This window comes from Glutamicibacter sp. BW78 (assembly GCF_002332245.1).
Taxonomy (GTDB): domain Bacteria; phylum Actinomycetota; class Actinomycetes; order Actinomycetales; family Micrococcaceae; genus Arthrobacter_H; species Arthrobacter_H rhombi_A.
In genome coordinates this window covers 339,211-396,881 of the sequence record NZ_NRGU01000039.1, presented here as the reverse complement: position 1 = coordinate 396,881, position 57,671 = coordinate 339,211, and the positions used below count along the sequence as shown (strand labels likewise).

Genomic DNA, 57,671 nt, shown 5'->3' with positions numbered 1-57,671 from the left:
ACCATGACCCTCGAGAACTGGACCCAGACCCTGGGTGCCGGACCATTGCTCGGCATTGCCGCCGGCGCCATCGTCGTCCTGCTCCTGCTCATCATCCAACTGCGAATGCACGCCTTCGTCGCCTTGATCCTGATCAGCCTGCTGACAGCCTTCGCCACCGGGATCCCCGCCGGCAGCGTCGTCTCGGTACTCACCGACGGATTCGGCTCCACCCTGGCCTCGGTGGCCCTTCTGGTGGGCCTGGGTGCCATGCTCGGGCGCATCGTGGAGATGTCCGGCGGCGCCAAGGTGCTCGCCGACGTTCTGATCAGAAAATTCGGCGAAAAGCACGCCCCACTGGCCCTCGGTGTGGCCTCGCTGATCTTCGGGTTCCCGATCTTCTTCGACGCCGGACTCGTGGTGATGCTCCCGGTGGTCTTCGCCGTCGGACGGCGTCTGGGTGGCGGCGTACTGCTTTACGGACTGCCCGCCGCCGGTGCCTTCTCGGTGATGCACGTCTTCGTACCACCGCACCCGGGGCCGGTTGCCGCCGCCGAATTCTTCGACGCCAACGTCGGCTTCGTCCTGCTGATCGGCCTCGTCGTGGCGGTGCCCACCTGGTATTTGGCCAGTTACCTGTACGGCAAATGGGCCGGACGTAGGTGGGAATTGCCGATCCCGAGCCTGTTGGGCGAGGCCGATCCCGAACACGAAGCGAACCCGCCGGCCTTCGGCACCGTGATCTCCGTGCTCTTGCTGCCACTCGTGCTGATCTTCATGAATACCGGCCTGAACACGCTGGCTTCGGCGGGGGCCCTGCCCGATGGGGCCAAGGAGGCAGGCTGGTTCCAGCTGCTGCGGGCCATCGGTGAAACCCCCGTGGCCCTGCTGATCACCCTTCTGGTGGCCTCCGCCGTGCTGGGCATGCGCCGGGGTATGAGCAAGAACGCGATCGAACAGGTGATGGAGAAGGCCCTCGGCCCGGTCTGCTCGGTCATCCTCATCACCGGTGCCGGTGGTATGTTCGGTGGCGTCCTGCGCGCCTCAGGCATCGGCGACGCCCTCTCCGACGTGTTGGGTGACCTGGGCGTGCCGTTGATCCTGGCCGGTTTCCTGATTTCCGGCATCCTGCGCGTGGCCCAGGGCTCGGCGACGGTGGCCCTGACGACCGCTGCCGCGTTGCTGGCACCCGCCGTGGCCGGCGCCGGTCTGAACGACATCCAGTTGGCAACCATGGTCGTGGCCGTGGCCGCCGGCTCGGTGATCATCTCCCATGTGAACGACTCAGGCTTCTGGCTGGTCGGTCGCTTCTTCGATATGGACGTCAAGACGACACTGAAGACCTGGACCGTGTTGGAGACTCTGATCGGTGTGGTCGGTTTCGGTTTCGCGGCAGTGATCTTCGGCTTCGCCTCGCTGGGCTAGCCCGGCTGACCCACCAGCATCCCGGCCCCGCCGGGATGCTGGTGGCCGTTCTTAGCGACGCCCCCGCGCCGGACCGCCTCGTCGCTTACCGCCACCGGGTTTTCCTCCGGAGCTTCCGCCCTTCTTCCCACCTCCGGATCGCGAAGCGCCCGCAGCGGACTGGCCGCCGCGCTGGCGACGTCGCTGGGCCTGTTCGGCTGCTGAACGCTCACGCTCCTGCACCGAGGGCTGGCGGGAGGAATTGGCACGCCGGCCACGCACGATCCCGATGAACTCTTCCACTCGCGGATCTTCCGGCTCGTCGCCCAGCGGCTTCAACCAGGCAATGCCGATCCGGGTGGATGGCGTGCCCGTGACGATCTTCTGCACGACGTCCTTGCGCCGGTACAGGCGCCCAACGGACTGGGGAACGATCAGCAAACCGGTCCCCGCCCCGACCACCTCAAGGGCCATCGCCGCGCCGCCGACCTGCGGCGGATAATCTGCCATATCCAACCAGGTCTCGTCGACCAGTTCATCCAAGGGCACTTCGTCGTCGTACAACTCCAGAGCATGTTCACGCGGTGCGCACACTACGGGTAGTTCTTCGTAGAGCGGGATGACATGCGTTCGCTCGTCCGCGGGGTTTTTGCCATCGGGGAAGCGCATAAACACCAGATCTGCGACACCGCTGGCGAGCAGCTCCCGCGGATCGTCTCCGGCATCATCCATCGTCGCCTGGATTGGAATCCCTGGTTGGCGCTCCCGCCAACGGTCCAACCACTTATCCGGGGTCACGCCCGGCACGAACGCAATTCTCAGCTCAGCCACAACCGCAAGCCTACCGGCACCCCGTGCGCCCGGTAGGCTGGGAACATGAGTCAGAAATCCTCGCAGAGCATGAAACCGGCCACTGCCGCCAAGAAGCTTGGTGTGTATCTTCCCGCCACGCCTGCAGAGTTCCAGGAGGGCCCCCTCACCCGGGACGCCCTGAATGAATTGATGAACGAGCCTCCCGAGTGGCTAGTCGACCTCCGCCAAAACGGGCCGCACCCACGCCCGGTGGTCGCCCAGAAACTCAACGTCAGCATCTCAGGGCTCACGCGGGGCGGCGTCGAAGAAGCGCTGACCACCGCACAGATCAACGAATTGCTGGCCGACCGGCCCGAATGGCTGCAGAGCGAGCGCGCCAATATGGCCGACGTCCGCGCCGAAGAGACCCGCGTCAAGGAAGCCGATGCCCGCAAGGCAGCAGCACGCAAAGCCCAGGAAAGCTGAGCGGAAACACCCGCGTCTTCGAACCGCAAGGACGAACAGCAAACGGCGCCCCTCCCCACCGGGGACGGGCGCCGTTTGCCGGCTAGCCAGCTAGCGACTAGTTGGCGGTCTTCACGATGTAGACATCGCACGGGGCGTTCAGGGCGACGCTGGAGGCGACGCTTCCGAGAACCCGACCCAGACCCTTCATACCGACATTGCCGACGACGATCAGCTGGGCGCCGAGACGACTTGCCTCTTCGACGAGGGCATCCTGCGGCTTGCCCTTGACGGCGGAGGCCTTGATCGTTGCACCCGGAACCAGCTCACGCAGTTTGGTGGCTGACTTCTCAGCCAGCTTCTGCGCCTGTTCCGCGTCGTCGAGGATCCACGTATCGCTGCCGATCTGGACAACTTCGGTGTTGTCCTTGGTGTGGGCGGTGATCACCACGAGGTTGGCGCCCAGGCCGGCCGCCACCGTCGCAGCGCGCGTCGCCGCCTTATTCGCGGTCTCGCTGCCGTCGACACCGACGATAACTGTTCCTGACATGTGTTTCCTCCCTGTCTGGTGTGGCACCCTCGGTGCCACACCGCTTGGTCTTGCTTGGTCTACTTGGTCTTCTCCCGCAGGAAACCGACGGCCCGTTCCCAAGCCAATCGTGCCGCTTCCGGACGATAGTTCCCCTGGGGGTTCCCATCATTATGGAACGCATGCGGCGCTTCATAGTAGTGGAATGTGACGTCGGCCTCAGATTCATCCCGGAGTTGCTGCTCCTGCGCCCTCGCCTGATCCACCGGGAAGAGCTCATCTTCGGTCGCGTAATGCCCCTGAATGGCTGCCTTCACACCGGTAAACGACTCGGGGACCGCCTGGCCCACGCCATAGAAGGGAACTGCTGCGGCCATCCGCTCCCCTTGCTGTGCCGCAAGGGCCAGTACGAATCCGCCACCCATGCAGAAACCGATGGCCGACACTTTATGGCTGGTGACCTCACCAAGGCCGTGCAGGTAGTCGACGGCGCCCCCCAGCAACCGGGCTCCTTCTCCTTCGGACAGCCGCTGCATCATTTCTCCGGCTTCGTCGCCGTCATGGGTGATCCAGCCGCCGTATAGATCCGGGGCGAGGGCGACGAAGCCTTCAGCCGCCAGCCGGTCGGCAACGTCTCGAATATGGTCGGTCAGCCCCCACCATTCCTGGATGACGATGACACCAAGACCGCTCCCCGACGCGGGACGGGCCAGATAGCCGTAGGCATCCTGCCCCTGGGAGGGGAAAGTGACGTTCTGGTGAGCTGACTGTTCTGCCAAGGATGCACTCCTGCTCGTCGACGATCGGGTTCGCTTTCCCAGTCTATGCAGATCAAGCCCCCGGGTCTCCTCCCGGAGGACTCAATCGTCAGGTGAGCGGTGGTCCACCACATAAAAATGTCCCCCCTCCCGAATTCCGGGAGGGGGGACATTTTCTCAACTTGTGCGCGAGGGGGGACTTGAACCCCCACGCCCTTGCGGGCACTGGCACCTGAAGCCAGCGCGTCTGCCTATTCCGCCACTCGCGCAAGTTGCCGTTTCGAGTTTCCCCTGAACAGCGAGAACAATCATAACCATGCCCCCGGGGCAACACCTAATCGACCCTACGGTGTGATGAGTGGCACTCTGGGGAACTAAATACCCCGAAATTCTCGTTCCGTTATCGAAGAGAAGCCCCCACCGTCGGACGTTTCCGTGGCAGGACAAGTAGTATCGGAATGGCACAGGCCTCACGGCCGGCTGTTTCGTCACGCTCCGTGACCGGAGCGGCGTACAGGACAACCGACTTCGAGAGGAGCAGCGCCCATGGGTTTGGTAGACAATGTTGAGCGCGGTCTCGAAAAGCTGGTGACCAGCGTCTTCCGAGGCTCAGGCTCCGCCGAAGTCCAGCCGGTCGAGATTGCCAGTCAACTACGCAACGAGATGGACAACCGGACACTGACCTTGTCGCAGGGCCGCACCTTGGCCCCCAACTCCTTTAAGGTCCGTCTGGGAGCCGCCGACTTCGAACGAGCCAAGCAATGGGGAGCAACCCTGGCCGAGGAGCTCTGCGATATCGCTGTCAAGCACGCACGCTCGCAGCAATACACCCTCCAGGGACCGGTCACGGTTTCCTTTAACCGCGACGGCGACACCAAGGCCGGCAGCTTCTCCATTGACGCCACGATGGACAAATCGTCCACCCCCGCAGCTGCCTCCACCCCTCCGCCGGCGCCGACGGCTCCACCGCGTCCACCACCGGGTCAGCAGGCCGTCCTGGACATCAATGGCCAACGGTATGGACTAAACGCCGATTCCGTCGTGTTGGGCCGCTCCGCCGAAGCCGATATCCCCGTCGAAGACCCCGGAGTCTCGCGCCGTCATATCGAAGTCGTCCGTGAGGGGTCCCGGGCTTGGGCCGTGGATTTGGGATCCACCAATGGCAGCTACGTCAATGGCCAACGCGTGGTCGACCGCGAGGAGCTTTTCGACGGCTCCATCATTGCCATGGGCCGCACCCGCATCACGTACCGGCTGGTTCCCCGATCGAGCGGAGACAGCGCATGAGCGACCTCTTCCTGACCGCCCTGCGCCTTGGATTCCTGATCCTGTTGTGGATCCTGATCCTGAGCATCATCGCGGCACTGCGCCGGGACCTATCGATCGGCAAACGAGCGAAGACCGGTGAACCCACGGCGCGGGAGGTCCGCAAGAACCCCGAGTTGGCGCCCGAACCGGCCCCGCCCACCAAGAAAGCGGCACGCACTCTGGCCATTTTGGAAGGGCCCCTCACCGGGACCAGCCTGGATCTGGCTGCCAGCCCCATCCTGCTGGGCCGCGCCCAGGAGGCCACACTTGTCCTCGAAGACGATTACGCCTCCGGGCGACATGCCCGCCTCTTCCCGCAGGGCAGCCGCTGGTTCATTGAGGATCTCGGCTCGACGAACGGGACCTATCTGGGGGAGCACCAATTGACGCGCGCCCAGCCGGTGGACATCGGTCAGCCCATTCGGATCGGCAAAACCGTCATGGAGTTGAGGCCGTAGTATGGCGCTCACGTTGCGGTTCGCAGCGCGGTCGGATGTGGGGTTGGTCCGCGCCAAGAACGACGACTCCGGTTATGCCGGTCGCTATCTGGCGGTCGTGGCCGACGGCATGGGCGGACACGTCGGTGGCGATGTTGCCTCGGCATCCACCGTATTGGACCTAGTACATCTTGATCAGGACACGACCGTTGACGTGGAAACGGTGCTTCCTGACGAAATCCAGACAGCCAATTCCATCCTTAACGACTTGGTCAGCGCGAACCCGAAACTCTCGGGAATGGGCACCACCGTGACGGCGCTGCTGCTGACCGGAGACCGCTTCCAGTACGCCCATATTGGCGATTCCCGCGCTTACCGGCTCAAGGACGGTGTCTTCGAACAGGTCAGCAAGGACCACACCTTCGTCCAGCGACTCGTGGACGAGGGCCGCCTGCGGCCCGAGGAAGCCGAACACCACCCGCATAAGAACGTGTTGATGCGGGTCCTGGGTGACTCCGACGCAAGTCCCGAACTCGATATCGACCAGTTCCCCATCACACCGGGGGAACGCTGGCTCCTCTGCTCCGACGGCCTCAATGCCGTCGTCCCCGACCAAATCACCGAACGCATCATGCGCAAGGCGGGCTCCCTGCAACAGACCGTCGACGATCTGGTCGAGGTCACCCTCAAACATGGCTCCCCCGATAACGTCACCATCGTGATGGTCGAAGTGGCCGAAGATGTCGAGTACGAAGAACCCGTACTTGCCCCCGCCCGCGAACCCGCTCCGGATACCGGCCAACTACAGGTGGCCCAGCAAGGCGATCTGGAGGCTAGCGCTGCCGTCATCCGCCACGAAATGTCCATTCGACCCCATGTTCTGGTCGGGGCGGCCGATCTGGCCACCCAGACGGGCCAGATTCCGATGGTCACGCAACGGTCCGCAGAAAAGCGAGCCGCCGCGATCCTGACCCACAAGGCTTCCGAGCCCGATGAGGCGCCGGACGAGCGCGAATTTGATCCCATGCGCCGTCCACTGAACCGCGGTTGGCTCATCCCGACCTTCCTCACCCTGATGGGGCTGATCTTGGCCTCCGTCTTGTGGTTCGGTTTCGCGTGGACCCAAACCCAGTACTACGTGGCAGATTACGACGGCAAGGTGGCCATCTACAACGGCGTCTCCCAAGATCTCGGACCGATCAAGCTCTCCCACGTCGACACCGTCACGCATATTCCCACGGAAGCCTTGCCCGCCTACACACAGCAGCGCTTGCGCAACTCGTTGGCTGCCCGCGACCTCGCTCATGCCCAGGACATTGTCTCCGAACTGCTCATCAGCGCGAAACAGGCTTGTCCGGTCATCGTCCCAGCCGATCCGCAGTCCGCCGACTCCCCGCCGGGCCTACCCAACTACTGTCAGGAGGTGACACCGTGAGTGAAACAGCAGAACTGGAAACTGCACCCATTCCACGGCGCAACACCGAACTGGTGCTGTTGATCGTGGCCCTCGCCGTCGCGGTGGGCGCCAACTACCTCGTCAGTTTGAGCAACACTGATGGCTTCGACGAAGGTTTCCTGACCCAGGGAGCCGTTCTGGCCGGCATGGCCCTCATCATGCACATCGTGCTGCGGATCTGGGCGAAGTATGCGGATCCGATCATTCTTCCCTGCGTCGTGGCCCTCAACGGCATGGGAATCGCGATGATTCACCGGCTAGACCTCGTCAACAACGACGACGCGGCCACCCGCCAGCTGCTCTGGACGGGTGTCGCCATGGCCGCTGCCATCGCCACCTTGTGGGTCGTCCGGGACCACCGCATCCTGCGCAAAGCCCCCTACACCTTTCTGGCCATCAGTGCCCTGCTGCTGATCCTGCCACTCGTTCCAGGCATTGGCAGGGAAATCAACGGCGCCCGCATTTGGATCGGCATCGGACCGCTCTCCTTCCAGCCCGGGGAACTCGCGAAGATTTCCCTCGCGCTCTTCTTCGCCGGCTATTTGTCGACCCACCGGGACCTGATCCTGCTGGCCGGACGCAAAATCGGCCCACTTCAGTTGCCCAGGATCAAGGACCTCGGTCCCATGGTCGTCGCCTGGCTCGTCAGCATCGGCGTCTTGGTCATGCAAAGCGACCTGGGCTCCTCCATCTTGTTCTTCGGCCTCTTCATGGTCATGATCTACGTGGCCACAGGCCGCATCAGCTGGATCATCATCGGTCTGGTCATGGTCGTCATTGCCGGTTTCTTCGCAGCCCAGGTCATGTCCCACGTCGCACTTCGGCTGAACTCCTGGGTCCACGCCTTCGACCCCTCGGTCTACGATCAAACGTATGGCGGGAGCCGTCAGATCGTCCAAGGTCTGTTCGGCCTCGCCAACGGCGGCCTCTTCGGCACCGGTATCGGCAATGGTCGGCCGGACTTCGTCCCGTTGGCCAATTCAGACATGATCATCACCGCCCTGGGCGAGGAGCTGGGCCTCATCGGCCTGGTGGCCATCATCCTGCTCTTCGTCATCCTGATCAGCCGGGGGATGCGTGCCGCCCTGGGCAGCCGGGACGCCTTCGGTAAATTGCTCGCCGCCGGCCTGTCATTCACCATTGGTCTGCAGTGTTTCGTGGTGATGGGCGGGGTGACCCTGCTGATTCCCTTGACCGGTCTCACGACGCCCTTCATGTCGGCCGGAGGGTCTTCCCTCTTGTCCAACTGGATCATCATGGCCCTTTTGCTTCTGGTCTCCCATAACTCCCGGCGCCCGGCCACCACGGGGCCGCTCAACGAACGGGATATGGCCGCCGCCGGGCCTGACATCAGTGCGAAGGCGAAAGCCAGAGACGAAGAAGATGTCAGACGTCGGGCCAAGAAGGCGACGTCCAAAGCGCCGACCGCAGCACGAAAGGGGGACACGGCATGAACACCGCCATACGCCACGTGTGGATCGCCATCGTCTGCCTGTTCGTCTTGGTCTTTGGTGCGTTGAGCTACATCCAGTTCTTTGCTGTCAAGGACCTCAACGCGAATCCGCTCAACACACGGCAGCTATACAAAAACTTTGATCTGGCCCGCGGCGCCTTGCTGGTCGACGGAACACCGATCGCCGAATCCGTGGCCTCCGATGACCAATTCGACTACCAACGCGTCTATCACGACCCCAAGTTGTATTCGCATCTGACAGGGTTCTACTCCTTGACGTACGGCGCCAACCAGCTCGAGGGCGTGATGGACGACGAGCTCACCGGGCAGAGCGACTCACAGTTCTACAGCCGCATGATCAACTTGTTGACCGGGCAATCAGATGAGGGTGCCTCGGTCGAGCTCACCATCGATCCAAACCTCCAGAAAACGGCCTACAACCTGATCCCCGACGGACAGCAAGGGACCATCATCGTCTCCGCGCCAAAGACGGGCAATATTCTGGCCATGGTGTCCAAGCCCAGCTACGACACCAACCTGCTGGCCGTACACAGCGGGAAGATCGCCTCCGCGAACATGGCGCAGATTCTCAAGACGCCCGGGCTAAGCCCAAATATCAACCCGGCCATCGGCCGCCTGATCTCCCCAGGCTCCACCTTCAAGATCCTCGACCTCGTCGCTGGTCTCGAATCGGGGAAATACGATCTGGATTCGGTCTACGACAACCCGACGAGCATCACGCTTCCGGGCACTTCCACAAAGGTGAGCAACTTCGGGCAGGGTATCTGCGCGAACGAACCCCGTGCCAAGCTCGAGTTCATCGTCGCCCAGAGCTGCAACACCCCCTTCGTGGCCATGAGTGAAGCGGTCGGACAGGACGCCTTGCGTGATGTCACCGAACGCTTCGGCTTTGGCCAGCAACTTCAGATTCCACAGCGCGTCACCCCCAGCAAGTTCCCGACCGACCTCACACCCGACCAATTGGGGTTGTCTTCGATCGGGCAGTTCGATGTCAAGGCCACACCCTTGCAGATGAACATGGTCGCCATGGGTATCGCCAATGATGGTGTCGTCATGAAACCCAACCTGATCAAACGGGTCACCGCTCCGGATCTGAGCGTGCTGGAGGAACCGAAACCCGAGGAATTCAGTACGGCAACATCCAAGAAGGTGGCCAACCAGGTCACCGAATTGATGCGCGCGCCGCTCAAGGGAGGAACTGCCTATACGGCTGATATTCCGGGGCTGGATATTGCGGCGAAGACCGGTACGGCGCAACTCGGGGACGGAACTGATCGGGTCAATTCGTGGATCACCGGATTCGCACCCGCGGATGACCCGGAGGTCGCTGTCACCATTGTCATAGAAAAGACCGACTACGAGACCGGCCACAACCTGACCAGTCCAAACCTGAAGAAGATGCTAGAGGCGGTGTTCAATAAGTGAGGCCTACATCGGGTATCACCCTGGGCGGTCGGTTCCAACTGACCGATCGGATAGCCATCGGCGGTATGGGCGAGGTCTGGAAGGCGCGCGACGAGATCCTTGGTCGCATCGTCGCCATCAAGATCCTCAAGGAGGAATACACGGGCGACCCCGGTTTCCTTCAGCGTTTCCGCGCCGAGGCACGTCACACCGCATTATTGAATCACGTAGGCATCGCCAACGTGTTCGACTACGGCGAAGAGGGGGGTTCGGCCTACCTGGTCATGGAATTGGTTCCCGGCCAGCCGTTGTCTGCCATCATCGAACGCGAACGGGTCCTGTCCCCTGACAGAACCATGTCCATCATCGCCCAGACCGCGCGTGCCCTCGCCGCAGCCCATGCACAGGGTCTGGTCCACCGGGATGTGAAGCCTGGCAACCTGCTCATCCTGCCCGATGGTCGGGTGAAAATCACCGACTTCGGCATTGCCCGTATCGCCGATCAGGTTCCCCTGACCGCCACGGGACAGGTCATGGGCACCGCTCAGTACCTGGCCCCTGAACAGGCCACCGGGCAGCAGGCCAGCGGGTCTTCGGACATCTACTCCCTCGGCGTCATCGGCTACGAGTGCTTGGCCGGTCGTCGACCGTTCACCGGCGAATCACAGATCGCTATTGCGCTGGCCCAGGTCAACGACAACCCTCCGGCACTGGATGAATCCATCCCGGCCAAGTATCGGGCCCTCATCATGTCGATGCTGGCCAAGAGTCCCGCGGAGCGCCCCGAGACGGCCACGAAGCTAGCTGAAGCTGCGGACGCGATCCGGGCCGATAATCTTGATGCGGCGCAGACCGCCGTCCCGGGCATCATCCCGTTCTTGGGAACCGGCGGGGGCAACGCCACGCAGGCCATCAACGTGGGGGATGCACCCACCCAGGCCAACCCGCAGACCCCGGAGGCGGGATCGGGGACTCCGAGCACCAGCGCCCTCCCCCTGGTCTCCGATCAGACCACTCGCGGACCACAGGCCAGCAAAGAGTACGACGACGCTGACGCCACCCGGGTCCAAGGCGCCGCTGCCGCGGGCGCAGCCGCAAGCAGTAGCAACGACGATGACTTCAACTCGGTCCTCGGTGCCAGCAAGGATTGGGATCCCGATGACGAGGGCGGCGCCGCAGTTGGTGCTGGATCGGGCGCCGGCGGAGCCTCAGGCGGTTCCGGGACTCCTCCGCGCAAAAAGCGGAATCCCTGGATCTGGCCCCTGATCGTCATTGTTGTCTTGGCCTTGCTGGCGGTCTGGCTCGTCCCCATGTTCACCGGCGACAAGACGGGCAACGAGTCTCCCGCTTCAAGTAGCGAGCAGTCCTCCCAGAAGACCGTCAAAGTCGACGCCGACGACTACCTCGGTATGGACGTGAAAAAGGCCGCGTCCGAGTTGAAGGACCTTGGTTTGGATGTTTCGACCAAAGAGGAAGAATCCAGCAAGCCGGAGAATTCGGTCGTTGGTGTTTCTCCCACCGGTACCGTCAAGGTCGGCACCGTGATCGAGCTGAGTTACGCCGTGCCACTGCCGGTGGAAAACACTCCTCCGCCTCCACCTGTGCAAGAGACCAAGACCAAGGCGCCCGCCTCGACCAAGAAGTCCACGCCGGCTCCGAGCACCAAATCCTCGAAACCCTCCAGCACCAAGGCCAGTACCTCGGCACCGGCACCGGCACCGACGACACAAGCCCCGCCGACGAAGCCCACCACCCCGAAACCGACGGTGCCGCCCAAGGAAACGGCACCGTCAAAGCCCCCGGTCGAGCAGCCACCGGAACCGAGCAACCCGGACGCCGCCAACGCCGATAATGGGTCGACCCAAAAGCTCGAGCAGGCCGCCGCGAACGACGCGGGTAAATAACGCTGAGGCGTGCAGAGGAACCGTGTGACTGAACCCCGAATCCTGAACTCCCGGTATGACGTGGGCGACCTGATTGGTCGTGGCGGCATGGCGGATGTTTACCATGCCCGGGATCTCCGGCTCGGACGCGAGGTCGCGATCAAGCTTCTCCGTCGGGATCTGGCGCGCGATCCGGTGTTCCAAACACGGTTCCGCAGGGAAGCCCAGGCCGTCGCCGGTCTGAACCACCCGGCGATCGTCGCCGTCTATGACACCGGCGAAGAGGAGGTCGATGGTGGCGGGGGGCAGGTCTCGAAGCTGCCCTACATCGTCATGGAGTACGTCCGGGGAAAGACTCTGCGTGATCTGTCCAAGGCCGGGGAGTTAAATTCAGAATCCTCCCTCAGGTACACGCTCGGCGTCCTCGCTGCCTTGGAGTACAGCCACAAGATGGGGATCGTCCACCGGGACATCAAACCCTCCAATGTGATGGTCACCGGCGACGACACCGTGAAGGTCATGGATTTCGGAATTGCCCGAGCCATGTCCGATTCATCGGCCACCATGACCCAGACGCAGGCCGTGGTGGGAACCGCCCAGTATTTCTCCCCCGAACAAGCACGCGGGGAAACAGTCGATGCTCGCAGCGATCTGTACTCGGCTGGCTGTCTTTTATATGAACTGCTCACGGGCCGACCCCCCTTCACGGGTGACAGCCCCGTTTCCGTGGCCTACCAGCATGTGAGTGAGGCACCGGCCGCGGCCAGCGTCCACAACCCCGAGATCAGCCCTCGGGTCGACGACGTGATCGCCACTGCGCTGAAAAAAGACCGCAACGAACGCTATCAGGACGCTGCCGCCTTCTCTGCCGCATTGCGTGCGGCCCAGGACGATCGCCCCGTGCCGCAGAACCTGGGTGATGCCACCCAGGCTCTCGCTGTCATGCCGCTATCGACACAGGCCATGCTGGCCACCGACCCGCCCACGCAGGCTTTGGCTTCTGGCACTCCGAGCGCCGGGACCGAGGGTGGAGAACACACTGCGGCCATGGCCGCCACGCGTACCAACGGGTCAGAAGATACCGGCAAACAGCCCGACGTGCCCGATACCGGGTCCCAAGAGTCACTGCTTGCCAACACTTCCGGTCCATCGCGAACAGACGAAGCCGATCGACAACGCACATCACGTCGACGAGCTTGGATTTCCGTTTTTTCCGTTCTGGCCGTCGTTGTCATCGCCCTCGGCGCTTGGTTCTTTTGGAACTGGAGCCAAGCCGAGCAGGAACGAAATGCCATGATCCCCGTTCCCGATGTCGCCAACTTGTCCTTGATCGATGCACAGAACAAGATCTATGCCGCCAATCTGAAGCCCGTCACCGAGGAGGTCTTTGACGACGACGTGGACTCCGGTTCAGTCGTGGGAACAGACCCCCAGGCCGGCTCCTCGGCACGTAAAGACTCCGAGGTCCACTTATTAGTTTCACAGGGCCCGGAACAAGTGACCTTGCCCAAGGACTTGGCCGGCCAGTCGGAGGCCACGGTGCGCAGCACCCTGGAACGGTTGGGGTTGGACGTCTCCGACGATGTGAAGCGCGAGAACACCGCCACTGTGGAGCTGGGCAGCCTGATCGAGACGAACCCAAAACTCGGAGAAAAGGTCAAAACCGGAAGCCTGATCGAACTGACACTCTCCACTGGCAAAGTCACGGTTCCCTCGCTCATGGATCTCGACGAAAAGAAGGCACGTAAAGTCCTAGCCGACCGCGCCGTTGGACTGAGGTTAGACGTCGTGGAAGATCCTGAGTCCACGGAGGATCCTGGGACGATTACCAAGCAGGACCCCAAGGCCGGCCAAGACCTTGAACAGGGCGGCACAGTGACTATCACTGTGGCGGTCGAACCCCCAGAACCTTCTCCGACGCCGACACCATCCGAATCATCGGGCGATCCTTCGTCGACGCCCACATCCGATCCCGAAGAGGACCAGAAGTCGGCGGAGGAAAGTTCAAAGAGCTCGAAGGCGGCCGCCAAGTCTTCAGAGAAAGCTGCTTCCGAGTCGGCGAAGGCCTCCAAGAAGGCGTCCAAGTCCTCCAAAGCTGCCGAACCCTCGCCCTAAACCGCTTCTCCCTCCCCTATCACCGGCTTCCATCCAAGGGTGGCGGCTGACCGGAGCTGGGGTCATCCGTGGCCGGATTAGTCGCTGATGAGTGGACTCAGTTTTTCGGCGCGGGCCGCCGCTCCAGAGAGGCCCAGTGCTTCCAGCCAGTTACCGAGCATATGGTAACCACCTTCGGTGAGCACTGACTCGGGGTGGAACTGAACGCCCCATAGGGGAGCCTCCCGGTGGGCCAGACCCATGATGACGCCACCTTCGGTTTCGGCGATGATTTCCAATGCGTCAGGAATCGACGCCCGGACCGCAGCCAAGGAATGATAACGCGTAGCCGTGAACGGGTTGTTGATGTCGTGAAACAGCGGGTGGGTTCCGTGATGAACCAACGAGGTCTTTCCATGCATGAGTTCCTCGGCATGGGTCACTACCCCGCCAAAGGCTTCGGCGAGTGCCTGATGTCCGAGGCAGACTCCCAGCATGGGTTTGGCCTGTTCTCCGCACCAGCGGATGAGATCGATGCAGACTCCGGATTCGCCAGGAGTACCGGGGCCCGGAGAGATGAGAACCCCGTCCCGAGCCGCGGCCAGTTCAATGGCCTGATCTACCGTGACGTCGTCATTGCGCACAACGGTCGTTTCGGCACCGAGTTCGCGCAGGTAGCCGACCAGCGTATAGACAAAGCTGTCATAGTTGTCGATCACTAGGATCCGCGTGGGAGCGGCCATTGTCACTGCACCAGACCAATCGTTGATTCGGTCCATGGGCTGTACTGACTGGCCCAGGGAAACACGTATTCCATCAACACCAGTATGACGAGCACCGCCAGCAATGCTGAAATCAAAAGACGCACCCACCATGGGCCGGGTAGCTTTCCGAATAACCATGCGTACACGCTCTGACTCCTTTACCGGGGTGGTGTTCTTCGATGATGGCGGACGGAAGACGACGACAGCCGGGTTCAGTCGTCGCCGATCGCGCGGCTCACGGCTTCGGCGATCACCGAAGGGGGCCCAGCCTCCAAGGGACGCCATGATTCCAGCTCCGAATAGGCGATGATCCGCATCCGGGTTGTGAAGGGCGGGTGGCAACTGGTCATCGTCAACAAGGATTCGCTGGGCCGTTCCCCTGATTCATGCGGCACCGGCAGCAGGACCTTGGAGTCCGAAGGGTCGACGATCTCCGTGCTGCGGTACCGGTAGGTGTAGTACCCCTGCCGGGTCTGGACGTAGAGATAGTCCCCGTCGATCAGCTTGTCAATATCCCAGAAGACCTGTCCGTGAGTCTGCCGGTGTGCCGCGACGGCAAAGTTCCCCTGCTCGCCGGGCAATTGAGTCTGCGGGTAGTGTCCGATGCCCAAATGGTCGAGGACGTCGCTGCCGACCCCTTCCGAGATGGGCCGGGCATAGTCCTTCCCGAAGCGGGGCACGTACAGCACCCCGAAGGTCTCCTCCCCAGTCAGGTTGGTTTTTTCCGGGGTGCCGTACTTCTTCCGGTCCGCATGGGAGGTCTGCCCGGGATGGGAAGGACCCGTGCGAGCGGTCGGATCACCACCGGCGAATTCCTGGAGCGTCCGAGACGTCAGGTTTTCCTGGGCGCCATCGGCCTCGATGTTGGTCCACCACAGCTCCCATGCCACGAAAAGCAGAATGATGACCCCAAGCGTCACCAAGATTTCGCCGAGGCCACCCAGAATCGTCGCTGAACGACTGCGTCGGCCTTCGGGTTTTGACGGTGCCATTGCCCTGTGCACAACTGGCACGAAAACCTCCTGACGCAGTACCGGTAGAATGTCGGTGACGTGGGTTGCCGCAGGGACACTGCCGTGTCAGCCCCCAACCATGACAATATCGCCCGGGTCCCAAACAACGAGTGTTTGACCCGCCCAAGGTCAGGAGTACCAGTGCCCGAGTCGAGGACGCGCCGCAAGGCCCGCCGGCAGTCTGAAGCCGCAAATAAGAACGGCGATATTAAGGCCCTTCCGGTTTGGTACAAGCCAGTCATGTTCGGATTGATGATCCTGGGACTGATCTGGATCATCACCTACTACATCTCACAGACGATGCTTCCCCTGGCGATCGCTGGCGGGTGGAACATCGTGATCGGCTTCGGTATCGCCATGGTCGGGTTCTTTATGACGACGCGCTGGCGATAGCCCGCCAGAAGGGCTTCACTCCACGTATTTAAGCCCGACAACGCATCCGACAAGAAGCATCAAGAGCAGGACCTTGATCCAGCTAATGGACTCACCGTCAACTGCCATGCCGTAGATCACCGTGAGAGAAGCTCCGATACCAACCCAAACGGCGTACGCGGTTCCCGTTGGTATGTCCTTCATGGCATATGCCAATCCACTCATACTCACGATGAGTCCTCCCGCAAAAACGAGACTGGGCAGCAGCTTTGAAAAACCCTCGGTCTTCCCGAGGGCGATGGCCCAAACCGCCTCGAACATCCCTGAAACAATCAATACGAACCACGCCATGATCAACCACCGTTGCCTTCCGGCGGCCGTCTTGTCGCTGTCCGGGTACGGCTCCCTCGTCCGGTCGGAGCAATGAGCTCCTGTCCGGCAGGCTAACACACGGCTCCGGGTCCGGCACCGGACGTGAGATGCTGGAAACCAGACGAAAGGACACCATGCCCCCCACCGCTACACCCTTGACCGGATCGAGCCTGACACCCCAGCGACTCTACGGATTTCTGGCCACGGCCGAAATGTTCACCTGGGGGTTGCTCCTGTTAGGAATGGCCCTGAAGTACGGAAACATTAGTGACAAATTCGTCCCGGTTTTCGGAGGAATCCACGGACTGACATTCATCAGCTATTGCGTCGTGACCTGCTTCGTCTGGGTCAATCAGCGGTGGTCGTTCGGCCGCGGCCTGTTGGGCTTGGCCTCTGCCTTCATTCCATTCTGCACAGTGCCCTTCGAACGCTCTGCCCTGCGTGCGGGGCTACTCGGCGGCGGCTGGAGGCTGGCTACCGGCGGGGATGAACCACGTGGTTTCGTTGAAATCGTCCAGGCGTGGTGTCTGCGACACCCACTTCCAGCGGTCATTCTGGGCATCGTTTTCATCGCCGTGGTCTTCACCGTGCTCTTGATGCTCGGCCCGCCTGTTCCCCGCGGCTAGGCCAGCGCACCTCCACGGCAGTCTCCTGACCCAAAGGACCCATCCTCAGACCGACGTTAGCTCCAATAGACCGGAGCCCCGAGCCGCTGCTCGGACGGCAGTGCTGACTCGTCCCAACGCCGGGGAGTCGAGCTTCCACCGCTGCCAATAAAGTGCGACGTCTTGGGTCCAGCCAGGATCCAGAACCACCAGTGAATCCTGCCCCGGATCCTGAGCATCCGGCACCATGCCCCAACCGAGACCATCAATGACTGCCCGAACGAATTGAGAGGAATCCGGTACATAGTGTGTCGGGGGCCTGACCTCCGACCCGCAAATGGAGCGGAGGAGCGAACGCTGCAGTTGATCCGACCGATCAAAGTCCACCACCGGTGCCACCGCCAGCCCACTCGCCGGATCCCCAGCAAACCATTGTTTTCTAAATGCCGGCGACGCCATCGCCGTATACCGCAGGGTCCCCAAAAACTCGGTCGTACAACCCTGCACGGCTCGTCCATCAGTGGTCACGGCCGCCATCGCCGCCCCTGACCGCAGCAGCTCCGCCGATACCGACTCGTCCGCACGCAACACTTCGAGTTCGAGGCGTGCATCCTGGGCCAATAAGGTGAAGGTCCCCGGGAACCAGGTCGCCAGGGAGTCAGCGTTAACCACCACCGATACCGCCGCCCGCTCCGGAGCCATCTCATGGTCCGGGATTCCCCCACCAGAGAGCTCAGCCATGGCTTCGGCGGCCAGCAGGTCTACTTGCCGCGCCAAACGCAGCAAAACGGTTCCTGCAGTGGTGGGCTGCGCCGGTTTCCCGCGGCGGATAAGAACGGTCCCCACCTGTGTTTCCAGCGCTTTGATTCGTTGGCTGATAGCAGAAGGGGTTACCTGTAGTCGTGACGCTGCCGCGTCAAAGGTTCCGGTATCGATGACAGCTGCGAAGGCACGGAGTTGATCCGCTGGAAATTCCATATTAGAGATACTAATGACCCATTCAAAACTTTAGCTAGCTTGCATATGAATGATGCCCTTACCGTTGTCGAGTGACTTACTTTCCTTCGCTGTTGGCCGGCCTGGGGGCCGGGTTGGCGCTGATCGTCGCCATTGGTGCCCAGAATGCCTTCATACTGCGTCAAGGAATCCGACGTGAGCACGTACTCAGTGTCGTCCTCATCTGTGCGCTCTCCGACGCAGTCCTGATCTTCGCCGGAGTTGCCGGTGTGGGCGCCTTGGTCGCCACGGCCCCTTGGGTGCTCGTGCTGGCCAGATGGGCGGGAGCGGTCTTTCTCATCGTCTACGCCACGGTGGCCCTCCGTCGAGCCTTTCGCCCAGCAGCGCTCACGGTTGACCGCGGGTCGCGGGCAGTCTCACGGACGTCCGTGCTGGCCACCGCTGCAGCACTGACGTGGCTAAATCCTCACGTTTACCTAGATACGATGGTCCTGCTCGGCACGATTGCTAGCACCCACGGCAATCCGGGACGCTGGGTCTTCGCTGCCGGGGCCGTGCTGGGTAGTTTCCTTTGGTTCCCGACCCTCGGGTTCGGCGCCCGCCTCCTCGCCGGGTTTTTTGCCCGCCCCGGTTCATGGCGACTCCTGGATTGTCTGGTCGCAGCGGTCATGCTGTTGGTCGCGATCGGCCTACTGACCGGATCGTAGACTTCTGCCCGGCATCGACCGTGGAACCGGCTCAATCTAGGTAGCGCCGATGAACCGTCCAGGTCCTCACCGCCGTGAACCCCGCGCGTTCATACACCCTGTTGGCGCCGGTGGGGCTGGCCGAATCAACAGCCAAATCCACCATCTTGTATCCACCGCGTTCTGCTGCCCAAACGATCCAATGCAAGAGGCCAGCAGCCAGTCCCTGATGACGGGCACGTCGTCTGGTCCCCAAAAGGCCGACATGGAGTTCCCCCTTGACCCATTCACCACACAAGGCATATCCGTCGACACTATCTTCGGGAGCCAGACTGGTATCCGTGCTGCGGATGAGGGGACTCATGGCCGGGCGGAAGCTGCGCGCAGACTGCTGGTCGGCCCAGCGTTCCCGCGTTTTCGGTACCGCCCCCCAATGGTCGGCGAAAGCATCATTATGAGCCCGACGAACTGCTTCTTCCGCTTCGGACGTGTAGACCTCCACCACCGGTCCCTCCGCAGATAGCGTCGGCTCCATGACTGCTCCGTAGCCCCGCGGAAGCTCGATCATCATGTCAGTGAAGTAGCGCACCGGAGCATATCCCCGCGAGACGGCCATACGTCCCGAGCTGGACCCGTGAGCCCCCGTGGCGAGGCTGACAGTCACCGGCGCTCCGGGATGTCGTTCGGCGGCGAGCTCGCCGGCGCGAGCTTCCAAACTCTCCATGATCGCCCCACCGATTCCACGGCCCCGATGTTCTGGGTGAACACCACCATCGATGCTTGCCTTGGCATTCCCCTCGAAGAGGACGTCAGCCACACGCAGTTGCCCGAAGCCCACCAATTGGTCCTCGTCCCAGACAGCAATACTGTCGCGTGCCGGCTCGAAACCCGGTTCTTTTAGTTCTTCAGCCAGATCCTCGGCATCATAGAACTCATCGGTGCCATCCGCCTGCGCCAAGCAATTCGTCAATTGGGCCCAGGCCCCTAGGTCAGCAGCTGACAGCGTGGAAAAGCGTGCATTCATGAGTCCTCCAGACGTTCGCCCTGCCGCTGACACCAGCCTGTGGGATGGAATCAAGATACAGGCTGGTAGTGGCCCACGTCACGTCTCGATTCTCTCGTTCATGCACACGCTGTGAATATAGTTATCCACAGGTGGGGATAACGCTGTGCGTAACTATGTTCGACTGGCCCGGACTGACAGGGATGCAGGACCCATTCCCTCATTGAATTACACCGGTGTGAGTTACCAACAATGTGGATAAACCCTGTGGATGACGACCCGATGTTCGAATTTCCGCGGGATTCCGCGGAAATATCGTCTCGAGAGATCCCATCGCGCCGAGGAATTCTTTAGCTACCCTTCACTCACAGGCTGTGTACGACACTTATCCACACCTGTGGATCATTATGTGAATATTCAAGCTGCGCCCACCACCAGGAGATGGCTCAAGGCCAGCACCCGGGGATGCAGAGCCATGAATAACAGTGAATTACATGGGTGTGAGTTATTAACAGTGTGGATAAGCCCTGTGGATAGTTCATGCCGAACCAACAAAAACGGGGTGGGTGGTGGAAGATTTCCACCACCCACCCCGTGGGCGCGATTCGAACTCGGCCGAAACGCTCGTTGCTTAGCCCATTAAGGGTTGATAGGCCGCCCGAATTGGTGCCCACCCCAGCCAGGTGAGGACACCAAGCACCACGACGATGACGGCTATACCGCCCCATTGCAGGATTGCCCGGTTTCTTCCACGAGGGGAAAAGACCAGCACTGCCGCCACGGCACCCCCGACGACCAAACCGCCAACATGTGCCTGCCAGGCGATATTGGCACCGGGCAAGAAGCCGATGACCAAGTTGATCCCAATGATCACCAAAACCGGTACCAGGTTGCCACCATGTGCCTTGGTAATGACCATGAACGCGCCGAACAATCCGAAGACGGCGCCCGATGCGCCAACGACCGCCACATTCGGAGCCGCAAGAAGCAAGACGCCAACGGAACCACCGAAACCGGCGACCAGATACAAGACGGCGAATCTGACGTGACCTAGCGCCGGTTCTAGGACCCGACCCAGGATGTAAAGCGCATACATGTTGAACGCGATGTGCATGATCAGGCCCGTGGAGTGCAGGAACATGGAAGTGATCATCCGCCAGGGTTCGCTGCCTGTGTACAGGCCTGCATACAGCAGACGGTCCGTCAGACCCGGGATCAGATACTGGCCTCCGAAAAGCAGTACGCACACAGCGATCAATGCATAGGTCACCGTCGGTCGTCCCGAGGTCAGACGGCCGCCGGTAACAGTCTGCGGCTGACGACGCTGGCTATTCACCTGCGCCACACAGTCAACGCATTGGACCCCCACAGCGGCTGTGCGCTGGCATTCAGGGCAGGCCGGGCGTCCGCAACGTTGGCAGCGAACGTAGGAGGGGCGATCGGGATGCCGCGGACAAGTCGGAACCGGCGCGTGGGGTTCCTGCTGTGGTTGGCCGAAGGCCATGTCATGCTCCTGGTTCGTGGTCAGGTGTTGAAGACGAAAGGGCGGTCCCCGTCGGCTCCGGGGAGTCGTTGGGGAACCGCCCTCGCTATGCGGAAGATATCCGCCGTGGCTACTGCAGGAGTGAGGTTAGAGTGCCTCGACGTCGATGCCCGAGATGACAACGTCTTCGAGTGGCTTATCGCGGCCATCGGTAGGAACCTTGTTCAGCGAGGCAGCAATTTCGCGAGACGTCTCGTCGGTCACGTCACCGAAAATAGTGTGCTTGCCCTGCAACCAGGTCGTGGGGACCGTGGTGATGAAGAACTGGGAACCGTTGGTTCCACGCCCCATCTGGAGCCCTGCATTGGCCATGGCGAGCTTATAGGGCTCGTTGAAGTCCAGATCGGGGTTGATCTCGTCGTCGAAACGGTAGCCGGGGCCTCCGACACCCTGACCCAACGGATCCCCTCCCTGGATCATGAAGTCGGAAATGATGCGGTGGAAGATCGTGCCGTCGTACAACGGGGTCTCGGTCTTTTTCTCGCCCGACTCGGGGTGAGTCCACTCCTGCTCGCCGGTGGCGAGGCCGATGAAGTTCTTGACCGTCTTCGGGGCGTGGTTGCCGAACAGGTTGACCACGATGTCACCGTGGTTCGTGTGGATGGTGGCCTTATGCGTGGGGATTGCAGTCATGTCCCTATTCTTCCACTTCCCGGCCCGCATCCGGCAGTCTCCGCGGCAGGTCGGCTACGCGGACAGTGAACATCAGTCATAGACACTAATCTGACTTACGTCGTGAATGGCCCGTGTACCCTCCAACGCGTAGGCTAGGCGTGGATACTCCAACTACTTGGGAGGAACGTGTGAAGAAGAAAAAGCGAATGGCCCGTGATCTGCGTAGTTCGGTCAATGCAGGTACCGGGAACGCCCGCGATTGGGCAGCCCCGAAGGTCGATGCAGCGGTCAACTGGGCGGTGCCCCGGTTTGAAAAGGGCATTGAAACCGCCACTCCGCGCATTCAGGAGGGATTCCAGCGTGCCGCCAATGAAATCGCCGGTGGCGTCGCCAAGGTAACCCCGAAGATCCAAGACGGCCTTGATAAGGTCGCTCCGCGCATCTCCCAGGCCGTCGACGAGGCTTCTCCTCGGCTGCAAGAAACCCTCGATAAGGCCACGCCAGCTTTGCAGCACGCTCGCGACCTTGTGGTCAACGACTACATCCCGACCGCGAGTGCCCGCCTCGGTGACGCGGCCGGTTACGCCGCTCGTCGTCTTGACGGCGTCGACGTCCCAGTTCAGGTCGAACAGGCCGTTGCCCGGGTAACTGGTGACAAGAAGGCCCTCAAGCGTGCCCAGAAGGCCGCAGTGACCGCTGCGAAGGAAGCTTCTAAACAGCTCAAGCGTGAAAAGGCCCGTCAGAGCCGCAAACGCGGTTTCCTGGTCTTCGGCATCATCGCCGCTGTGGTCACTGCGGGAGTTGCCGCCTGGCGTGCTTCCAAGCCCGTCGAGGACCCTTGGAAGACTCCAGTGGAGCCGGCCCCAGTACCGGCTCCGGTTCCAGCGCCCGAAACTCAGCTAAAGACCGAGGACGTGCACACGCACGTTTCCCAGGCCGCAGCGGAGGCCAAGGACAAGGGTGCAACCGAAGCGCCAAAGGCACCGGTCGCTGCCACTCCGGCTCCGAAAGCGACGGAGAGCCCCAAGGCTCCTGCCGCTGCGGACACCACGGAGGCCCCGAAGCCGGGTCCACGTAGTTCTGCACGTCGGCGCGCCGACGACTCGGACGATCAGTAGATTAGTCGTTCGATACGCCTCAAGCGGCGGTGATCCTGATGGGTCACCGCCGCTTTTGTCGTCACTGCCGTTCAGCTGTCTTGGACAGGTGGACGATGTCGCAGGCTCCGTCCTTGCCCCCATACAACGGCCAGGAGGCCAAGCAGGATCAGGATCAAGCCTAGATAAGTTCCGACCGGCGGAGTCTGACCGAGGAAGATACCGGCCAGGATTGCTGCACCGGGTATTTCGAGCAGGATGATCATCGAGACAACGAGGGGCCCCAAGGCCACGACCAAATGGTTGAAAACCGTATGTCCGAGTAGTTGGGAGGCCACCGTCAGAGCGATGATCCCGACCCATCCGGCGAGCGGAAATCCAAAGATCTTTTCCCCCATGATCAGTGACAGCACCAGCAGCATGGCGGCCGTCAGCGCATAACAGACTGTTGTGTAGCTTCCAGTATCCATCGTGGCCCGGGCCTTGCTTCCGGCGAGCGTATAACCCCCAGCAAAGGCTCCTCCGGCCAAGGCCAGAAGATCTCCCAACAAGGCTTGCGCCGATCCGCCGCCCACGTCGAAGCCAGTGATGACAACGACTCCCGCCAGGGATAGGGCCATGCCCCATCCAACCTGCTTGCCCAGAGCGGCTCCACGGAGCCTCTGGAAGCCCGCGATCCACGCCGACTGCAGGCACACCAGTGCCGTCGCTGCGGCGACTGTGGTCAAGCGTACTGAGGTCATGAACGTGGCGAAGTGCAAGGCCAGGGCAGTGGCCGCAATGAGGCAGTATCGCCATTCACTGCGTGTGGGGAAACGGAGTCGCCCACGGCTCTGTACGGTGGCCATTACTCCCATGGCCCCAGCACCGAGACCATTGCGCCAGAAGGCCATGGCCAGGGGCGAGACGCTGGGCGTAGCCGCGACGAGAGGGCCGGATGCAGAGACTCCAAGGACGCCTACGAGAGCCAGCAGGAAGATCACATGACCACTCTAGGCCGCCGGAGAGAACCCTTGGTGATGCGAGACCACAAATGACAAGATCCCGGGTCAACGACCCGGGATCTTGTTTTCAAATGTGGAGGTAAGGGGACTCGAACCCCTAACCCCCTGCTTGCAAAGCAGGTGCGCTACCAATTGCGCCATACCCCCGTAACGAGGATCAACTGAGTCGATCCGTCGATGCCTTCCATACGGATTTCTCCGCTTCGGAGGCCTTCCATCTACGGTAGACGACCACGGATGCGGCGGCCATAACTGCGACCAATAATTTTCGCATATATTCCCCGCAGTGCCTTGAAGATGGAGGGATTCCGTGGGCGTACCAGGACTTGAACCTGGGACCTCTTCGTTATCAGCGAAGCGCTCTAACCGTCTGAGCTATACGCCCTCATTGTCCCTTCAGGACGAGATATGACTTTACCGGACCGATTGCCGCGAAGACAAATCGGCTCCCGCTGCGCGGTGAACACCACGCAGCGGGAGCCGATCAACGGCAGATCAGTCGTCAGTCAGGGTGACGCCGATTCCACCAACCAACGTCGACGAAATGTTATACAGCACGGCGGCAAGCATGGACATCGCTGTCAGCAAGACGACGTTGACCACGGCGATGATCGTCGCGAAAGAAGCGACTTGGCCCAGCGAAACGAGCTCCTTGAGATCAAATCCGGATTCCGAACCGATAACTTCCCCGAGGAGGTCGTTTACTCGATCAAAGATGCCGGTGAGATCCAAAACCGTCCACAGGACGACGGCCGCCACGACGGTCACAATGCCCAGCGCCACAGACAGCAAAAACGCCATCTTTAGAATCGACCAGGGGTCGACCTTGCTAATGAGTAGTCGAGCCTTGCGAACCTTCGCCTTGGGCGCGGGCCGCACCAGCTGCTGGGTCCCCTTCTTCTGGGCAGGATTCCTCCCAGCGGCTGATGGTCCCGAGGGGCGCTGGCCACCGGAGGCTGGCCGTTGCGTGGGAGCGGCCGGGCGTCCCTGCTGTCCACCGGGCTTCTGCCGCGGCGCCGCCGGGCGCGGGTTGTTCGGGGTGCTCACGCATTACCTCCGTCGATTTCGGTCTCATCAGCTGACTGGCTGGCTTCCACGTTCTCCGTGACTACGGAGTCGGCTTCGCCATCGGCGGGTGCACCATCGACTGGCGGCGCCCCCTGCTGAGAATCTTCAGGGTCCAACGGTACTTCATCCTCGTCGTCCTCGATTCCCAGCCCACGCTCAGAATTTTTCGCTACTGCGATGATGCGGTCCTTCTTATCCGGCTTCGCGAAGATGACACCCATGGTGTCGCGTCCCTTGGCGGGGACTTGCGTGACCTGCGACCTGACGACCTTGCCGCCCTTCATGACGACGAGCACTTCATCGCTTTCCTCTACGATGAGCGCCCCCGCAAGAACTCCGCGTTCGTCGGCCAGCTTCGCGACCTTGATTCCAATGCCACCTCGGGACTGCACGCGGTACTCCTGAACTGAGGTCCGTTTGGCATATCCGCCCTCGGTAACGGTGAAGACATAAGAGTCCTCTCCGACGACGCCTGCGGTGAGCAACACATCATCTTCACGGAACTTCATACCAGTGACACCTGAGGTATTCCTACCCATCGGACGCAATGCCTCGTTGGTAGCCGTGAATCGGACGGACTGGCCCTGACAGGATACAAGCATCAGATCATCGGTTTCCGAGATCAATTGCGCCGAAACTAGTTCGTCGCCATCACGGAGATTGACGGCAATGACACCGGCGGAACGGTTCGTATCGTAGTCGGCCAGCCTGGTCTTCTTCACCAGTCCACGGCGGGTAGCCAGCACCAGATAAGGAGACTGCTCATAATCCCGCAACGCCAAGACCTGAGCAATGTGTTCATCCGGTTGGAAAGCCATCACGTTCGCGACGTGCTGACCCTTGGCATCGCGTCCGCCTTCGGCCAACTCGTAGCACTTCGCGCGATACACACGGCCATGATTGGTAAAGAAGAGCAGCCAGTTATGCGTGGTCGTGACGAAGAAGTGTTCCACCACGTCGTCACCACGCAGCTGAGCTCCCCGAATCCCTTTACCACCACGGTTTTGCGAACGATAGTTGTCGCTTCTGGTCCGCTTGATATACCCACCGCGAGTGATGGTTACGACCATTTCCTCTTCGGGAATGAGGTCTTCCATCGACATGTCACCGTCATAGCCTGCGACGATCTGGGTTCGACGGTCATCTCCATGCCGCTGGACGATTCCATCGAGCTCCTCGGAGATAATCTGCCGTTGGCGCACCGGATCGGCCAAAATGATCTTGTATTCGGTAATCTCCGCCTCAAGCTTGGCATGCTGGTCCTGGATCTTCTGCCGTTCCAGGGCTGCCAGTCGACGAAGCTGCATGTCCAGGATGGCCTGCGCTTGAAGGTCATCGATATCGAGAAGATCCTTCAGGCCGTTACGTGCATCCTCGACGGTTGGTGAACGCCGGATCAGTGCGATGACTTCGTCCAAGGCGTCCAGCGCCTTGAGTAATCCACGCAGGATATGAGCCTGCTCCTCCGCTTTGCGCAGACGGAACTGAGTACGACGAACGATGACGTTGACTTGGTGGTTAACCCAGTGCCTGATGAAGGCATCCAGAGACAGCGTGCGTGGGACACCGTCCACGATAGCCAGCATATTGGCCGAGAAGTTCGACTGTAGCTCGGTGTGCTTATAGAGGTTATTCAGCACCACCTTGGCGACGGCATCGCGCTTGAGGACAATCACCAAGCGCTGCCCCGTCCTGCCGGACGTCTCGTCGCGGAGGTCTGCGATGCCACCCATCTTGCCGTCCCTGACAAGTTCAGCAATTTTGATAGAGAGGTTGTCGGGGTTGGCCTGGTAGGGCAACTCCGTGACGACCAAGCAGGTCCGCCCCTGTAGTTCCTCGACATTAACTACCGCACGCATCGTTACGGAACCGCGACCGGTCCGGTAGGCATCCTCGATGCCACGGCGACCCAAGATGAGCGCGCCGGTAGGAAAGTCAGGTCCCTTGATGTGCTGCATGAGAGCTTCGAGCAGCTCTTCCTTGGTTGCTTCGGGGTTCTGCAGGTACCACTGGGCACCGGCGGCGACCTCGCGCAAGTTGTGCGGCGGGATATTAGTAGCCATGCCAACGGCAATGCCGGAGGACCCGTTGACCAACAGGTTGGGAAACCGTGCCGGCAGGATCGTTGGTTCTTGGTTCTTGCCGTCGTAGTTGTCCTGGAAGTCGACGGTTTCCTCGTCGATTTCGCGAACCATCTCCATGGCCAGCGGAGCCATCTTCGTTTCTGTGTACCGTGGGGCCGCAGCACCGTCGTTGCCTGGAGAACCGAAGTTCCCTTGTCCCAGGGCCAAGGGGTAACGCAAGGTCCAGTCTTGGATCAGGCGAACTAGGGCGTCGTAGATCGCCGTGTCACCATGAGGGTGGTACTGGCCCATGACCTCACCGACCACACGAGCACATTTGTTATAGGACCGCTCCGGGCGGTATCCGCCATCGAACATCGCGTATAGAACGCGGCGGTGCACCGGCTTGAGACCATCCCTGACATCGGGCAGCGCCCGGCCGACGATCACTGCCATCGCGTAGTCAAGGTACGACCGTTGCATCTCGGTCTGCAGGTCGATCGGTTCTACCCTGTCGATGGTGGCTGCGGCCACGGGTTGGTCCGGCTGCACGACGTCGTCGTGCTCCGGTTCCTGGGGGTTTTCGGGCGTCTCGTCGCTCATCGGTTTCTTCCTCTATTCAAAGCTGCGTCGGAACGAAGGGGCAGTTTCCTCAGATATCGAGGAAGCGCACATCCTTGGCGTTCTGCTGGATGAAGTTTCGGCGGGATTCAACGTCCTCGCCCATGAGCACTGCGAAGATCTGGTCAGCCGCTGCGGCGTCTTCCATGGTGATCTGACGCAGGGTCCGGTGGTCGGGATCCATGGTGGTGTCCCACAGCTCGGAGTAGTCCATTTCGCCCAGGCCCTTATAGCGCTGGATGCCGTTGTCCTTAGGCAGGCGCTTATTGGCAGCAGCACCGGCGGTCAAGGATGCATCCCGTTCGGCATCCGAGAAGACATATTCATGAGCTGAGTTAGACCACTTGATCCGGTAAAGCGGCGGCTGTGCCAAGTAGACGTAGCCATTCTCGATCAGGGGGCGCATATAGCGGAACACCAGGGTCAGCAAAAGGGTAGTGATGTGCTGACCATCCACATCCGCATCGGCCATCAGGACGATCTTGTGGTACCTGAGTTTGGCCATATCAAATTCCTCGCCAATACCCGTTCCGAAGGCAGTGATCATCGACTGGACCTCGGCATTGCCCAAGGCCCGGTCAAGTCGGGCACGTTCGACGTTGAGGATCTTGCCACGCAACGGCAGGATGGCCTGAGTTCGGGGATCACGGCCGCGTTTGGCGGAGCCGCCGGCGGAATCGCCCTCCACAATGTAGACCTCACACTCGGTAGGATTCTTCGAAGAGCAGTCCGAAAGCTTGCCGGGCATGCCAAACGATTCCAACGGAGACTTACGACGGGCATTGTCCCGGGCCTTGCGTGCTGCGAGACGGGCCTGTGCGGCAAAAAGGGACTTCCTGATAATGTCCTTGGCCGTCGCAGGGTTGCGCTCGAGCCAGTCTCCGAGTTCGTCGTTGACCACACCCTGGACAAATCCTTTAGCCATGGAGTTGCCCAATTTGGTCTTCGTCTGGCCCTCAAACTGTGGTTCCCCGAGCTTGATGGAGATTACCGCCGTCAGTCCTTCCCGGATGTCATCGCCGGTCAGGTTGTCATCCTTATCCTTGAGGATGCCCTTTTCTTTGGCGTAGCGGTTGATCAACGAGGTCATCGCGGCGCGGAAGCCTTCCTCGTGCGTTCCGCCCTCATGGGTATTGATGGTGTTGGCATAGGTATGGACGGATTCCGAATAGGCTGTCGTCCACTGCATCGCGACCTCCACGGAAATCATCCGTTCCGGATCTTCGCTTTCAAAGGCGATGACATCCGGGTGAACCAGGTCCGCCTTCTTGGAGGTGTTCAGATATTCCACGTAGTCGAGCAGGCCATTTTCGTAGCAGTAGTCGACGAATCGGTGCTTGGGTTCCTCGGCCTCGTGGGCACGTTCTTCGGAATCATCTTCGGCGATCTCATCTGCAGAATCATCAAGAGTGCGCTCATCGGTCAAGGAGATCCGCAGCCCCTTGTTCAGGAAGGCCATCTGTTGGAAACGTGTGCGGATGGTTTCGAAATCGAACTCGATGGTGTCGAAGATTCCCGCATCCGGATAGAACGTAATCGTCGTTCCGGTTTTGTCGGTTTCCTCGCCCTTGACCAGTTCGGTCAGTGGTTTCCCACCATTACCGAAAGTCATCCGGTAGACATTTCCTTGCCGGTGGATCTCAGCGTCCACACGGCTGGAAAGAGCGTTGACGACCGAGACACCCACACCGTGCAGACCACCGGAAACCGCATATCCGCCTCCACCGAATTTACCGCCGGCGTGAAGGATGGTCATGACGACCTCGACGGTCGGCTTGCCTTCGGTCGGGTGCATCTCCACGGGAATGCCACGCCCGTTGTCTTCGACCCGGACACCACCGTCTTCCTGCAAAGCCACCTTGATGGTGTCGCAGTATCCGGCGAGGGCTTCGTCGACGGAGTTATCGACCACCTCGTAGACCAGGTGGTGCAAGCCTCTCGGCCCCGTCGAGCCGATGTACATACCGGGACGTTTACGGACGGCCTCGAGGCCCTCCAGAACCGTGATGTCACCGGCGCCATAAGCGTGTTCAACCCGGTGTGAGTTCTCGTGTGGTTGCTGCTCCACTACCGCTTCCGGCTCTGCGGCCGTGCCCGGTTCCTGGGCCGGTGCCGGCTCCTGTGGTGCTGCGGAATTCTCGTCCTCGGGGGTGGTGTTCTCAGTATCCACAGGCGGTGCAGACTCCTTGTGCGTTCTCGGAGGAAGCCGATCCAGTAGATCGGGCATCCATGAACCGGCACCCTGACCGTGGACGGGCGGGCACCGTGCCTACAATTCTACCGTGTTTCTCAGCAGTGGTGGGGTAAATCGCCTCTCAAATGCCCCTCATTGGCAAAAAAACCGGCCTAGAAGCCTCTCTAGTGCCCTCAAGTGAGGGCCTATGTGCCGGTGGGGCTCACAGTGCGCCTGTAGCCGGTTCCCTGTCGGTAACTTTGGGTTCCATCATTCTTCGTCACCCCTTGGCGACTTAATCGGCCGCCGCCTTGCTATCCGTAGGTATCCCGGGGGCCACGACCCTCGACCCTGCGCATTCCCTTTTTCCAACTCGGTGCCGAAGGTCCAAGGACTTGGATCACGGTGACCACACCGGACCCGAGTTTCTCGTCAAAGGTCTTGAGCAGACTGTGGCTCAGCAAACGCACTTGAGTGGCCCACGCGGTTGAGTCGCACCTGACGACGACCGTGGTGTCCTCAAAACTCTCAGGTGAGCAGTGGGCGTTAATCTGTGGTCCTACCAATTCGGCCCACCGAGACATCACCGATCCAACAGCCACAGGGGATGTCCATCCCCGATCACGGACCATTCGTCCGAATACCGTGCCAATGCCCTGTGGGTCCCTTCCGTTCTCGTAGGAGACCCCGATGGGTGAACGACAGCGTAACTCCCGGGCCTGGGCACTTCGTTCTCCAGCCCGCCGCGCCCTTGCTGCGTCGATCCTGACTTCGCCACGGGCCACGGCATTTTGTCTCATTCGATTGAGCATCGTCCGCGCGGCGTCAAATTCCGAAGGCCCTCCCCCAGGCGTCTCCTCAGCAGGACTCATGCCGATACCGTTCCTGGACCGACGGTCAACACCCGTCCCCCCAGCTCTTCCGGGACGTCGCCGACGACTGCTGCCGTCACGATCACCTGTTCTGCATCGGAGACTACCGCCGCCAATTTCTGCCGTCGTGAAACATCGAGTTCAGCAAACACATCATCGAGGATCAGGATCGGTTTAGCACCGGGACGTGCGTCGTCTTCGCAGAGGGCTCGGTAAACAGCCAACCGCAGGGACAAAGCGAGGGACCAGGTTTCGCCGTGAGAGGCATATCCCTTTGCAGGCGCCTCCCCGAGACCGAGGACAAGATCGTCGCGATGCGGCCCAACCAGCGTCAAGCCACGTTCGAGCTCTTTCTTGCGGTGGCCAACCAAAGCCGTAAGAAAAGCCTGCTGGAGCCCGTCCAGATCGAGACCGGCAAGTGGGTTGAGTTCCCCGGTAGGTGAAGTCCGGTCGTCGTGATTCCCTCCGGCGTCAACATCTCCGCCGACGGTGGACGTATAGATCGCCGTCGCGGGCTTCGAACGATCCGTTAGTCCCGCGTAGGCATCCGAAATATGCCCCTCGATGGTGGCAAGAACATCCAGACGCCCCCGTAAAAGCTTCGCCCCGGCTGCCGCCAGATGCTGATCCCACACGGCAAGCGTGGATTCATGCGAAGCAGACAACCGACCGGACGCGCGTGCTGATTTCAACAGGGCGTTCCGTTGTTTCAGGACACGTTCGTAGTCAGATCGTGTGGCAGCGTGATGTGGCTGCAAGGCAACTAAGACATCATCGAGATAACGTCGCCGTTCCGAAGGATCTCCCTTCACCAGGGCGAGGTCTTCGGGCGCGAACAACACAGTTCGCACAATGCCCAGAATCTCGCGGGCCCTCACCGGATTGGCTCGGTTGATCCTGGCCCTGTTGGTTTTACCCGCGGTGATTTCCAGTTCCAGCCCCACGGCCTGTTCCCCACGGTGAACCCGCGCCCGGACCAGAGCCTGGTCAGCTCCAAAATGAATCAATGGAGCGTCGTTGGAAACCCGATGTGAGGACAATGAGGCCAAATATCCCAAGGCTTCGGCGATGTTGGTCTTGCCAACACCGTTAGGCCCAGCAAAAACGGTCGTGCCCGGGGCGAGTTCGAGATCGACTTGCCGGTAGGAGCGAAAGTCGGTCAGAGATACATGAGAAACGTACAACTGCTGAATTCCCGCTTATTCGTCCGGCCGGTGCACCGCGTGTCCACCGAACTGGTTCCGCAGGGCAGAGACCATCTTCATTGCTGGTGCGTCATCTTGCCGCGACGCGAAGCGGGCGAAAACGGAGGCGGTAATAGCCGGTGCGGGAACCGCATTGGCGATGGCCTCTTCCACGGTCCAACGACCTTCTCCAGAATCTTCGACATAGCCGGCAATATCCTTCAACTCAGGATCTTCCTTCAAGGCCTTGACGAGTAGATCAAGAAGCCACGATCGGATGACCGTCCCTTCCTGCCAAGCTCCGAAAGTGCCGGGAACATCTTTGATGATGTCCTTAGCGGCGAGCAGTTCGTATCCTTCAGCGTAGGACTGCATGATGCCATACTCGATCCCGTTGTGGACCATTTTCGCATAGTGCCCAGCACCGATATCTCCGACGTGGACGAAGCTCTCGGCCCTCGTTCCCTCGGGCCGCAACACGTCAAAGAGCGGAAGAATTTCTTCGATATCCGCTTCAGCACCACCTGCCATGAGGCCGTATCCATTTTCCAAGCCCCAGACCCCGCCAGAAACACCGCAATCTACAAAGCGGATCCCGCTTTTGGCCAGCTCGGCGCCATGACGAATATCGTCGCTGAATCGGGTATTTCCTCCATCGATAACCAGGTCATTGGTTTCCAACTTTCCCGCCAACTCCGAGACAACAGCATCGGTGATTGCTCCAGAAGGAACCATGATCCAGACGATTTTGCGATCCGGAAGGGCTGCCAGTAACTCATCAACGGATCCAACGTCGGTGACTTCAGAATTTCGATCATATCCAGTCACATCGATGCCTCCCTGGCGAAGGCGGGCTCGCATGTTGTTGCCCATCTTGCCCAAGCCGATCATTCCGATGTGCATGGCGTCCTCCTGGATAGTGAATTCCCTGGTGTTTGGATCCCCGCTAGTTAGGAAGTCTGACTGGCATGACTAAGTAGCGGTAATCGTCCTCGTCATTGCCATCAAGGGCTTTTTGCGCCGTCATCATCGCGGGTTTTGGGGCAGTTGTAAATGAGAATCGCACGAACTCTGTGTTGAACGCATTCAATCCCTCGCTCAAATAAGCGGGGTTGAAAGCAACGGTGATTTCATCGCCTTCAAGTTGGGCTTCGATAGCTTCTTCAGCTTGGGCATCTTCACCAGTGCCGGCATCAAGGGCCAGTTGGGAATCGGTGAAGGCCAGTCGAACCGGTGTATTACGTTCAGCCACGACGGCTACACGGCGGACGGCCTCGACTAGCTCATGGGTACGTACCGTTGCATGTATCGGCGTGTTCTCAGGGAACAACGACCGGATTTTCGGATAGTCACCGTCGACGAGTAGCGAAGTGGTGCGCCGGTTCCCGCTTTCAAAACCGATGAGGTCGCTGTTCTCTCCGAGGGCAATCTGTAATTCGCCGGCACCGCCAAGGGTCTTGGCAACTTCGTTGAGCGTTTTTGCCTTAACGAGTGCAGAAGTCGACAGACCGGGCGTTGAAGGTTTCCAGTGCACTTCACGCATGGCCAGACGGTATCGGTCAGTTGCCAGGAAGGTGATCAAGTCGTCTTCGATCTCCATCTTGACACCCGTGAGAATCGGAAGTGTGTCGTCCTTGGAAGCGGCCACGATGACTTGTGCGATGGCTTCAGAGAAGGCTGCACCGTCGACGACACCTGCAATTTCCGGCAATACCGGGAGTTCGGGGTAGTCCGCAACCGGCATTGTTGCCAAATGGAAGCGGCTGCGCCCGCAAGTCACGGTGACTTTGGAACCTTCAGTTTCGATGGTGACAGTCGCCTGCGGCAGGCTTCGGCAGATCTCGGCCAATAACTTGCCTGAAACAAGGATCTTTCCTGGGGTTGAGACTTCTGCAGCGATTTCCAAGTGAGCGGAAATCTCGTAATCAAACCCGGCGAAGGAAACTACTGATTCTCCTGCGCTGATCAGGATTCCCGAGAGTACCGGAGACGGAGGCCGCTGTGACAGCGAACGGGCGGTCCAGGACACGGCATCTGCCAGGACGTCCCTTTCGACACTGAACTTCACGTAGTGATCCGCCTTTCACAGCTTTTGGTGACAACTTTCCGGTGCAAGCTTAGCCCGAGTAATCAACGAGGGCATACTGCCCCTTGCGATCTTTGAACAAAGAGCCAGGGAGGTCGGGAACGGGAACTTGTTATCTGGATTCTTCTAGAAATAGGGACTAGTAGTGTTAATAACCCTTGTGGATACTGTGGATAACTGCTTTCCAGCTGCTCTTCTCGGGCTTTATGGGTGTTCATAAGTTGTGCGTTCGCATCAGGTGAAGTCCAACAGGCCCGTGGATAAGAATAATTGTCATTTTGTGCGTCCACAGGGAACACCGAGTTATCCGCAGAAGAAGCTACTCATCCACTTAACTATCCACAGACTTATCCACAAGGGTGCATATCGCCGTGAATTCGGGCTTTTCAGCCTTCACGTTGCTGCTGCTTGATTCGGTTGGTGAGCTCAGTCACCTGGTTGAAGATTGCCCGGCGCTCAGCCATGAGTTCCCTAATTTTGCGATCTGCGTGGATGACGGTCGTGTGATCGCGGCCGCCGAGCTCTGCCCCGATTTTAGGAAGCGACATGTCTGTGAGCTCTCGCAGGAGATACATAGCGATCTGGCGTGCCGTCACCAGAGTGCGGGTTCTGGACTTGCTGTTGAGTTCTTCGATGCTCAGATTAAAGTAGTCAGCGGTCTGGGCAATGATTGCAGCCGGCGTGATCTCCTGGGCGCCCTCATCAGTGATCAGGTCCTTGAGTACTTGTTCCGCCAAGGTCAAATCCACTGTCTGGTTGTTCAAGGAGGCAAACGCGGTGACCCGAATAAGGGCACCTTCGAGTTCGCGGATGTTCGTTGAAATCTTGGAAGCGATGTATTCCATGACTTCGTCAGGAGCAGAGAGACCCTCTGCGGTGGCCTTTTTGCGAAGGATCGCGATTCGGGTTTCCAATTCAGGGGGCTGGATGTCCGTCAGCAGGCCCCACTCGAAACGTGAACGCATTCGGTCTTCAAATCCCGCCAGCTGTTTTGGCGGGAGATCCGAAGTAATCACGACTTGCTTATTGTGGTTATGCAGAGCATTAAAGGTGTGGAAGAACTCCTCCTGTGTCGCATCCTTGTTCGCGAGGAATTGGATGTCGTCGATCAAGAGGATGTCAACGTTGCGGTACGTCTGCTTGAAACTGGCACCTTCGTCATCTCTGATGGAGTTGATGAAGTCATTGGTGAACTCTTCAGAGTTCACATACCTGACCCTGATGCCGTTATAGAGATGCCGGGCATAGTGGCCGATGGCATGGAGCAGGTGGGTCTTACCTAGCCCCGAATCGCCATATATGAACAACGGGTTATATGCCTTGGCCGGTGCCTCAGCAACCGCAACAGCAGCAGCGTGGGCGAAGCGGTTCGAGGATCCGATGACAAAGGTATCGAAGATGTACTTAGGATTCAGACGGCCGAATTCCTGAGAATTCGACGGAGGAGCCGGCTGTGGACGGTTGTCGCTTATCCGTTCCTTGGCCACTGGAGCCGGCTCGGGTTTACTGGGCTCCGGTTCCGAGTCAGGGACCAGATCGGCATCAATACTGAATGCGCAGAGGATATCGTCCTGGAAAACCTGTCGAAGGGCGGCATCGAGAGAACTCTTCAACTGTGTTTGGAGGACTTCTCGGGTCAACTCATTGGGCACGGCCAACAACAAGGTGGTGCCGATCAAACCGAGCGGCCGTGCGTGGACCACGAAGCCGCGTTGACGAGGAGTGACCCGATCGTCTTGTTCGAGTATTCGAACGACTTGACGCCAGGCACTGCCGACACTGTTGGATTCGTCTGTGCTCATTGCGATCTCCCCCTTCAAGGTGGCCCGGTCCGGCGATATGGTTCCGCTGACCCGCGCCTGATGCGATAAGAGGACCAACGAGTATCGATTCTAGCCGTCATCCACAGTGTTATTCACAGTCCGTGGATAACTACGAAGTCATGGCTTCCCTTCGAGGAACACCAATAGATTCCAGCGGATACCCGCCATGAGCCCGATCGGAGAAGGGGTGAGGGGGTCGGGAAAACATGGAATTGCTTGCGCGTTGTCCACAACTGTGGATTAATGAAGGCGAAGTTATTCACAGCCTGGGGACTTGAGTGTCCAAGGCCGTTGACGCGTGCCGGTTTGACCTTCATCCCACGCGTCGCCTATCGTAGTTTAGTCCTGTGTGTGTGCTTTGGGCTCTGTAGTCAGTCCGCTAACCGCGGTCTACGGACCAGACAAACCAACGCACCACATGAAATACGAGCGTCAGCCTGTTCTTCCCCCTTGTAGCAACGGGTTAAGGCGCATCCTTTGATCGTCTTGGAGTTACTACTGTGAGCAAGCGGACTTTTCAGCCGAATAACCGCCGTCGTGCCAAGAAGCACGGCTTCCGTCTTCGTATGCGCACCCGTGCGGGTCGCGCCATCCTGTCAGCACGCCGGTCCAAGGGCCGCACCGAGCTGTCTGCATAGCATCGAGTCATTCCTGCAGATCGCGCGCTGGTGATGTGAACATGTTCCCCGACAGCGTCGGACACTGATCATGTTGCCCATGAGACACCGTCTCCGCGCAGCTGCGGAATTCTCTGCCACCGTACGTTCCGGTGCCCGTTCTGGGCGCCGGAACGTCGTGCTATACGCGTACTTGCGGCCCGAAGCCTGTCTGACCGAACCCACGAGGTTCGGTTTTATCGTGTCAAAAGCCGTCGGGAACGCGGTGACTCGCAATCTCGTTAAAAGGAGATTGAGGGCTGTAGCAGCGCAGCAGCTACCCGCTCTTGCGCCGGGATACGACGTCGTGATGCGAGCACTTCCTGCTTCGGCTCAGGCCACATGGGCGGGTTTGTCGGTGGATGCGCGCCGAGCGTTGGACAAGTCGTGCCGGCAAGCAGCCGAGCGGGAGACGGAGAGCATGAGAAGGAGGCATTCGGATGGGTAACCCTCCTTCGGGCACCGGTTCCCCCGATGTTCGGTGGCTCCTGGACCTTCCTCGGAACCTATTGATCGTCTTGATCATGGGGTACAGGAAGGCGATCTCGCCCTTATACGGGGACGTTTGTCGATACTTTCCCAGTTGCTCGGCGTACGGGCTGGAAGCGGTCACGGCGCATGGTGCCGTGAAAGGCAGCGCGTTGGCTTTTTGGCGCGTCCTGCGTTGCAATCCTTGGAGTCACGGTGGCATCGATCATGTTCCTGTCGGTTCCAGGATTTGGCCAGAAGGCAGAACCCCCAAGATCATGGTGTTGAATCATCCGCCGATTCCCGCCGACGATGATGCCGCGGACGCGGCTCGAGGAGCATAACCGGAAATGAACTTCCTAGACACACTTCTGTGGCCATTCACCCAAGTGGTCTCATGGATCCTTCGGGCCTTCCACGCGATCTTTACGTTCGTGGGCATGGATCCCGACTCCGGTTGGACCTGGACATTGTCCATCATCTGCCTGGTGCTCCTCATTCGTACCGCACTGATCCCTGTTTTTGTGAAACAGATCAAGGCCCAGCGGGCCATGCAGGTCCTTCAGCCCGATCTGAAGAAGCTGCAAGCTAAATACAAGGGCAAGAAGGACCAGCTTTCGCAGCAGGCCATGATTGCCGAACAGCGGGAGCTGTTCAAGAAACACAAGACCAACCCGTTGGCTTCCTGCTTGCCGATTCTGGTGCAGATGCCGTTCTTCTTCGCGCTCTTCCGAACGCTGAACAACGCCTCGCGTGCCAGTGATCAGGGGGAAAGCGTCGGAGCGTTGTCGGTCAACCTGGTGCGTAGCTTTGACGGTTCGACCATTTTCGGCGCCGGTCTGTCGGAAACCTTCCTCGGAACGGTGAACTCAGGGGCCCCGAAGGTTTCCGTCATCATCACGGCCATTGTCATGATTATTGCGATGTCGGCTAGCCAGTTCACGACGCAGCGGCAGATCATGACGAAGAACATGACAAAGGAAGCCCTTGAAGGCCCCTTCATGCAGCAGCAGAAGATGATGATGTACATCCTGCCGCTTGTCTTTGGTATCGGTGGAATCAACTTCCCCATCGGCGTACTGATCTACTGGACTGCCACGAACGTTTGGACACTGGGACAACAGTTCTATGTGATCCGCAATAACCCAACCCCCGGATCCCAGGCCGCACGTGAACTCAATGAACGACGTGCCGCCAAGGGTCTTCCGCCTCTCGGGCAGAAGAAGACCGACGAAGTCGTTGAGGTTGAGGTCATTGAGCCCAAGGGACAGCGCGAACAACCGCAGCGCAAGAACAGGAAGAAGAAGTAGACGATGAGTGCCTCTGATGTGAATGCCGCCGAGACGGACCAGTCCGGAGTGGAGGAGTCGGACTCGTCCACACAAGAGATCGACCCGACCGCCGATGCACCAACGCGGGCAGAGGAAGAGGGCGACATTGCTGCGGACTACCTCGAGGAATTGCTCGATATTGCCGACTTGGACGGTGACATCGATATTGAGGTGAGGAACGGGCGGACTTACATTTCCATCGTTGGCGAAGGCGCCGAGGATGAATCCCTCAAAGAACTCATTGGTCGGGAGGGAGAAGGACTCGAAGCCCTCCAAGAATTGGCGCGCCTCGCTGTCCTCTCAGCTACCGGCAATCGGTCGCGCTTAGTTCTGGATATTGCCGGCTACCGTGATGGCCGGGCAGGTGAGTTGAAGAAGATCGCCGAAGAAGCCGTCGCCGCTGCCCGCGAAAGTCGTCATGATGTCGCTTTGAAGCCAATGAGTGCATACGAAAGAAAACTGGTTCATGACGCTGTCGCGGATCTCGGTCTGCAAAGCGAGTCGGAAGGCGAAGGGAGCCGCCGCCATATCGTCGTTTCATTGGGAAACGTCTAAGTATCCGGCCAAGACCGTCCTACTGAAGTAGAAATTGGGAGCGTTGTGATCCAGGAAGTAGAGCCGAGCCGCGAGGAATTGAGAGGGGCACAGGAGATTTTCGGAGATCGTCTGTCCCTGGCAGAGAGGTACATTCAGCATCTCGCCACCACCGGTATGGAACGCGGTCTCCTCGGCCCACGAGAAGTCCCGCGACTGTGGAGCAGGCACGTCCTGAACTGCGCGGTCGTCGCAGATTTGATTCCCGAAGGCGCTGAGGTCGCCGATGTAGGAAGCGGCGCCGGCCTGCCCGGGCTCACGTTCGCGATTGCCCGTCCAGACTTGTCTCTGACCCTGATTGAGCCACTGGAACGTCGTTGTATCTGGTTGAACGAAGTTGTCGAAGACCTCGGATTGACCAACGTCACCGTCTATCGTTCCCGTGCTGAGCAGGCCGTAGAGCATATCAATGCGGATGTGGTCACGGCCCGGGCGGTTTCAGCACTTGGCAATCTCGCCGGGCTGACCATCCCGCTGCTGCATGGCCAGGGCGAGGTGTTGGCCATCAAGGGACGCAGTGCCGCCGAAGAAGTCGAAAAGGCCTCCAAGGTCCTTCGAAAGCTGGGTGCTCGAAAGACTGAAGTAGTGACCGTGGGCGACGCCCTGTTGGAGGAAACCACGACGGTCGTCAGGATCAACGTCGGTCCGGCTTCTTAAACGGTAGGCTGTACTGGTGGCGAACTCGCCATTGATGTGGTGAGGAGAAGCAGAATGGAGAGCAGGGAGGCCAAGAGCGCTCACCCGCATCCGTCTACTCCTGGCACTCGGCACTGCACCGCCAATAGGACAACCAGAGTTGGTTGATTCCCTTGTTTCACGTGAAACGTGGTTCCCCGTGTGTCGGGCTAGCCGTCAGCCTCACGCAGAGTCTTGGAGGACGGAAGCATCAAGCAGCAAGAAGAATTTCAGTCGGAAGCGAAGGCACCGGTTCGGGACATGATGGACAGCATCGACGAGAGCACGCCGCTGGCTAGCCAGCTGGCCAATGAAACTAGACGTCGCGAGAAGCTGAGCGGCACCAGCCTGCCGAAACCCGATAACACGCGGTATTTGACGGTCAGCAACCAAAAGGGTGGCGTCGGCAAGACGACAACGACCGTGAACATTGCTGCTGCCTTAGCGAAGGCTGGAATGAATGTCCTGGTTGTTGATATCGACCCCCAGGGCAACGCGTCAACGGCGCTGGGAATCGAGCATCATGCTGAAGTCGACAGTATCTATGATGTCCTCATCAACGACGTGCCGCTCAGCGAAGTACTGGCTCCGTGCCCCCAGTTCCCCAATCTCTTAGTTGCCCCTGCGACGATCCATTTGGCCGGCGCGGAGATCGAATTGGTATCCCTCGTTGCCCGAGAACAGCGGCTGCGGCGCGCACTCGATCAGTACGCGAAGAGTCTTGAAGAAGACGGGGCGGAACGCCTGGACTACGTTTTTATCGATTGCCCCCCTAGTTTGGGCCTATTGACCGTCAATGCCTTTGTGGCAGCTCAAGAAGTGCTCATCCCGATTCAGTGTGAGTACTATGCCCTTGAGGGCTTGAGTCAGCTGCTGAGCAATATCGAGCTGATCCAAAAGCATCTCAACTCTGATTTGGTTGTATCCACCATTCTGTTGACGATGTATGACGGTCGCACCAATTTGGCATCTCAGGTTGCGGATGAGGTGAGGGAACATTTCCCGAGGCAGGTCCTTGGTGCCTTGATCCCACGTAGCGTACGGATTTCGGAGGCGCCGAGTTATCAGCAAACAGTCGTGACATATGACCCGAGCTCTACCGGAGCGCTGTCCTACCTGGAGGCTGCCGCAGAGATTGCGGAGCGTGGTAGAGACGGCTCCTGAGGTTCCTGGTTGCCAGTAGACTCGTGGGTAGGTAATTGGCCCGCGCGCGGGCGCGCTGGCAAGGTCGAGAGGACAACGAATGGTTGAGAAGCGACGCGGTTTGGGACGTGGGCTGGGAGCCCTAATTTCCGGTAGTCCATCAAACGAAGAAGAGAGCCCTTCTCAGGTTGATATTGGTCCTTCAGCACCGCCCGAGGAGACCACGACGAGGATTGACGCTACGAAGACGTCTTCCGATTCAAAGTCGCTGACCTCGAAGGTGCCGCAGTCGGCAGACCGCATCAAGACAGCGACGAAGAAGCCTTCAATGCCGGCGGGCTCATCTGTTTCACGTGAAACATCTGCGGGGAAAGCGAAGAAGACACCGCCGAAGGCAACCAGTGTCTCCGCTGAGAAACCCGTTCCTTCGGACGACTCGGAGAGCACTAAAAAGTCCGCGTCGAAAGATTCAAACGACGCCGTGACGCAGAAGGCCGTTTCAGCGGAACCGACGAAAACGAAGTCAGGATCTTCTGAGTCACCGCGTAAAAGTCGGCCCGTGGATATGTTCTTCACCCCAGGGCGCGCAGAAGGAGAAGCAGCCGGCCAACCTTTATCTGCGGACACAGCTGAACGCAAGAGTCCAACGACCCGTAATCGACGAGTTGCTGTCCCTGACGTCCTTGGCAAAGTACGGGGACCGCGAGAGGAAGGCGATGGGGCAGAAGATCAGGACACTGTCGAGAAATCTGTAGCACCACCAAAGGATCAACCTTCGACAAGCTTCGAAGAGTCTCATATCCCGGCCCAGGGAGACACTTCGGCGCAAGCAGACGATGGAGTTTCACGTGAAACATTGGTGACAGTTCCGGGAGCCACCTTTGCTGAGGTCGCCGTTGGAAGCATCCATCCGAACCGGAAACAACCGCGAACGGTCTTCGACGACGAAGACATGGCGGAACTGGTGCACTCGATTCGCGAAGTCGGTCTGCTGCAGCCGATCGTTCTTCGCCCCTCCGATGAAGGCGGAGAGCAGCAGTATGAGCTAGTCATGGGCGAACGTCGCTGGCGCGCCGTTCAGGAGGCAGGCCTATCGACCATCCCTTCTATCGTCCGGGAAACGGCGGATACAGCGCTACTGCGTGATGCTCTATTGGAGAACCTCCATCGTTCTCAGTTGAATCCATTGGAGGAGGCGGCAGCTTACCAACAGCTGATGCAGGAGTTTGACTGTACTCAGGATGAACTGTCGGAACGGATTGGTCGATCACGCCCGCAGATCTCCAACACGATACGGCTCATGAGGCTGCCAGCGTTGGTTCAGCGCAGGGTGGCCGCCGGAGTTCTTTCCGCTGGTCATGCCCGTGCCCTGCTGGGCTTGGAGGATGTGGCTGACATGGAACGTTTGGCGCAGCGGATCGTGAACGAAGGACTTTCCGTTCGCGCCACGGAAGAGATTGTTTCAATGAACGACGGTTTGCGACGCAAATCCCAGGAAAAGAGCCCCCGCTCGACTGCCCGACACGAGCGGCTTGACTACCTGGCCAATTCTTTGTCGGATCATTTGGAGACGAACGTTAAGATCAGTTTAGGTGCAAAAAAGGGTCGCGTCAGTATCGAGTTCGGATCAGTAGATGATCTGAACCGCATCATGGGAGTCATTGCACCGTCCGCGGAACAGTAGTCATCTAGTTCCCAAAAAGAGGCGAGGTTTCACGTGAAACCTCGCCTCTTCCTATTGTCTTGTCACTCGCGGCTCTTCGCTCGATGGGAACCCCACTATCCGCCGTCAAGTCAAGGCGCGGCACTGTCGCTATTGGTCTACCAGGATGTAGTTCCATGTTGGGTTACGTGGATCAAGGGACCGCTGTTTCACGTGAAACGACGCCGCTAGGTGAGGCAATTCCCCTTTGGGACTTCAGTAGCAGAGGAGTTCCTGTGCTTCTACGGCATGTCAAGAATTGTTGAGTTGACTCTCGGAACCGCATTGACAAGAACACGTGTTTCACGTGAAACGTCTGATTCTTTCTCATTCAGGTTCGCGAATAGGTCTGAACATAGCACGTGAGACACAGGACTTGTACTTAAGGTACGGCGTCGTGCGAGTACTCTTCGAGCGGTTCGATGGCTTGATTTAGTTCGGTTCTTCCCTGAGTCAGCGCTATGGACGCATCAGTCCGATAGATATCCCCAGAAAATGAGGAATGTGCATATCCTGTGGATAAGTCAAAGATGAGTGTTCCACGTGAAACACCGGGAGTGGTACACCTGGCCACCATCCAGATTTGTCCACCGAGCGCGGCACATGATTTCGCGGACGTCCTAGATCTAAAAAGTTGCAGCAAGAATCCAGGTCGCGAGAACATCACTCAAGAAAGACGTTGTCGGGACTCCATGAGTCGAGGCTCGTTTCCCCTGGATTAAGCAACTAATATCAGCTGGTGAACAGGGTCATTCGTCATTCGGGAAATCGTTGCAACCGAAAGGTGATGCATCTGCGCAAGTTACCAGCGAGTTGTACGGATTCAGGATGGGCTCACCGAGGGCGAAGAGTTCCGAGTTCAGGGCTCTGGAAAGCAGAGGGCTGCTGGAAGCTGCCGCGACTGGTCCCCGGGTTACAAACGGCAAGGAAGGACGAGTTTCCGTGTGCACACTTCGATCTATCCGAAGGTGGTCTCTGAAGCCGTCGCGTCGTCGCTCCGAGGCACCAACTTCCGGCAGCGTCGCGGCGAATTACAAGCGACAAGAATGGCGATGGACGCATCGCATGAAAACGGGGCCGTTCCCATGTCGCATGGAAACGGCCCCGTGACGGAGCTGCTGAACCGCAGTTCGCCGGAATCAATCTCTAGAGGAAGGCGGCAAATTCCTGCTCGAGTGCCTGCTTGGGCTTGGCGCCGATTGAGCTAGCCACGTGCTCGCCCTTGTCGAAGACGTAAACCGCCGGAATGCTGGTGATGCCGTATTTTGCGGCGATGCCCGGATTATCGTCGACGTTGACCTTAACCACGTCGACCTTCTCGGCGTGCTCAGCAGCGATTTGATCGAGGATCGGGGAGAGCTGACGGCAGGGGCCGCACCATTCGGCCCAGAAATCCACGATGACGGGCTTCGGTGCATCCAACACGTCTGCCTGGAAGGAACTGTCGGTGACATCTTTTGCTTGGCTCATGGTTGGTCGTCCTTTCTAAAGGGGGTACTAGTTGGAAACTGCTGCGGTCTGCTCTGCCGAGGCAGGCAGAGCAGAGAGATAGTGTTCGACGTCCAAAGCTGCAACACAGCCGGAGCCGGCAGCGGTCACTGCCTGACGGTAGGTCGGGTCGATGACGTCACCGGCCGCAAAGACGCCAGGGAGCTGGGTCTTGGACGTTCGACCTTCGACGGCGATGGTTCCGTCGGTAGTCAGGGCCAATTGATCCTTGACCAGTTCGGTCCGCGGGTCGTTGCCGATGGCAACGAATACGCCCGTCACCGAAAGTTCGGTCTCGGTGTTATCGAGAAGATTGCGAAGCTTCAGGCCGGTGACCTTCTCCGAGCCCAATACATCGTCAACAGCGGAGTTCCAGACGAATTCGATTTTGGGGTGGGCCAAGGCGCGGTCGGCCATGATCCTGGAGGCACGTAGCTCTTCCCTGCGGTGGATGACGGTCACCTTGGACGCGAACTTCGTGAGGAAGAGCGCCTCTTCCATGGCAGAATCGCCACCACCCACCACGGCGATTTCCTGATCGCGGAAGAAGAAACCGTCGCATGTGGCACACCATGAAACACCGTGTCCCGACAGCCGCTTTTCGTTGGGTAGACCCAATTCACGGTACGCGGAGCCCGTGGAGATGATGACCGTGTGGGCCCGGTAGACGTCGCCACTGGCGAGGGTGACCGTTTTGATATCCCCTTCAAGTTCGACGTTGGACACGTCTTCATACTGGATCTCCGCGCCAAACCGCTCGGCTTGAGCCTGCATGTTGTCCATGAGATCCGGTCCGAGGATTCCCTCACGGAATCCCGGGAAGTTCTCGACGTCGGTGGTGTTCATCAGTTCGCCACCTGCGGTGACGGAGCCAGCGACGACCAACGGAGCCAGATTGGCGCGGGCCGTATAGACGGCTGCCGTATAGCCAGCCGGTCCTGAACCGATGATGATGACGTCGCGAACGGCATCGGGTGTATCTGTTGCCACGCGGTGTGTCCTTCTCTCTCAGACCGTGCGTTGTCGCAGCTGCGATGCACGGGTATTGATGATCTCTTGCCCTACACAACGAAGCGGTGCCGGGCTCTATTCCCTCAGTGGTCCTAGGACACCTTGATCTCGGCGACCTGCAGTCCATACGGGCGTGAACTATTGGATGTGCTGGCCAGACGGGGAAGCTCGGTGATGTTGAAGAACACGTATTTGCCCTTGACCGGCTGATCGTCATCCCCGGAGACCGGAACGGTCACGGTGGGACCAGTAAAGGATCCTGACGTTACTTCCTTGGCCGAACCAAGGTCTTCGGAATCACCGACGCTGATCTGGAACGCACCGCCGGTTCCGTTGAGTCCGGATAATTCGACTTCGGAGATGGTGGCTTCTTCCTTCAGCTCCACGACCAAGGCCATGTTGGAGGCAAAACCGCCGAATTGCGGGGTCGTGAAGGAATAGGAACTGTATAAGCTGCCCTGGTTACCATCGATGGCCTTGGGCAAGGTGGAATCCGTCTCGGCGTTCAGGGCCTGGTTACCGGGAACGACTCGTGAAATTCCGGTGACCTCGGGCTCTACTGCCGTCTTCGGTGAGGGAGCCTTTGACTCGCCCTTCTTGGAGGAAGCTCCCGGTGCGGACGGTGCCTGGCTGGTTTCCGCAGCCGTCTTGGGTGCATCGTTCTTGCCTAGGGTGTTGAACGCGAAGACGACGGCGATGACCAATACGACGACCAATAGGGCCCCCACCAGCAGGCGGCTGAAGCCACTTCCTGCTGGCTTATCCTCCGGCTCCTCGTCGTCGAGCTCTTCCTCGGGAGCGGAGAAGTGGCGGGCGCCGGCAGGGAAGATGGCTGCAGGACGCTCGTAGTGGTCCTCCGCAACCGGTTGGCTGCCGCGCTCGGCAGTTCCCGCGGCTGCTGCAGCGGCACCGGCGGCGAGCTGGCCGTCGCCCCGGTCCGCTGCGTGGGAGTCGGCATCCGAAGCATCCTCGTCGTCGGCGCCCCACAGGGAAACTTTCTCCGTTTCACCCGTGGCGTCATCGTCCACTTCAGCGAGTGATTCCGCAGGCTCCTTGGGAGTCGTGGGGGGAGTCTGCGGGCGCGGTGGAACGTTGGCTGCGGCCGCAGTTGGTGGAGTGGATTCCGTGGGCTCGTCGGCCTCGGTCGAGGCGTCAGCAGCGGGGGTTGGCGATTCGTCGGCAGCCGCGTCGATTTCGGCGGCCTCGGCGTCCGCTTCGGGTGATCCCGAAGCCTTCTTGCCACGTCCTAGACGGCTGGTGAAGCCGGTGAGTTTCTTGGCGACCCGGCCTCCGACATTACGTTCCTCATTGGCCTGAAGTTCTTCCCAGTATTCTTCCTCATCGTCATAGACCTCCGGTTCCGCGCTGCGGGTGACACCGAAGATCTCCGAGCCCAGGGTGTCGGTATAGAAGGGTTCGATGAAGGGAGCGTCGCGTTGGATGACCAGATCGAGCAGATCGGCAGGACTGGCGGTGTTGGTGATGAGGTAGGTACTGCCATCCGAGATGCCGAGGTCCAGGACCTGCATGGCCCCATAGCGTTCACCGGTGGCGATCTCGCGGGCACTCGTCGCCACCTGGCTCGCGTTTTCCGGTGAGGCCACGAGGATGCTCACCGAGCGATTCAGCACCTGATCCATCCCAGCCAGGACAGCGTCGCCGTCGGCGGAGGTCAAAACCAGTTCGGTGACCTTATACCGGCCCCCAAGAACGGCTCCGACATCGATGGGCTGCGACACTATTGACTCCCGGGATTGATGGTGTGTAGCTGGGCATGCTGTTGCCATGCTTCGACCATGTTACCGGTGTCCCTACCCAGCGGGCGGGACATTGTGTCCTAGCGGCGCAACCTTCTGCCGAGGTCCGGCACCCGTTTGGCCGCACGGCCGATGAAATCTTCAAGTTCTGGCACGTTGGCTGCCTTGAGCAACAGCAGGTAGACCACGGCCATCACGCTACCGACGACGACGATGCTGATGAGCGCCGTAAAGATCGATTCCCAGGCAAATCCGTTGGAATACCCGCCCATGAACCAGAGCACGAGGGCCCCGGCGGCCCCCGAAATGGCCGAGTACCAGCCGATCCGGATATAGGTGTTAAGGACTTCCCTCGTGCCGTAGTCGCCGTAGCGGCGGACGACGAGGAAGTGGGCGATGACGGCCGAGAGGATGTTCGTGACCCCGTAGAGCAGTGCGATGCCCAGGGCGATCTTGGTCGCCGGCAGGACCGCTGCCAGGGCGTAGGCGATGACCACGCCGATCACGGCGATGGAAGATTGGATGATCATCGGCGTCTTGGTGTCCTCCTCGGCAAAGAAGACCCGAATGAGGAAGAAATGGATGCTCTTGAAGGGCAGGCCCAAGGCCGTCAGAAGCAGGAGCTGTCCGATCGCTGCCCCGGCAATGGCTGAATTGGCACCGGCACCGCTGAAGAGCCGTCCCAGGGGACCGGCGAGGACGATGAAGGCGATCGTGGCGAACACGACGGGCACCGCCGTCGTGCGCAATCCGAGCGAGAGGGTGGGAGCGACCTTCTCACGTTTATTATCGGCGAAGGCGCGCGAGAGCTCGTTGAAGAGGACGGTGGCCAAGGACAGGGCGAAGATCGAGTGCGGCAGGACGGTGACCAGCTGCATCGCGTTCAGTGCTTGTTCGCCCGGGACGGCTGCGGCCTGTTCCGGTGGCAGAGAGCTCCGGGCGTTTGCCGCGCTGGAAACCAGCCGGGCATAGATCAACGAAGCGACATTGCCCATGGTCATCGAACCGAGTGTCCAGGCCGCCAGCTTGCCGACGTGACGTAATCCCATGCCACGCCAGTTGAATTTGGGACGGATCCGCAGACCTGAACGCGCCAACGGAATAAAGAGCACCAGCGCCTGGATGGCGATGCCCAGGGTCGAACCGCCGGCGATCCAGAGGGTCTGCATCGACGTCCAGTTCGCCAACTGGTCAGGATCGCCGTCGTACTTGCCGAAGGACATCATGAACCCGATGATGACCAGGATCTGCACGACGTTATTGGCGACCGGCGCCCACATGTATGCGCCAAATCGTCCGTGGGCATTCAACGCCTGACCGACGACGGCGTAGACGCCGTAGAAGAAGATCTGCGGGAGACACCAGTAGGCGAAAGCGGTGCCCAGGGTGAGCATCGGTGCCGACCAGTCCTTGGTCAGGATGGTGATGATGGGACCTGCGCCCAGGGTCAACAACACCGTGAAGACGCCCATCACCACCATGGTCAGGGTGATGAGCTTGCTGGTGTAGTCAGAGCCCTTATCCGCGGCCCGGGAGGCCTTGATCAGCTGCGGAACCAGCACGACATTGAAGATGCCGCCGGCCAACAGCATGAAGATGATGTTGGGGATGACATTGGCTTTTTCAAAGATGTCAGCCACCATGGCGTTGGAGCCGATGGCCACGGCCAGCAGGGCCGTGCGGACGAAGCCCAGGACCCGGGACACAATCGTCCCGGAGGCCATGAGGTGATAAGCCTTGGCGTTCGAACCAGCTTTCCGGTCCGTGGTGGTCTCAGTTGCCATGCTGCGTCAGGAGGTCGCGGGCTAACTCCGCGATGCGGCGCTCGTTGGGGAAGGAGAGCTTCCTGCCCAGATCGGCGATCGGGATCCAGGCAACGTCCACTGCCTCGTGATCCGGATCGTTGTCGATGGTTAGTTCTCCACCGGTGGCCTCGAGCAAAAAATGATGGACCGTCTTATGCACGCGGTAGTTCGTCACGGTAAACCAGTAATCGATGCTGCCCAGCGGGGCGAGAATCCTCCCGGCGATGCCGGTTTCCTCGTCGACCTCCCGCGCGGCTGCTTCTTCATTGGTTTCCTCGCCTTCGGGGTGGCCCTTGGGCAGGCACCATTCCAGCCGACCGCCCCGGTTATAGCGGGCAATGATCGCCACCGGGAGTCCGGGCAACGCCGTATCGACGATGACCCCACCGGAGGAGATTTCCTCGACGGTGGGCAGGGAGTGCTGGCCCGGCTGCGCAGACGCCATGGAGGCGTTCAGCGGTGTGCGCTTCGGAGCGCGGGGTACTGGATGGGCCATGGAAACCACTCTATCCATCTTTGCTGTGCACTTCTGCCTGCCCCGCGTATGACGCGCGTCAGGTGGCAACGGAAAAATCTGACAAGCTTAACGGACTATGCAGCAGCTACCCGCACCATCCGCCCTCAGGACGCTCCTTCCCGCCGTCGTCTTCGAACTGGCCGACCGTTTCACCTCGGCCGGCCACGCACTGTCCCTGGTGGGGGGCCCCGTGAGGGACCTGTTCCTGGGGCGTGTTTCCCCGGACCTTGACTTCACCACCGACGCGGATCCGGACCAGACGTTGGCAGCGGTCTCCGGTTGGGCGGATGCGACCTGGGAGGTCGGCAGGGCCTTCGGAACGATCGCACTGCGGCGCGGGGAGCACACCATCGAGGTCACGACCTATCGAGCGGACGCCTATGACCCGGCCTCCCGTAAACCGATCGTGGCCTTTGGCACTTCCTTGCAGGAAGACCTGTACCGCCGCGACTTCACCATGAACTCGATGGCACTTCGCCTGCCCGAGCTTGAACTGGTGGACCCCTACGGAGGATTCGAAGACCTGGAACAGGGCCTGATCCGTACCCCCGGAACCCCTGCCTCCTCCTTTTCCGACGACCCGTTGCGCATGATGCGTGCCGCGAGGTTCGCCGCCCAGTTGGGCGTCCGCGTGGACCCCGAGGTCGAGGAGGCGATGACCGATATGGCCGCGCGAATCGACATCATCTCCGCCGAACGGGTCCGCGACGAACTCATCAAGCTGATGACCGGGCGCCATCCCCGGGAAGGGGTCGACCTGCTGGTGCGCACCGGATTGGCCGACCACGTGCTGCCCGAGGTCTCGGCACTCCGCCTGGAAGTCGACGAGCACCATCGGCATAAGGACGTCTACCAACACTCCCTACAGGTCCTGGATCAGGCAGCCTCCTTGGAAACCGGACCCGAGGGGGAGGTGCCCGGCCCCGACTTCGTGCTGCGCTTCGCGGCGCTGCTGCACGATATCGGCAAGCCGGCGACCCGGCGTTTCGAACCCAACGGGGCGGTCAGCTTCCGTCATCACGATGCCGTCGGCGCCAAGCTGGCCAAGAAGCGGATGCGGGCGCTGCGCTTCGATAATGACACCATCAAGGCCGTCGCCCGCCTGGTGGAACTGCATATGCGTTTCTACGGCTACGGCGATGCCGGGTGGACGGATTCGGCGGTACGGCGCTACGTCACCGATGCCGGGGCAGTGCTGCCACGGCTGCTGCGGCTCACCCGTTCGGATGTGACTACCCGCAACCGGCGCAAGGCCGATTACCTGGCCTTTGCCTGCGACGACCTGGAACGTCGGATCGACGAGTTGGCCGAGCAGGAACAAATGGACGCCATCCGTCCCGACCTCGACGGTGGGCGGATCATGGAACTGCTGGGGATCGGGCCCGGACCGGAGGTCGGTCGAGCCTATAAATTCCTGTTGGAGCTCAGGCTGGACCACGGCCCATTGGGGCCCGACGCTGCATCGAAGGCGCTGGTCGCCTGGTGGTCGGGGCAGGGGTCCGATCGTGAAACTGACGAAAAGAGGATGAACGATGACTGAATTGCCCCGCTTATGGCTGGTCCGCCACGGTGAGACCGAATGGTCCCGTAGTGGCCAGTACACCGGGCTGACCGATTTGCCGCTCACGGCCCATGGTGAGGAACAGGCGCGCATCGCCGGACGGAAGCTGGCAGCCATCCAGAAGGCCGGCACGTCCTTCGACCTCGTGATGACCAGCCCGTCGCAGCGTGCTGCCCATACCGCCGACCTGGCAGGGTTCCCCCACGCGGAAACCGTCCAGGACGCGCATGAATGGGATTACGGCGAGTACGAAGGCATCCGTTCGGCCGAGGTGCGCGAAAGAAACCCCAGTTACCTGATTTGGGATGATGGGGTCCCCGGTGGGGAGACCATCGAGCAGGTGGGGGTCCGCGCGGAACGGATCGTGCAGCGGGTCCGTACCGAGCTGGCCGATGGCGGCAACGCAGTGCTCTTCTCCCACGGGCACTTCTCCCGCATCCTTGCGGCGACGTGGTTGCGCCTCGGCGTCGGCCAGGGACGCCACTTCCTCTTGGGCACGGCCGAAGTCTGCCGCCTCGGCTGGGATAAGAAGACCCCGGCCGTCGAAGCCTGGGGACTGTAAAGGAACGACGACGAATCCGGCGTGTCGCCTTCGACGCGCCGGATTCTGGCAGGAAATCAGCAGAAAGTTTCGGCCCGGGCTGGCGCTCGAGGCCGATCTTAAGTTACGTTGATACCGGTGATTGAGAGATCTCAATGAGATGTCTTGGCCCGTGGACCTATTAACCGCCGACGCGTTCGGCCCGTTCACCGAAGGAGGTGGGAATCGTGATGATCATCCAAAATACGACGGCAGTGGCTACCACTGCGCACGTTGACGGAATCCGTGATCGTGCCTTGTTCCCCACCTTCGGAACGGCGAACCGCTAGATACCAGCGCCGCTGTTCCAGACCTCCCCATCCCGAGGTTCCGAACGAAAGAACAGCGATGTCCGCGCAATCCAGCACCACCCGCCCCTCCGGCCTCCGTTCCGCCGAACTCTTCGTCACCGGCCCCGACGTTCTGCGCGCCAGGCCCCTGATGAACGAGCCGGCTGCCCGTCAGGTATGCCTCCCCGATATGTCCCGGGGAGGTGAATAACATGCAGAAGAAACGCAGCAAGCCCAACGGCCCGCAGTGGTTGAATACGTTGTACAACCCGGGGCCCAAGAACCGCTACGAATCCCAGCTCCCCCCGGAAATCCTCTTCCGTCTCCGCTAAGTCGGTACGCCGCCGGTTCATCCGGCCAGATCAGCGACCGACCCCAGGAGGAAGAGCATGAACGAGATATCAGGTCCCACCGCAAAGCCCGCCGGCTTCACCGGCGGGCTTTGCCGCTTAAATCGCGCCTCCCGATCCCGGGACGAGGCCACCGATCGCTGGTAGCTTGGGGTTCATCGGCGCGACAAGGTGGTCCGCCGCATGACAGGACGGCCATTGGCCGGGAAGGTCCGTGAGCAGATGAGCAGTACCACCGAGCAACCCGACGGTGCCCCGGAAGCCATGAACGATCTGACCATCTCCCAACGGGCGACGTTGAAACCGATCGAGGAGATCGCCGCAGCTGCCGGAATCCCGGCGCAGGCGCTGGTGAACTACGGAAGATACAAGGCCAAGATCAATCGGGCCGAGCTGCCCGCGGCCACCTCGGAGCCGGGGCGGGTGGTCCTGGTCAGCGGGATGTCCCCCACACCGGCCGGAGAAGGGAAGTCCACGGTCACCGTCGGTCTCGGTGACGCCCTGGCAGCTACCGGAACGCGCACGATGATCGCCTTACGTGAGCCGTCCCTGGGGCCGATCTTCGGGATGAAGGGAGGGGCCGCCGGCGGCGGGTACTCGCAGGTGCTGCCGATGGAAGACATCAACATGCACTTCACCGGCGACTTCCACGCGATCACCAGCGCGAACAACCTGCTGATGGCCCTCGTGGACAACCACATCCAGCAGGGCAACGAGTTGGGGATCGATCCCCGGCGGATGACCTTCAAACGCGTGATGGACGTCAACGACCGGTCCCTGCGCAGCATCGTCATCGGTCTCGGCGGGCCCACGGAAGGGATGCCCCGCCAGGATGGTTTCGATATCACCGTCGCCTCCGAGGTGATGGCGGTCTTCTGTCTGGCCACCGACCTGGACGATCTGCGCGAGCGGCTCGGAAAGATGACGGTGGGGTACACCTTCGATCGTCGTCCCGTCTGCGTGGCGGACCTCGACGTCCAAGGGGCCCTGACGTTGCTGCTCAAGGACGCCATCAATCCCAACCTGGTGCAGACCATCGCCGGGACCCCGGCACTGGTCCATGGTGGCCCCTTCGCAAATATCGCTCACGGCTGCAATTCGGCGATCGCCACCAATACGGCACGCCGGTTGGCGGACATTGTGGTCACCGAGGCCGGGTTCGGCGCCGATCTGGGGGCCGAAAAGTTCATGGACATCAAGGCACGCTACGCGGATTGCCCGCCCTCCGCCGTCGTTCTGGTGGCCACGGTCAGGGCGCTGAAAATGCATGGGGGAGTCCCGAAGGACGGATTGGGTCCGGAAAATGTGGAGGCAGTGCGGGGAGGTTTGCCGAACCTGGCCCGGCATGTGCGCAATATTGGACGGTTCGGGCTGGCGCCTGTGGTGGCGATCAACCAGTTCGCCACGGATACGCAGGCGGAACTCGACGCTGTTCTTCAATGGTGTGCCGCCGAAGGGGTTCAGGCGGCCGTGGCCGACGTCTGGGGTCAGGGTGGCGAGGGTGCCGGTGAGTTGGCCGCCAAGGTGCTGGCCGCAGTGGAGGGGCCCTCGGATTTCCACCACCTCTACGATGTGGAGCTATCGGTGGAGGAGAAAATCCGGACCATCGTGCGGGACATCTACGGTGGTGCCGACGTCGAGTTCTCAGCCTCTGCGCGCCGACAGCTCGCCGGGATCGTGGAAAACGGGTGGGATACTCTTCCGGTCTGCATGGCCAAGACCCAGTACTCGTTCTCCGATGACCCCAAGCTCCTCGGGGCCCCCGAGGGGTTCACCCTCCAGGTTCGCGATCTCATCCCCAAAACCGGGGCGGGGTTCATCGTCGCGCTGACCGGGGCGGTGATGACCATGCCGGGCCTGCCCAAAGTCCCGGCGGCCATGCGCATGGATGTGGATGAGAGCGGGAATGCCGTAGGACTCTTCTGAGAACGACGACGGCGGCCGGCTTCCCTGTTCGGGGGCCGGCCGCCGTCGCATCAGCGGGTGTGGAGGTTAGCGTTCGATATCGCCGCGGATGAACGCTTCGACGCTCTCGTGGGCTGCCTCGTCATTGAACTGCTCCGGCGGAGACTTCATGAAGTACGAGGAGGCCGAGAGCAGCGGTCCGCCGATGCCGCGATCCAACGCGATCTTGGCGGCGCGGATGGCATCGATGATCACGCCCGCGGAGTTCGGTGAATCCCAGACCTCCAGCTTGTACTCCAGTGAGACGGGGGCATCACCGAAGTTGCGGCCCTCCAGGCGCACGTACGCCCACTTGCGGTCATCGAGCCAGGCCACGTAGTCGGAGGGGCCGATGTGTACGTCGTCGGCGCCGAGCTGTGCGGAGGTGTTGGAGGTGACGGCCTGGGTCTTGGAGACCTTCTTGGATTCGAGGCGCTCACGTTCTAGCATGTTCTTGAAGTCCATGTTGCCACCGACGTTGAGCTGGTAGGTCCGGTCCAACGTCACCCCGCGGTCCTCGAAGAGCTTGGCCATGACGCGGTGGGTGATGGTCGCGCCAATCTGGGATTTGATGTCATCCCCGACGATCGGCAGTCCGGCGGCGGTGAACTTATCGGCCCACTCCTTGGTCCCGGCGATGAAGACGGGCAGGGCATTGACGAAGGCGACGCCGGCGTCGATGGCGCACTGGGCGTAGAACTTTGCCGCCTTTTCGGAGCCGACGGGCAGGTAGCAGACCAGCACGTCGACGGAGGCGTCCTTCAACGCGGCGACGATGTCGACCGGTTCGGCGTCGGACTCTTCGATGGTCTCGCGGTAGTACTTGCCCAGACCGTCCAGGGTGTGGCCGCGCTGGACGGTAACACCGGTGGTGGGCACGTCGGCGATCTTGATGGTGTTGTTCTCGCTGGCGGTGGTGGCCGCGGCGAGATCCAGGCCGACCTTCTTCGCGTCGACGTCGAAAGCGGCGACGATGGAGACGTCCTGGACATGGTATTTGCCGAATTCGACGTGCATCAGGCCGGGAATCTTCGTCTCCGGGTCCGCATCCTTATAGTATTCAACGCCCTGGATGAGCGATGTGGCGCAGTTTCCCACGCCAATGATTGCGACCCGAATGGGGTTTCCCGACACAGTGACTCCTACAGCAGAACGATTCTTGGGCGGCCGAAGGCCATAACGATTCTAAGTGACGCAGCGGCCAGGTTATTCCCCACCGGTTTTCAGCGGGTCGCCCGGGGCTCATCGCCAGGGCGGATGTGGTACGCAACCGTCACTGGCGCAGGGCACGAATCAGTTGCAGGGCGGGCCCGGGGAGGGAGGTGCGCAGCCGGTGATGCAGGGCCATCCGGCGCGCCCCGGCCAGTGCTTCGGGACAGGTAGCCAACGTGCCGGCCCGGGCGCGCCGAGCCAGGCGCTCCAGAGCCTCCGCGGCCACCGTATCGGGGTGGTGGAAATAGTGCTCGGCCAGCCAGGCGGCGTCGGGCCGCAAGACCGTCAATTCTTCGACATCCTGCAGCGACCCGATCAGCCCGCTGCCCTCGAACACCAGATTGTAGAGGTCACGGTCCAGACCGAAGTCGGTCAGGACGACGGCGGGAAGCCCCCGGTCGATGGCCTCCAACACCGCGGTGGAAGAAACCGTCACGAGCAGGGTCCCCGGTCGCAACACGGAGGCCATCGTCCCGGTCGCGAAACGCACTTCATCTCCTGCCACGGCCCCGCCGGCGCTCAGCTCGGCCCAGAGCCTGTCATAGGGGTGGCGTTCATGATGGGTTTGCGGTTCGCCGTCCCTGGCCCGCAGTTTCACGATGACCTCCACCCCGGGGTTCGCCCGCTGGGTGCGGGCCAGCGCCCGCAGGACCTGTTCCCGTTCGTGCCGGTGGATCGGGAACTTGGCCTGGGCGGCGAAGACCACCGAATGCACCGGCGTCGTATCCTTGGCCGGTTCCCCGGTGGACACCAGGAAGGGCAGCCGGGTGGCCAGAACCGACTGGTCACTCCCCAGCCGGGCCAAGAGGCCGCCGAAATCCCTGGCCTCGGCCCGGCCATGCGTGAGGAAGAGATCACCCAGGGAACGAAAACCCATGGCCTTCGCCGTGGCCGGGTAGGCGACTCCTGGCAGCGCGGAGACCAGGGCCGTGCTTCTTCCGGTTCCCCGCTGGCGGGACGCCGCGCGACGGAAGACTTCCTGGACCACGGGGCCCGTGGCGGCACCCAGCACCACGTCGGCGGAGTCGAGCAGGGGGCCGAGGCGGTGGAGGGGGACGACGGCCGTGGGAGCGGCGTCCTGCAGGAAGGTCCCGGTCACCGCGCCGACCCGTTGTTCGGCGGTGGGCAGGAGGGGGGTACGGGCCAAAACCACGGTGCGGTCCCAGCCGGGGCCGAGCCCGTCAAGGGTCGCGCAGGCGAATTTGAAGTACGAGTCGCTGTCGGCGACGGCGAGAATGCGCGGTGGGGCGTCCGGGGGGATCTTCACGCGGTGGGGTCCTCCAATGACGTTCCCAGATGGGTGCGCAGCGCCGGGGAGGCTGCCTCGGTCCACCAGCGCTCGGGGACCGGATGACCGGTGATCCTCACCCGGTGGGGGCGCAGCAGCAAACGCAACGAGGGCAGCACGGTGGAGGGTAGGGCACTGACCTTTTGGCCTCGGCGAAGACCCCGCAGGCGCATCTCCACGGGAAGGGTGTTCGGGTGCACGGTGATCAGCGGGTGGCGAGCCAGTTCGGCCAAGAACCCCGGTTCCTCGCGGCGATGCGGGAAATAGCCGACCGGTCCGTCGTCGGTCTGTTTCAGAACCCAGGATAAATAGGGTGCTTCACCAATCAGACCGTCGGCGGCCAGCGCCGAGCCGATGACGATCGTCGGTTCATGGAACTGCTCGGTCACCGGCTGGGTCCCCAACCATTCGAACCGGTGGTGCTCCAGATGTCCGCCGAGATCCCTGAACGCCCGTTCGACCTCCCGACCGATGGGCAGTGCGGTGCAGGCCAGCAGGCGTCCCTGACGGGCCAGGGAACGCAACCGGTACCAGCTGGCCACACCCAGGGCGTTGCGTGAGGTGCTGCGGGGGGCGCGGGACCGCACGAGAGGGGTCGGACGGTCCCCGGTGAGCAGTTGCAAGAGTTTTACCGTCGCCAACCCGTCATCAATGATCACGAACTCGTCGGCGCGCACCGGCCCGATGAGGCGACGTTGCATTCTGCCGGAGAACGCGTCGCCGGTGACCCAGCGGTCCGCGGGGCGGTCGGGGGTCGAGGGTTCCTGGGCGTTGGCCTCGTCGAAGGTCACACCGGCGGGGGCCTGGGCCATCAGTGTGCGCACCGTGGTGTCCATTGCCGCGGTTCCTCCCCGCGAGTGGATCGTTGAGTGGCGGCCCAGAAGCCCCGCCCCGTGGGCTTCGATGGCGCTGAGCAGCTGCAGCGGGGATTCCACCCAGACGTCGGCCCGTCCGAAGCGGGGCCGTTGGACCTGAGGCACCAGCTCCACCCTGCGGGTCCGGCCCGCCCTTCCGGAATTGCCCGGTAGGTCAACTGCGGGGGACACGTCTGGCCACCTTCACCAGCCGGCGTGGCATCCGACGCATGCCACGGTTCAACCGGCGACGCACAGAGGCCGGCAGACGCCGTCCCCACCGGGAGGCCAGCCCCGTGGCAGGCCTGCCCGGGGGGAGGGCCCCGGGAAGGTCCAGGCGGGTGAGCCGACGACGCTTGAAATACTTGGCAAAGCGCGGGTAGTGGCCGGCCAGGAATCCTCGGGCGCCCGCTTCCTCTGCGGCCAGGCGTTGCGGCTGCATGCAGTAGCCGACGGCGGTGACCAGCTGTGTCAGAGCCCCCTCGGAGCCAAGGGGGTCCTCGCCAGGTAGTGGCAGGCCCCGACGGAAGAGGGCGTCGAT

54 protein-coding genes, 3 tRNA genes, 1 pseudogene and 1 riboswitch (1 of these 59 running past the window's edge) are annotated in these 57,671 nt (G+C 60.8%); of the genes and pseudogenes, 25 read left to right on the top strand and 33 right to left on the bottom strand.

The features are described from left to right. Window positions 1-3 precede the first annotated feature (3 nt). Window positions 4-1,404, top strand: coding sequence for a gluconate:H+ symporter (locus CIK75_RS14685; protein ID WP_086994050.1), 1,401 nt, complete (start codon window positions 4-6; stop codon window positions 1,402-1,404). Between the two features lie 51 nt (window positions 1,405-1,455). Here the strand turns inward: CIK75_RS14685 and CIK75_RS14680 are convergent, their stop codons facing one another. Continuing rightward, window positions 1,456-2,214, bottom strand: coding sequence for a substrate-binding domain-containing protein (locus CIK75_RS14680; RefSeq protein WP_158225979.1), 759 nt, complete (start codon window positions 2,212-2,214; stop codon window positions 1,456-1,458). A gap of 45 nt (window positions 2,215-2,259) precedes the next feature. On the opposite strand from CIK75_RS14680, the gene CIK75_RS14675 reads away from it, so the two are divergent. Beyond that, window positions 2,260-2,661, top strand: a complete 402-nt coding sequence (locus tag CIK75_RS14675; RefSeq protein ID WP_086994056.1) for a DUF5997 family protein — start codon at window positions 2,260-2,262, stop codon at window positions 2,659-2,661. 97 nt (window positions 2,662-2,758) lie between these two features. On the opposite strand, the gene CIK75_RS14670 is transcribed toward CIK75_RS14675, so the two are convergent. The 3 genes from CIK75_RS14670 to CIK75_RS14660 all read right to left on the bottom strand — a co-directional run bounded on the left by CIK75_RS14670 (window position 2,759) and on the right by CIK75_RS14660 (window position 4,196). Continuing rightward, complete coding sequence (locus CIK75_RS14670) at window positions 2,759-3,190, bottom strand: universal stress protein (RefSeq protein ID WP_086994058.1); 432 nt, start codon at window positions 3,188-3,190, stop codon at window positions 2,759-2,761. A 59-nt stretch (window positions 3,191-3,249) separates the two neighbouring features. Further along, entirely contained in the window at window positions 3,250-3,948 is a 699-nt protein-coding gene (locus tag CIK75_RS14665) for a dienelactone hydrolase family protein (RefSeq protein ID WP_086994061.1), read from the bottom strand. Between the two features lie 164 nt (window positions 3,949-4,112). Continuing rightward, window positions 4,113-4,196 (bottom strand) — tRNA-Leu (locus CIK75_RS14660). Between the two features lie 277 nt (window positions 4,197-4,473). On the opposite strand from CIK75_RS14660, the gene CIK75_RS14655 reads away from it, so the two are divergent. The 7 genes from CIK75_RS14655 to pknB are packed head-to-tail and all read left to right on the top strand — an operon-like array spanning window position 4,474 to window position 14,004. Beyond that, on the top strand, window positions 4,474-5,214 hold the full coding sequence (locus CIK75_RS14655; RefSeq protein ID WP_086994065.1) for a DUF3662 and FHA domain-containing protein: 741 nt from the start codon (window positions 4,474-4,476) through the stop codon (window positions 5,212-5,214). Further along, window positions 5,211-5,693: an FHA domain-containing protein gene (locus tag CIK75_RS14650; protein WP_086994067.1), complete on the top strand. Its 483-nt coding sequence runs from the start codon at window positions 5,211-5,213 to the stop codon at window positions 5,691-5,693. Before CIK75_RS14655 ends, CIK75_RS14650 begins: the two co-directional genes overlap by 4 nt. A gap of 1 nt (window position 5,694) precedes the next feature. After that, window positions 5,695-7,107, top strand: coding sequence for a PP2C family serine/threonine-protein phosphatase (locus CIK75_RS14645; protein ID WP_086994070.1), 1,413 nt, complete (start codon window positions 5,695-5,697; stop codon window positions 7,105-7,107). Further along, a complete protein-coding gene (locus tag CIK75_RS14640; protein ID WP_086994073.1) occupies window positions 7,104-8,582 on the top strand; it encodes an FtsW/RodA/SpoVE family cell cycle protein in 1,479 nt (492 codons plus the stop codon). Before CIK75_RS14645 ends, CIK75_RS14640 begins: the two co-directional genes overlap by 4 nt. Beyond that, a complete protein-coding gene (locus tag CIK75_RS14635) occupies window positions 8,579-10,027 on the top strand; it encodes a penicillin-binding transpeptidase domain-containing protein (RefSeq protein ID WP_086994076.1) in 1,449 nt (482 codons plus the stop codon). Before CIK75_RS14640 ends, CIK75_RS14635 begins: the two co-directional genes overlap by 4 nt. Beyond that, complete coding sequence (locus CIK75_RS14630; protein WP_086994079.1) at window positions 10,024-11,910, top strand: protein kinase; 1,887 nt, start codon at window positions 10,024-10,026, stop codon at window positions 11,908-11,910. Before CIK75_RS14635 ends, CIK75_RS14630 begins: the two co-directional genes overlap by 4 nt. Window positions 11,911-11,934: 24 nt before the next feature. After that, complete coding sequence (gene pknB, locus CIK75_RS14625; RefSeq protein WP_086994082.1) at window positions 11,935-14,004, top strand: Stk1 family PASTA domain-containing Ser/Thr kinase; 2,070 nt, start codon at window positions 11,935-11,937, stop codon at window positions 14,002-14,004. 77 nt (window positions 14,005-14,081) lie between these two features. Here the strand turns inward: pknB and CIK75_RS14620 are convergent, their stop codons facing one another. Both CIK75_RS14620 and CIK75_RS14615 read right to left on the bottom strand, forming a co-directional pair. After that, window positions 14,082-14,726 carry an aminodeoxychorismate/anthranilate synthase component II gene (locus CIK75_RS14620; RefSeq protein ID WP_086994085.1) on the bottom strand — a complete coding sequence of 215 codons (645 nt, stop codon included), beginning with the start codon at window positions 14,724-14,726 and terminating at the stop codon, window positions 14,082-14,084. Window positions 14,727-14,959: 233 nt separating this feature from the next. Then, entirely contained in the window at window positions 14,960-15,760 is an 801-nt protein-coding gene (locus tag CIK75_RS14615) for a class E sortase (protein WP_241895476.1), read from the bottom strand. 141 nt (window positions 15,761-15,901) lie between these two features. Between CIK75_RS14615 and CIK75_RS14610 the strand changes: the two genes are divergently transcribed. Further along, window positions 15,902-16,153 (top strand): cell division protein CrgA, encoded by a 252-nt coding sequence (locus CIK75_RS14610; RefSeq protein WP_086994091.1) that lies wholly within the window; start codon window positions 15,902-15,904, stop codon window positions 16,151-16,153. 15 nt (window positions 16,154-16,168) lie between these two features. On the opposite strand, the gene CIK75_RS14605 is transcribed toward CIK75_RS14610, so the two are convergent. Then, window positions 16,169-16,483 (bottom strand): multidrug efflux SMR transporter, encoded by a 315-nt coding sequence (locus CIK75_RS14605; RefSeq protein WP_086994157.1) that lies wholly within the window; start codon window positions 16,481-16,483, stop codon window positions 16,169-16,171. 21 nt (window positions 16,484-16,504) lie between these two features. Then, window positions 16,505-16,569, bottom strand: a riboswitch (guanidine-III (ykkC-III) riboswitch). A gap of 69 nt (window positions 16,570-16,638) precedes the next feature. On the opposite strand from CIK75_RS14605, the gene CIK75_RS14600 reads away from it, so the two are divergent. Continuing rightward, window positions 16,639-17,130, top strand: coding sequence for a DUF3817 domain-containing protein (locus CIK75_RS14600; RefSeq protein ID WP_086994160.1), 492 nt, complete (start codon window positions 16,639-16,641; stop codon window positions 17,128-17,130). 45 nt (window positions 17,131-17,175) lie between these two features. On the opposite strand, the gene CIK75_RS14595 is transcribed toward CIK75_RS14600, so the two are convergent. Next, complete coding sequence (locus CIK75_RS14595; RefSeq protein WP_086994094.1) at window positions 17,176-18,087, bottom strand: LysR family transcriptional regulator ArgP; 912 nt, start codon at window positions 18,085-18,087, stop codon at window positions 17,176-17,178. A 71-nt stretch (window positions 18,088-18,158) separates the two neighbouring features. Between CIK75_RS14595 and CIK75_RS14590 the strand changes: the two genes are divergently transcribed. Then, window positions 18,159-18,773, top strand: coding sequence for a LysE/ArgO family amino acid transporter (locus CIK75_RS14590; RefSeq protein ID WP_179204194.1), 615 nt, complete (start codon window positions 18,159-18,161; stop codon window positions 18,771-18,773). A 31-nt stretch (window positions 18,774-18,804) separates the two neighbouring features. On the opposite strand, the gene CIK75_RS14585 is transcribed toward CIK75_RS14590, so the two are convergent. From CIK75_RS14585 to CIK75_RS14575, 4 genes and pseudogenes are all read right to left on the bottom strand, one after another. After that, a complete protein-coding gene (locus CIK75_RS14585) occupies window positions 18,805-19,776 on the bottom strand; it encodes a GNAT family N-acetyltransferase (RefSeq protein ID WP_086994097.1) in 972 nt (323 codons plus the stop codon). A gap of 610 nt (window positions 19,777-20,386) precedes the next feature. Continuing rightward, window positions 20,387-21,025, bottom strand: a complete 639-nt coding sequence (locus CIK75_RS14580) for a rhomboid family intramembrane serine protease (protein WP_342744336.1) — start codon at window positions 21,023-21,025, stop codon at window positions 20,387-20,389. Between the two features lie 120 nt (window positions 21,026-21,145). Further along, window positions 21,146-21,259, bottom strand: a pseudogene (locus tag CIK75_RS16680) (rhomboid family intramembrane serine protease); the annotation flags it as partial. A 126-nt stretch (window positions 21,260-21,385) separates the two neighbouring features. Next, window positions 21,386-21,931 carry a peptidylprolyl isomerase gene (locus tag CIK75_RS14575; RefSeq protein WP_086994102.1) on the bottom strand — a complete coding sequence of 182 codons (546 nt, stop codon included), beginning with the start codon at window positions 21,929-21,931 and terminating at the stop codon, window positions 21,386-21,388. A 170-nt stretch (window positions 21,932-22,101) separates the two neighbouring features. On the opposite strand from CIK75_RS14575, the gene CIK75_RS14570 reads away from it, so the two are divergent. Further along, window positions 22,102-23,031 (top strand): hypothetical protein, encoded by a 930-nt coding sequence (locus tag CIK75_RS14570; protein ID WP_179204195.1) that lies wholly within the window; start codon window positions 22,102-22,104, stop codon window positions 23,029-23,031. A 71-nt stretch (window positions 23,032-23,102) separates the two neighbouring features. Here the strand turns inward: CIK75_RS14570 and CIK75_RS14565 are convergent, their stop codons facing one another. The 12 genes from CIK75_RS14565 to dnaA form a co-directional block, all read right to left on the bottom strand. Continuing rightward, window positions 23,103-23,993 carry a DMT family transporter gene (locus CIK75_RS14565; protein WP_086994104.1) on the bottom strand — a complete coding sequence of 297 codons (891 nt, stop codon included), beginning with the start codon at window positions 23,991-23,993 and terminating at the stop codon, window positions 23,103-23,105. A gap of 95 nt (window positions 23,994-24,088) precedes the next feature. Continuing rightward, window positions 24,089-24,161, bottom strand: a tRNA-Ala gene (locus tag CIK75_RS14560). 10 nt (window positions 24,162-24,171) lie between these two features. Next, the gene (locus CIK75_RS16600; RefSeq protein WP_218778250.1) at window positions 24,172-24,288 is read right to left on the bottom strand and encodes a DLW-39 family protein; all 117 of its coding nucleotides are present in this window, start codon (window positions 24,286-24,288) and stop codon (window positions 24,172-24,174) included. 37 nt (window positions 24,289-24,325) lie between these two features. Further along, a tRNA-Ile gene (locus CIK75_RS14555) sits at window positions 24,326-24,399 on the bottom strand. A 110-nt stretch (window positions 24,400-24,509) separates the two neighbouring features. Then, window positions 24,510-25,061: a DUF3566 domain-containing protein gene (locus CIK75_RS14550; RefSeq protein ID WP_086994107.1), complete on the bottom strand. Its 552-nt coding sequence runs from the start codon at window positions 25,059-25,061 to the stop codon at window positions 24,510-24,512. Beyond that, window positions 25,058-27,748 (bottom strand): DNA gyrase subunit A, encoded by a 2,691-nt coding sequence (gyrA, locus tag CIK75_RS14545; protein WP_096224551.1) that lies wholly within the window; start codon window positions 27,746-27,748, stop codon window positions 25,058-25,060. The genes CIK75_RS14550 and gyrA overlap by 4 nt, the downstream gene beginning before the upstream one ends. Before the next feature lie 49 nt (window positions 27,749-27,797). Beyond that, window positions 27,798-29,834 carry a DNA topoisomerase (ATP-hydrolyzing) subunit B gene (gyrB, locus tag CIK75_RS14540; RefSeq protein WP_086994169.1) on the bottom strand — a complete coding sequence of 679 codons (2,037 nt, stop codon included), beginning with the start codon at window positions 29,832-29,834 and terminating at the stop codon, window positions 27,798-27,800. A gap of 419 nt (window positions 29,835-30,253) precedes the next feature. After that, complete coding sequence (locus tag CIK75_RS14535) at window positions 30,254-30,811, bottom strand: DciA family protein (protein WP_086994112.1); 558 nt, start codon at window positions 30,809-30,811, stop codon at window positions 30,254-30,256. Continuing rightward, the gene (gene recF / locus CIK75_RS14530; protein ID WP_086994115.1) at window positions 30,808-31,995 is read right to left on the bottom strand and encodes a DNA replication/repair protein RecF; all 1,188 of its coding nucleotides are present in this window, start codon (window positions 31,993-31,995) and stop codon (window positions 30,808-30,810) included. The genes CIK75_RS14535 and recF overlap by 4 nt, the downstream gene beginning before the upstream one ends. A gap of 15 nt (window positions 31,996-32,010) precedes the next feature. Beyond that, entirely contained in the window at window positions 32,011-32,898 is an 888-nt protein-coding gene (gnd, locus tag CIK75_RS14525) for a phosphogluconate dehydrogenase (NAD(+)-dependent, decarboxylating) (protein ID WP_086994118.1), read from the bottom strand. Window positions 32,899-32,941: 43 nt separating this feature from the next. Then, the gene (dnaN, locus tag CIK75_RS14520; protein ID WP_086994121.1) at window positions 32,942-34,063 is read right to left on the bottom strand and encodes a DNA polymerase III subunit beta; all 1,122 of its coding nucleotides are present in this window, start codon (window positions 34,061-34,063) and stop codon (window positions 32,942-32,944) included. Window positions 34,064-34,467: 404 nt separating this feature from the next. Beyond that, window positions 34,468-35,883: a chromosomal replication initiator protein DnaA gene (gene dnaA, locus CIK75_RS14515; RefSeq protein WP_086994124.1), complete on the bottom strand. Its 1,416-nt coding sequence runs from the start codon at window positions 35,881-35,883 to the stop codon at window positions 34,468-34,470. A 521-nt stretch (window positions 35,884-36,404) separates the two neighbouring features. Between dnaA and rpmH the strand changes: the two genes are divergently transcribed. The 8 genes from rpmH (at window position 36,405) to CIK75_RS14475 (ending at window position 42,455) form a co-directional block, all read left to right on the top strand. Then, window positions 36,405-36,542 (top strand): 50S ribosomal protein L34, encoded by a 138-nt coding sequence (gene rpmH, locus CIK75_RS14510; protein WP_055854070.1) that lies wholly within the window; start codon window positions 36,405-36,407, stop codon window positions 36,540-36,542. Between the two features lie 70 nt (window positions 36,543-36,612). Beyond that, window positions 36,613-37,008 (top strand): ribonuclease P protein component, encoded by a 396-nt coding sequence (rnpA, locus tag CIK75_RS14505; RefSeq protein ID WP_086994127.1) that lies wholly within the window; start codon window positions 36,613-36,615, stop codon window positions 37,006-37,008. After that, entirely contained in the window at window positions 37,001-37,372 is a 372-nt protein-coding gene (gene yidD, locus CIK75_RS14500; protein ID WP_086994130.1) for a membrane protein insertion efficiency factor YidD, read from the top strand. Before rnpA ends, yidD begins: the two co-directional genes overlap by 8 nt. Before the next feature lie 6 nt (window positions 37,373-37,378). Continuing rightward, the gene (gene yidC / locus CIK75_RS14495) at window positions 37,379-38,338 is read left to right on the top strand and encodes a membrane protein insertase YidC (protein WP_086994133.1); all 960 of its coding nucleotides are present in this window, start codon (window positions 37,379-37,381) and stop codon (window positions 38,336-38,338) included. A gap of 3 nt (window positions 38,339-38,341) precedes the next feature. After that, entirely contained in the window at window positions 38,342-38,914 is a 573-nt protein-coding gene (locus tag CIK75_RS14490; RefSeq protein WP_086994135.1) for a R3H domain-containing nucleic acid-binding protein, read from the top strand. Window positions 38,915-38,959: 45 nt separating this feature from the next. Beyond that, window positions 38,960-39,610 carry a 16S rRNA (guanine(527)-N(7))-methyltransferase RsmG gene (rsmG, locus tag CIK75_RS14485; RefSeq protein WP_086994138.1) on the top strand — a complete coding sequence of 217 codons (651 nt, stop codon included), beginning with the start codon at window positions 38,960-38,962 and terminating at the stop codon, window positions 39,608-39,610. 228 nt (window positions 39,611-39,838) lie between these two features. Continuing rightward, entirely contained in the window at window positions 39,839-40,792 is a 954-nt protein-coding gene (locus CIK75_RS14480) for an AAA family ATPase (RefSeq protein WP_275542623.1), read from the top strand. A gap of 544 nt (window positions 40,793-41,336) precedes the next feature. After that, entirely contained in the window at window positions 41,337-42,455 is a 1,119-nt protein-coding gene (locus CIK75_RS14475) for a ParB/RepB/Spo0J family partition protein (RefSeq protein WP_241895489.1), read from the top strand. A gap of 1,164 nt (window positions 42,456-43,619) precedes the next feature. Here the strand turns inward: CIK75_RS14475 and trxA are convergent. The 5 genes from trxA to CIK75_RS14450 form a co-directional block, all read right to left on the bottom strand. After that, a complete protein-coding gene (gene trxA, locus CIK75_RS14470; protein WP_086994891.1) occupies window positions 43,620-43,943 on the bottom strand; it encodes a thioredoxin in 324 nt (107 codons plus the stop codon). Window positions 43,944-43,970: 27 nt separating this feature from the next. Next, window positions 43,971-44,951, bottom strand: coding sequence for a thioredoxin-disulfide reductase (gene trxB / locus CIK75_RS14465; RefSeq protein ID WP_096224550.1), 981 nt, complete (start codon window positions 44,949-44,951; stop codon window positions 43,971-43,973). Window positions 44,952-45,064: 113 nt separating this feature from the next. Then, a complete protein-coding gene (locus CIK75_RS14460) occupies window positions 45,065-46,711 on the bottom strand; it encodes a discoidin domain-containing protein (protein WP_086994897.1) in 1,647 nt (548 codons plus the stop codon). A gap of 98 nt (window positions 46,712-46,809) precedes the next feature. Then, a complete protein-coding gene (gene murJ, locus CIK75_RS14455; protein ID WP_096224549.1) occupies window positions 46,810-48,513 on the bottom strand; it encodes a murein biosynthesis integral membrane protein MurJ in 1,704 nt (567 codons plus the stop codon). Further along, window positions 48,503-49,030, bottom strand: a complete 528-nt coding sequence (locus CIK75_RS14450; protein WP_096224548.1) for an NUDIX hydrolase — start codon at window positions 49,028-49,030, stop codon at window positions 48,503-48,505. Before CIK75_RS14450 ends, murJ begins: the two co-directional genes overlap by 11 nt. 97 nt (window positions 49,031-49,127) lie before the next feature. Here CIK75_RS14450 and CIK75_RS14445 point away from each other — a divergent pair, with 97 nt between their 5' ends. The 4 genes from CIK75_RS14445 to CIK75_RS14435 all read left to right on the top strand — a co-directional run bounded on the left by CIK75_RS14445 (window position 49,128) and on the right by CIK75_RS14435 (window position 53,758). Then, window positions 49,128-50,591, top strand: coding sequence for a CCA tRNA nucleotidyltransferase (locus CIK75_RS14445; protein WP_096224547.1), 1,464 nt, complete (start codon window positions 49,128-49,130; stop codon window positions 50,589-50,591). Continuing rightward, window positions 50,584-51,174 carry a histidine phosphatase family protein gene (locus CIK75_RS14440; protein ID WP_086994906.1) on the top strand — a complete coding sequence of 197 codons (591 nt, stop codon included), beginning with the start codon at window positions 50,584-50,586 and terminating at the stop codon, window positions 51,172-51,174. The genes CIK75_RS14445 and CIK75_RS14440 overlap by 8 nt, the downstream gene beginning before the upstream one ends. A 366-nt stretch (window positions 51,175-51,540) precedes the next feature. Continuing rightward, window positions 51,541-51,693, top strand: a complete 153-nt coding sequence (locus tag CIK75_RS16260) for a hypothetical protein (RefSeq protein ID WP_158225978.1) — start codon at window positions 51,541-51,543, stop codon at window positions 51,691-51,693. Between the two features lie 361 nt (window positions 51,694-52,054). Continuing rightward, entirely contained in the window at window positions 52,055-53,758 is a 1,704-nt protein-coding gene (locus CIK75_RS14435; RefSeq protein WP_086994982.1) for a formate--tetrahydrofolate ligase, read from the top strand. Between the two features lie 66 nt (window positions 53,759-53,824). On the opposite strand, the gene CIK75_RS14430 is transcribed toward CIK75_RS14435, so the two are convergent. The 4 genes from CIK75_RS14430 to CIK75_RS14415 form a co-directional block, all read right to left on the bottom strand. Beyond that, the gene (locus CIK75_RS14430; protein WP_086994909.1) at window positions 53,825-54,910 is read right to left on the bottom strand and encodes an inositol-3-phosphate synthase; all 1,086 of its coding nucleotides are present in this window, start codon (window positions 54,908-54,910) and stop codon (window positions 53,825-53,827) included. A gap of 139 nt (window positions 54,911-55,049) precedes the next feature. Then, window positions 55,050-56,255: a DUF6716 putative glycosyltransferase gene (locus tag CIK75_RS14425; RefSeq protein WP_096224546.1), complete on the bottom strand. Its 1,206-nt coding sequence runs from the start codon at window positions 56,253-56,255 to the stop codon at window positions 55,050-55,052. Continuing rightward, the gene (locus CIK75_RS14420) at window positions 56,252-57,322 is read right to left on the bottom strand and encodes a hypothetical protein (protein ID WP_241895474.1); all 1,071 of its coding nucleotides are present in this window, start codon (window positions 57,320-57,322) and stop codon (window positions 56,252-56,254) included. The genes CIK75_RS14425 and CIK75_RS14420 overlap by 4 nt, the downstream gene beginning before the upstream one ends. Next, a protein-coding gene (locus CIK75_RS14415; RefSeq protein WP_096224545.1) for a polysialyltransferase family glycosyltransferase crosses the window boundary here: on the bottom strand, window positions 57,306-57,671 show its final stretch. 1,044 nt of this gene lie beyond the right edge of the window; 366 of the gene's 1,410 nt are visible here — the last part of the coding sequence; its start codon lies off the right edge, out of view; it ends in the stop codon at window positions 57,306-57,308. The genes CIK75_RS14420 and CIK75_RS14415 overlap by 17 nt, the downstream gene beginning before the upstream one ends.

Excerpts from the sequence above, each read along its gene's own strand:
- CIK75_RS14685 (WP_086994050.1), top strand. The coding sequence starts at position 4 with ATGACCCTCGAGAACTGGACCCAGACCCTGGGTGCCGGACCATTGCTC.
- CIK75_RS14675 (WP_086994056.1), top strand. The coding sequence starts at position 2,260 with ATGAGTCAGAAATCCTCGCAGAGCATGAAACCGGCCACTGCCGCCAAG.
- CIK75_RS14670 (WP_086994058.1), bottom strand. The coding sequence starts at position 3,190 with ATGTCAGGAACAGTTATCGTCGGTGTCGACGGCAGCGAGACCGCGAAT.
- CIK75_RS14655 (WP_086994065.1), top strand. The coding sequence starts at position 4,474 with ATGGGTTTGGTAGACAATGTTGAGCGCGGTCTCGAAAAGCTGGTGACC.
- CIK75_RS14650 (WP_086994067.1), top strand. The coding sequence starts at position 5,211 with ATGAGCGACCTCTTCCTGACCGCCCTGCGCCTTGGATTCCTGATCCTG.
- CIK75_RS14645 (WP_086994070.1), top strand. The coding sequence starts at position 5,695 with ATGGCGCTCACGTTGCGGTTCGCAGCGCGGTCGGATGTGGGGTTGGTC.
- CIK75_RS14635 (WP_086994076.1), top strand. The coding sequence starts at position 8,579 with ATGAACACCGCCATACGCCACGTGTGGATCGCCATCGTCTGCCTGTTC.
- CIK75_RS14620 (WP_086994085.1), bottom strand. The coding sequence starts at position 14,726 with ATGGCCGCTCCCACGCGGATCCTAGTGATCGACAACTATGACAGCTTT.
- CIK75_RS14605 (WP_086994157.1), bottom strand. The coding sequence starts at position 16,483 with ATGGCGTGGTTCGTATTGATTGTTTCAGGGATGTTCGAGGCGGTTTGG.
- CIK75_RS14600 (WP_086994160.1), top strand. The coding sequence starts at position 16,639 with ATGCCCCCCACCGCTACACCCTTGACCGGATCGAGCCTGACACCCCAG.
- CIK75_RS14595 (WP_086994094.1), bottom strand. The coding sequence starts at position 18,087 with ATGGAATTTCCAGCGGATCAACTCCGTGCCTTCGCAGCTGTCATCGAT.
- CIK75_RS14585 (WP_086994097.1), bottom strand. The coding sequence starts at position 19,776 with ATGAATGCACGCTTTTCCACGCTGTCAGCTGCTGACCTAGGGGCCTGG.
- CIK75_RS14575 (WP_086994102.1), bottom strand. The coding sequence starts at position 21,931 with ATGACTGCAATCCCCACGCATAAGGCCACCATCCACACGAACCACGGT.
- CIK75_RS16600 (WP_218778250.1), bottom strand. The coding sequence starts at position 24,288 with ATGCGAAAATTATTGGTCGCAGTTATGGCCGCCGCATCCGTGGTCGTC.
- gyrA (WP_096224551.1), bottom strand. The coding sequence starts at position 27,748 with ATGAGCGACGAGACGCCCGAAAACCCCCAGGAACCGGAGCACGACGAC.
- CIK75_RS14535 (WP_086994112.1), bottom strand. The coding sequence starts at position 30,811 with ATGAGTCCTGCTGAGGAGACGCCTGGGGGAGGGCCTTCGGAATTTGAC.
- gnd (WP_086994118.1), bottom strand. The coding sequence starts at position 32,898 with ATGCACATCGGAATGATCGGCTTGGGCAAGATGGGCAACAACATGCGA.
- dnaA (WP_086994124.1), bottom strand. The coding sequence starts at position 35,883 with ATGAGCACAGACGAATCCAACAGTGTCGGCAGTGCCTGGCGTCAAGTC.
- rnpA (WP_086994127.1), top strand. The coding sequence starts at position 36,613 with ATGTTGCCCATGAGACACCGTCTCCGCGCAGCTGCGGAATTCTCTGCC.
- yidD (WP_086994130.1), top strand. The coding sequence starts at position 37,001 with ATGGGTAACCCTCCTTCGGGCACCGGTTCCCCCGATGTTCGGTGGCTC.
- yidC (WP_086994133.1), top strand. The coding sequence starts at position 37,379 with ATGAACTTCCTAGACACACTTCTGTGGCCATTCACCCAAGTGGTCTCA.
- CIK75_RS14490 (WP_086994135.1), top strand. The coding sequence starts at position 38,342 with ATGAGTGCCTCTGATGTGAATGCCGCCGAGACGGACCAGTCCGGAGTG.
- CIK75_RS14475 (WP_241895489.1), top strand. The coding sequence starts at position 41,337 with ATGTTCTTCACCCCAGGGCGCGCAGAAGGAGAAGCAGCCGGCCAACCT.
- trxA (WP_086994891.1), bottom strand. The coding sequence starts at position 43,943 with ATGAGCCAAGCAAAAGATGTCACCGACAGTTCCTTCCAGGCAGACGTG.
- murJ (WP_096224549.1), bottom strand. The coding sequence starts at position 48,513 with ATGGCAACTGAGACCACCACGGACCGGAAAGCTGGTTCGAACGCCAAG.
- CIK75_RS14450 (WP_096224548.1), bottom strand. The coding sequence starts at position 49,030 with ATGGCCCATCCAGTACCCCGCGCTCCGAAGCGCACACCGCTGAACGCC.
- CIK75_RS14445 (WP_096224547.1), top strand. The coding sequence starts at position 49,128 with ATGCAGCAGCTACCCGCACCATCCGCCCTCAGGACGCTCCTTCCCGCC.
- CIK75_RS14440 (WP_086994906.1), top strand. The coding sequence starts at position 50,584 with ATGACTGAATTGCCCCGCTTATGGCTGGTCCGCCACGGTGAGACCGAA.
- CIK75_RS16260 (WP_158225978.1), top strand. The coding sequence starts at position 51,541 with ATGTCCGCGCAATCCAGCACCACCCGCCCCTCCGGCCTCCGTTCCGCC.
- CIK75_RS14435 (WP_086994982.1), top strand. The coding sequence starts at position 52,055 with ATGAGCAGTACCACCGAGCAACCCGACGGTGCCCCGGAAGCCATGAAC.